This window comes from Campylobacter sp. RM12651, assembly GCF_022369475.1.
GTDB lineage: Bacteria > Campylobacterota > Campylobacteria > Campylobacterales > Campylobacteraceae > Campylobacter_E.
Window position 1 is genome coordinate 230,687 of sequence record NZ_CP059600.1, and the last position, 57,671, is coordinate 288,357.

Consider the following 57,671-nt stretch of genomic DNA (forward strand, 5'->3'; position numbering starts at 1 on the left):
ACTTGGATTAAAATATTCTAGTTTAAAATAGCTTTTTGATTTTTTATTTTTATATAAATATTCAACTTCAACTAAAGGCGTGTTACCAACTAATTTTGCATATTCTTTTAGTTTATTTTGCATATACTTTCCTTAATTAAAAAAACGCTTATTTTAGTAAATTAAAGTTAAAAATGAATTTAAAAATAATTTCAATAAAGATTATGAAAAATAATATCACTTTATTAATCAAAAATAATTATAATTTGTAAAATTATTATCAATAAAGGTTGGAAAATGTTTTCGTTTATTAAAAAACTTGCAAAATCAATTTTTGCACTTTTTAAAAAACCTAGAAAAGCTACAAAAACTCAAGTAATTGTAAGCAAGGCAAGTGAATTAGTGAATAAATTTATGCCTAAAAAAGAAGTAGAAGTTAAAGAAGTAAAACCTGATATTTTAAAAGAAATATCATTGTTTATTTTAAAAGAATTTGGATTTGGAAAATATATTAATTTTGCTTTAAGCTTTGCTAAGTTTTTAAAATAAATCATTACAATGCCCTTAAAGGATAGTAATGGTAGGGCAGGATAAAGTAAGAGAAATTTTTGATGAGTTTATAAAAGCAAAAGAAATTCCACATAGTGTTTTTTATGGTCCAAGCGGGGTAGGTAAGACCACTTTTGCAAGATTTATAGCAAAAGAATTAAAAACTAATTTTTATGAGTTTGATGGTGCTAGTTTTAGCGTTGAAGAACTTAGAAAAGTTATTAAAAAAGATAGCCTTTTTAAGCCTGTTGTATTTATTGATGAAATTCATCGCTTAAATAAAGGCGTTCAAGATGTGTTATTAAAACCTTTAGAAGAAAATAATTTTTATTTTTTAGCTGCAAGCACTCATAATCCTTTGTATTCACTAAATAAGGCTTTATGCTCTAGGTTATTGTTTTTTGAGTTTATGCCATTAAGTTATGATGAATTAAAAGAGATTTTAGAACAAGCTCAACCTAATTTAAGCACAGAAATAAAAGATTATTTAATCAAATCAAGCTCAAACGATGCAAGAGCAATGCTAAATCTTTTAAGATACGCAAATGTTTTTAAAAATATTAGCCTAGAAAAGCTAAAAGCACTAAGACCAAATTATATTAGCAATAAAGAAGATGAGTTTTTACTAACTTCAGCTCTTATTAAAAGCTTAAGAGCAAGTGAAGTAAATGCAGCAATCTTATATCTTGCTAGAATGATAAATGCAGGTATTGATATTTTATACATTGCTAGAAGGCTTTGTATATTTGCTAGTGAAGATGTAGGCAATGCAAATCCAAATGCTTTAGTAATAGCTAATTCGTGTTTGCAAATATGTAAAGACATTGGCTTACCTGAAGCAAGGATTACACTTTCTCAATGCGTAGTTTTTCTAGCTAATTCTAAAAAATCAAATTCATCTTATAAAGCAATCAATAAAGCCTTAGAATTTGTAAATAGCAATGAAGCCTTACAAATACCGACATATTTAGACAATAATCATCCTGATAAAGAAAAATACTATATTTATCCACACGATGAGCCAAGCAAAACTCAAGAAATGGCTATTAATTGCCCTAAATTTTACGAAGATTACGGCATAGGATATGAAAAAAATTTCGCACTATGGAGAAAGGAAGGACTTTATAAATGTTAATAATTTCAACCGCAGGTCATATTGACCACGGCAAAACTTCATTAATTAAAGCTTTAAATGACTTTGATGGAGATAATACACCTGAAGAGCAAAAGCGTGGGATTACTATTGATTTGAGCTTTTCACACTTAGAGCATATCTCATTTGTTGATGTGCCAGGTCATGAAAGCTTGGTTAAGACAATGATAGGTGGTATTCAAAGTGAATACGCAATGCTTGTTGTAGATATTAACGAAGGGCTAAAAGCACAGACTTTAGAGCATATTTTTATCTTAAAAATTATGGGTGTAAAGAATATAATTTTAGTTTTAAATAAAATTGATTTATGCCAAGATATTGATGCTAAAAAGCAAGAGATTTTAAAGCAACTTGATTTTACACCTATTAGAGTATTTTTAGTAAGTGCTAAAAACAAATTAGGCATAGATGAGCTTAAAAAATATTTATTGAGTTTAAAAGTTCCAAATTATGAAGATTTTGCTTTAAAAATCAATGTTGATAGAGTATTTAATGTAAAAGGCATTGGTCTTGTAGCAACGGGTATTTTAAAAAGTGGCAAATTAGAATGCAAAACTTATTTAAGCGATGAATTAGAAAATATTCAAATAAAATCAATTGAAGTTCAGCATAAAAATGTAGAAAGTGTAGTAGCACCTGCTAGGGTTGCTTTTGTCTTTAAAGGGAATTTAAAAGTAGGAAATATCATTTATTCTAAGGGTTATTTAAGAAGTGCAAATGAGATTTATACTACTTTAGAAGGTGAATTAAAGCATGATGAAAATGTATTGTTTTGTGCTGCTAATAAGCAAATTGAAGCGAAATTTTTACAATACGATAGATTTGCAAAATTTGTATTAAAAAAACCAATTGCTCTAAGTTTTAATGAGCCTTTTATAATCTTAAAAAATGCTCGTGCTGTTGCTGGTGGAGTGGTGTTAAATCCACTTACAGAGCCACTTAAAAAATCAAAAATGATTGAATTATTAAATGCTTTAGAGCAAAAAGATTTTAAAAGTGCTTTTGCTTTATTAAATCAAAATCATAGTTCAGGTTTTGGGCTTTTTTGTGCGCCGCAAAGATTTAATCTAAGCACGCAAAAAGCCTTAGAATACGCTCAAGAAGTAGGTGAGATAGTAGATTTAAATGGTGCTTGTGTATATGCAAAAAAAGCCCTAGAAGATACAAAAAACAATATAAAAGAGCTTTTTACTAAAAACCCTTATTCATTACAAAGTGCAAAAAGCTTAGAAAAATCATTAGGAATTGATGAGTTTTTGTGTGATTTGGCTTTAAAAGATTTAGATTTTTTAGAATTTAATAATGGTCTTTTTTATAAAAAAGGCGAAAAATTAGAAAAATTATTAGAAAATAATGAAGAAAAAATATATGATGAATTAAATTGCCTAACCCCAAAAGCTCCTTATAATATCTATGATGAGCTTAATTTAGATAGAAAAAGTGGTGATGATATTATGAAGAAATTATGTTCTCAAAATAAGGTAAAAAGACTAGCTCATAATTATTTTATTAGCACACAAGCACTTGAAGAATTTGTAAAAAACATAAGCCCTATTTTAAAAATAGGTGTAGGAGTGCAAGAACTTAAAAATGAATATGACTTAAGTAGAAAATATGCCATTGCTTTACTTGAGTATTTAGACACTTTAAAGGGTGTAAAAAATATTGACAATAAACGCTATTTAATGCAAAATTAAACTTTTATTTTTTTAAGGAGATTAGTATGAAAAAAATAATATTAGCAATGTCGGTTGTAAGCGCTTTAAGTGCTAGTAAAATTAGTGATAAAGTTATAGAATTTGTAAAAACAATTACACCAGAAAATATTCAAGTAGAATTAGTAAAAGTTGATAAAGTTCCTGATTCAAAATTTGAAATGGTAGAGTTTAATTTATTAAAAGATGGAGTTGTGGTTGGCTCTGATGTTTTCTTTAGTGATGGAGTTTATGGAACACCAACTATGCTTAATATGAAAGAAAGTATAGATTTAAAAGCTAGTTTTATGGCTAAAAAAGAAAAAGAAAAACAAGAGAAATTAAGCTTATTATTAACAGATTTTGTTAAAGAAAATCCTGATATGATTATTAATCTAGGAAAGCAAAATAGCAATACTGCAATGGTAGTATTTAGCGACCCTGATTGTCCTTATTGTAGAGAACATTTAAAAAATATAGAAGAAGATTTGAAAAAAACTAATATTAAATTTGTTTTAACTCCACTTCCAATGCACGAGAATGCTTTAGATAAATCGCTTAATATTTTTGATGAAATCAAAACAGCTAAAACTGATGAAGAAAAAATCGCAATATTAAGAAAATATTATCAAGATGGTGTTGAATACAAAAAAATTGACCAAGATAGAAAAAATGAATATGCTAAAAAGGTTGATGAAAAAGTATTTAATATGGGTGTAAATTATACTCCAGCAATTTTTAGTAATATAAAAGTTAAATAATTTTTAGAATTTGAAACGAGAGTTTCAAATTCTTTTTTTAGTTCTTCTTAAACTTTGTGAAAATATTTGAAGCTAATTTTTTTACATCAAATTCATTATAAGCTTTTTCTAAAGTATTTAATTCTTTTTTGATTTTTTCGTTTAGCTCGCTATTTTGAAATTTGATTAATTTTATATTTAGTAGTTGCTTGTTTTCTCTTACTAATCTTGCAAATTTAGCAAAATTATTATCAAGTTTATTGTTTAAAATATTTTCAAGTGCCTTACCTGAAGCATCGTTATTTAGATTTGTCTTAATCATAGCTATAAAATCACGCTCAAGACTTAGAAGAGATAATTTCATATTATCAAGTTCATTATCACTTAAGCTAACTTCCAAATCCTTTTTAAGCCTTTCTAAGATAGCAAATATACCTTCTAAAAGTCCATTTAATACTCCAGTCAAAAGCTCTTCAGCATAGCTTTGCCATTCATTTGCTAGTTCAAGTGCTGCTTTTAAGATAAGTTCAGCTGCATTAATTATTTTATCCTTATTAAACTTAGCATATTCAAGTGCGTTAATTAGCATAAAATTACTTATTAAAAAGCATCTTTCTTCTATCATTATATTTGTTTCAAGAACATTTATAAAAGCATTTTGAGAAGTTTCGTAAAGAATTTGTAATGAGTTTGCTTCATTTAACATAAGTTCTTCAAGGTATTCTTTTTGAATATCATTTTGAACTACCTTACTTAGCTCATTAAAACTTGATTTTGTAATATTATAAAGCTCTAATTCTTTTGACTTTATCTCTTTTCTAATCATCTCAAGCTCATTTGTAAGAGTATAAATCTCTTGCTCTTTTATAGACATTTTTGCTCTTAAAAGGGCTTTTAAAACTATATTTTTATTCTCATTTGTAAGCGCTTCTAAATTCTCTAGCTCTTCACAATACTTGGTATATAATCTAGCGATTAATCCATCATCGTTTGAATTAATAAATTCTTTTTTTGCTTTTTCTTGTATTTCATTAAATAATATATTCTTCATAGTTTTTCCTTATAAAACAAATTTAGAATGTTTTTTAAGAGTAGAAAATAATTCTAATCTATAAGCTTCATTTGGCACTTCTAGGCTTAGGTTATAGCTTTTATAATTACTTGTAGATTTTGAACTTTCAATTTTTGCATTTTTAATATCTAGCTTTTTTACTAATTCATTTATATCATCATCTTTATCAAGTATTACTTTATAGCTCCAGTTGCAAGGATATTCTATCTTTAAATCAGCTTTAATTTCTTCTAAATTGACCACTTTTGCCTCCGTCTTTTTCTAATAATTTTATATCATCAATAACCATTGTTTTATCAATTGCTTTAACCATATCATAAATCGTTAATAAGCCTACACTAACAGCATTTAATGCTTCCATTTCTACACCTGTTTTTCCTTCGGTGATTACCACTGCATTTAGTCTAAAAGCAAATTCATTCTCAATTGGCTCAATATCTACTTCAACTTTACTAATTGGTAGTGGATGGCACATTGGAATTAAATTTGATGTTTGCTTAGCTCCCATAACAGCTGCAACAATAGCTGTATTTATTACCGCTCCTTTTTTTGCATTTCCGTTTAAAACTGCTTTAAAAGCTTCTTCGTTCATTGTGATTTTGCCACTTGCTAAAGCTCTTCTTTTAGTAATTTGTTTATCACTAACATCAACCATAGTAGGATTATTTTGCTCGTTTATGTGTGTAAGTTGCATTTTTTTCCTTTATTTTTGCTTAGATTTTAACAAATAATATAAATAAAATGGTATATTAGCATTTTTAATTTTATTAAGGAAAATTATATGGCTTACGATGATGATGAGTTTTTAGATTATGAAGATGACGAGTTAGATGGCTTTAGTGAATATGATGACTTTGATGATGAATTAGACGAATTTGACGATGAGTTAGATGAGTTTGATGACGAATTTGAGCAAGATTTTGATGATGAATTAAGCAGTCTTGATGAATATAATATATATGATGAAGATATGTATGATGACGATGATTATAGTTATGACGAGGCATAATGCGAGAATACGATAGTCAAAGAGTAGAATTTATACAAGAGCTTTATGATACCTATGAAGATATAAGAAATCATAATATTACCTTAAAAAGAATTTATGTAATTTTAATATTAACCATAATTATTACATTTGGTTTTTTAGGTATTACTATGCTTTTTGCTAAAGAATTTTTTATATCAAGTTTATATATTGTTTGTGCTTGTTTATTTTATGCCTTACTTTTAAATAGAAAGAAAAAATCAGTAGCAAGGTATCTTGACTGGTTTAGCTTTATGGGTGGTGGGGCATGTATAATCATTGCTATTTGTTGTAATATATATTTATATTCTATGGCAGGCGGGGCTCATTTATATATTATTTTGCTAGCCACTTTGATTTATATAATGTTTATAAATGATTCTAAAAAAAGATTATTGATAGCAAATATTACTTATTTAGTGCTATTAACTATATTTATATCTTTATTTTTAATTGATTATTATTTTTGGCATCCTTATTATAAGGAGAGTTTTTTTTCTAATTTATTATTTATAATTTCTGTTTTTGTAGTTTTTTCTAGCATAGTATTTAGCAACCATGTAGTAGGTCTAAAATCAATAGAAGATATAGAAAAATTATCTGTAAATAAAAGTCATATAAAAATAACTAAAAAAATACATACTAAATTCAATCTAATTGATAAAAAAGATTTCACACAATTGCTTTTACAAAGACAACAAAATCAATACAATAATCTTAATGTTTGTATATTTGAGATAGCTTTTGTTCAAAAAGACCAAGATTCATATTTTAAGATAGATTACTACTACCAAAATAAAGTAATGAATGAATTCTTAAGTCTTTTAAGAGTTTATTATCCTAATGATGAAATTATAATTAAATGGGATTTAAATACTTTTGTATTAATTTTAGAAGAAGAAAGCTCTAAGTTTTATTTCTTACTTGAATCAATAAGCAAAGATTTTGATAAGATGATTAGAAAGAAAAAAGATAATTTTGATATTTATTTAAAAATTGTTGCAAAATACCACAAGCATATAGATACTCAAAAAAGACCTAAAGTTTTATTAGAAAAAATAAATGAAACCGTAAAATTAAAATATGAAACAAAAACAATGGGTCGTGAGTATATATTGTATAAAAGTGGATATGACGATATAAATTAAAAGGTTTAAAGTGGTTAAATATGAAGTTTTGATATTAGTAAATAGTCTATTTTTATTTTTTGCTAGATTTTTTACTGGTTTGATTTTTTATTACAATGGTTTTATAATTACTTCTTATGAAATTTTTGCAACATCTTTATATTATTTAGCTTTTTTATTCTTATTGTTTGTTGGTAGAAAACTTTATAAGAGTTTTGGAGAAAAAAATTATTTTTATAATAGATATAGAAAGATTTTAAATGGTAAAAAATCTTTTAAATCATCATTGTTTAAAAAAATTATAAGAGTAAATTTTATAAGCGTTAGGCATTATGCTTGGTATTTATTTCAATTAGAATCAATTTTTACAGCTACTTATTTTTCTTTAAGTATTGGTTGGGGATATGGATTTGATTTATATTTAATTATGCTTACATCTTATTATTATCTTAATTTAAGAAAATATTCTGCTTTAATTTTTATATTTCCTTTTGTTTATTTCTTGTTATATTTATTTTTATTTTTCTATTGCGACAAGGCGTATCAAGAGCCAGGACAAGTATTTATATATATTATCAATATAATTTGCGTAGTTAGTGCTATATTTTTTACCCAAATTATTATGGAATTAGGTCAGGTTATTAGATTTGTTAATGATGAAAACAGAAAGAGCCATTTAAAAAGACTTACTAGTTTTGACACCTTAACTGAAACTTATCATAAATATTCTTTCTTAGAAATTATGAATGCAAAACTTGAGCATAATGCTGATGAAGATGTAATTACTCAAGCTAGTGTAATAGTAATAGAGATTAATAACTTAAGAAAAATTAACGAAGAATACACAACAGAATTAGGCAACGAAGTCTTAAAAGAATTTGCATATATATTAAGAAAAAATAGTGAAAACTATGAAAAATACATATCTCGTTGGAGTGGAAATGAGTTTTTAGTTTTTATTATTAATGAAGATGAGGTTGTAGTTAAGAGTTATATAGATGAAGTTAGGCAAGAAGCTATGAAAAATCGTTTTGGAGTAAAAGGTGCTAAAGTTCAAGTAATTGTAGGTTTATCTCATACTTCATCATTTGATTATCAAATAAATAAATTTATTAGCGAAGCTTATGAAGAATTGGCTATTAATAGAGATAAATTAAATTACGAAAAAGGAGATATATGACAAAAAAATTAAACAAAGAAGAAGTAAAAACTCTAGCCTTAAGCTCACTTGGTGGAACTCTTGAGTTTTATGACTTTATTATATTTGTATTTTTTTCATCTTATTTTGCACATCATTTTTTCCCAAATACGCTTAGTCCGTTTTGGCAAGAGCTAAATACTTATGGAGCATTTGCAGCAGCTTATCTAGCTCGTCCTTTAGGCGGCGTTGTAATGGCACATTTTGGAGATAAATTTGGTAGAAAAAATATGTTTATGCTAAGTATTTTACTTATGGTAATTCCTACTTTTGCACTTGCTATTATTCCAACTTATGAGACAATTGGATATGCAGCCCCTATTGCACTTTTATTTGTTCGTATTTTTCAAGGTATGGCAATAGGTGGAGAGCTACCTGGTGCTTGGGTATTTGTAAGAGAACATAGTGAAGATAACAAAAAAGGTCTATTTATAGGCTTATTAACTTCAAGCGTTGTTGGTGGAATTTTACTTGGTTGTTTGGTTGCACTTATTATGCAGCTTAATTTTACGACTGAAGAGCTAAAGGATTGGGGTTGGAGAATTCCATTTGCTTTAGGTGGTATTTTTGGAATAATCTCTTTATATCTTAGACGATATTTAAATGAAACTCCTGTATTTAAAAAGATGAAAGAAAGCGATTCTTTAGTAAAACTTCCTATAAAAGATGTTATAGAAAATCATAGATTTGGGATATTTATTTCTATTTTAGTTACTTGGGTTTTAACTGCTTGTGTGGTTGTATTTTTATTAATTGCTCCAAATTTCGTAAAAGCTGTTATGAAATTAGACCCTGTTGATAATACCCTTCTTCAAATGTATGGAATACTTGCTATGATGATTGGTTGTGTTTTAACAGGATTTTTAAGTGATAAATTTGGAATTAGTAGGATTTATAAGATTTTTGCCATTCTTTGGGGTGTTTTTGGTGCGATGTATTTTTATGAGTTGTATATAGGCAAGGATATTAATTTACTTGTGAGTTTTTATTTATTAGCAACTCTTAGTGCAGGACTTATGAACTTTACACCTTTAATTATGGTTGAGATTTTCCCTGCAAAAATTCGTTATAGTGGAATTAGCTTTAGCTACAACCTAGCTTACGCAATAGCAGGATTTATAACTCCTATATTATTGCCGTTTTTAAACAAAGTTGCAATTGGTGAAAATCCACCATTTTTATATCAAATCGGTGGTGGAGCTTATATAGTTTTAGTAGCATTTGTTGCCTTTATTACGGCTTGTTTAGTATCAAAAAGAATGTAGAATTTAAAATAGGAATTTAAAATGAGATTTTTGTTTTTAATGTTTTTTAGTATATTTGCAAACGCAGCTGATACAAGCGTTAGCAATATGCAATTATATGGCGTTTTAACACTTTTACCGCCTTTAATGGCTATTATTTTAGCTTTTATTACTCGTGAAGTAATTTTATCTTTATTTATAGGTGTTTTTACGGGGACTTTTCTTCTAGCTTTTGCTAATTTTTACACAGCAAATATTGTAAATGATACTTATACATTTACTTATAATAATCCATCTTTTATGGATTGGGTAAATTTATTTTTAGCGTCATTTTCAAATATAGTAAAACATTTGCTAGATGCTATGATAGATAGCGATGATGCAGGAGTAATCTTGCAAGTATTTTGTATAGGTGGTGTGGTTGCATTAATTACTAAAATGGGTGGAATAAACGCAGTTGCACTTGCGCTTACTCGTTTTGTAAAAGGTCCTGTTTCAGCTCAAGTTAGCACTTGGCTTATAGGGCTTTGTATTTTCTTTGATGATTATGCAAATAGTTTAACCGTTGGTCCTATTATGAGACCAATTGCTGATAAGTTTAAAATCTCTCGTGAAAAATTAAGCTTCATACTTGATAGCACCGCTGCACCTGTTGCAGGAATTGCGATAATTTCTACTTGGATAGGTATTGAAGTTGGACTTATTAAAACTGCTTATTCTTTAGTAGGAATTAGCGATGTAAATGCTTTTGGAGTATTTATGCAAACAATTCCTTATAGATTTTATAATATCTTTATGCTAATTTTTGTTGTTTTAACAGCTATTCAGCAAAGAGAATTTGGCTCAATGTATATAGCTGAAAAAAATGCTCGTGCAGGAATAGTAAGTGAAGCTGCACTTGATGTTGGAGCTGAACTTGAGCGTGAATTAAAACCAAATGATGGAGTAGAGCATAAAATTAGTGATGCCTTAATTCCTATTTTAACTCTTATTATTACAGCTTTAGCAAGTTTTTATTTTAGTGGTTTAAATGCAATTATAGATGACCCTGATAAAGCAGACATTTTAAGCAAGATTGAAGAAAATTATTTAAGTTTTTATGCGATAAGAACTACTTTAGGTGAAGCAAACTCAAGCTTAGCATTATTTCAAGCTGCATTATTTGCTAGTGTTGTTGCAGTTATTTTAGGTCTAGTTCGCAAAAAAATCAATCACAAAGAAGCAGTAGAGACTTGGCTACATGGCTGGAAGAGTATGATATTTACAATTGCAATGCTACTTTTTGCTTGGAGCTTAGCTGCAATTGTAAAAGAATTAGGCACTCATAAATACATAGTTCAATTACTATCAGGTTCAACTCCGCATGTATTACTTCCTAGTTTAATTTTCTTAATTGGCTCGGCTATGAGTTTTGCAATAGGCACAAGTTATGGAACTATGGGTATTTTAATGCCTTTAGCAATCCCACTTGCACACGCAGTTGGTCTTGAAGCTGGTATGAGTGGAAATGAGCTTCATGAATATATGGTTATAAATATTTCTTGTGTTTTAACAGGTGCTATTTTTGGAAACCATTGTTCTCCGATAGCTGATACCGTAATTTTAAGTGCAATGAGTGCAAAATGCGAATTAAGTGCGCATGTTAAAACTCAAATGCCTTATGCTCTTTTAGTGTGTGCTATTAGCGTAATTTTTGGATATATTCCTGTAAGTCTTGGCTTAAATGTGTATTTAACAATTATTTTAGGTGTTGTTATGATGAGCTTAGCACTTCGCTTAATAGGAAAAAAAGTTGAATAAATTTGACTTAGTTTGCAAGGAATTTCAAATTCCTTGCGAGAAGATTTATAAAGATGGCTTAAGAACTAGGGTTAATTTTGCTTTATACAAAAATAACGGCGAAATATCTTATGCTATGTTTAAAGATAAGGTAAAAATAACTGATTTTGATACTTCTTTTATATGTGATGAGATAAGAGAATTTATGCCTAAATTACTTAAGGCTTTAGATGAAGCTTTAAAAGATAAATTATTTGAAATTAGATTTTTTAAGAGCTTTTATACTTTAAATGTTTTGCTTTTATATCATAAAGACATAAAAGAATTTAAAATAGAAAATTATTACGAAAAATTAAGCAAATTAACCAATTTAAAGCTTAATTTAATAATGCAATCAAGAAAACAAAGAATATCATATCCAAGCGATATTTTAGAGCATTTTAGCAATGGTATTAAGTATGAGTTTAATGATGAGTGTTTTATCCAACCTAGCTTAAGTATGAATGAAAATATGCTTGAGTTTGCAAAATCTTGTCTTAAAGATAAAAAATGCGATGATTTATTAGAGCTTTATTGTGGATATGGTAATTTTACCTTAGCACTTGCACCATTTTTTAAAAAAGTTTTTGCAACAGAACTTAGTAAAAAAAATGTGGCATTTTTAAATAAAAATTGCAAATTAAATAATGTAAATAATATTTTTACAGCAAGGCTAAAAGATAGTGAAGTAAAAGACGCTTTTAATAAGGTAAGAGCTTTTAATAGGCTAAAAGATTTAAATTTAGATGATTTTTGTTTTTCACATATTTTAATAGACCCTCCAAGATGTGGCTTAGGCGAATGTGTTAATTTAGTAAAAAACTATGATAATATAATTTATATTTCGTGCAATCCATTAACGGCTAAAATAGATTTAGAAAAATTATGCAAAACTCACGAGTTAAAAAGATTTGTTTTGTTTGACCAATTTATAAATTCAGAGCATTTAGAGTGTGGATTTTACCTAGAAAGGAAGAAAGATGATAGAGCTTAGCAAAATATATGCGGCTAAAGAAAAAGTATATGATGTGGCAATTAAAACGCCTTTTAATTATTCAAGATTTTTATCAAATGATAAATATAATATATATTTAAAATGTGAAAATCTTCAAACAATTGGAGCTTATAAGATAAGGGGCGCTTATAATAAGATTGCAAGTTTAAATGAAGAGCAAAAAAAACTAGGAGTAGTTGCAGCAAGTGCAGGAAATCACGCTCAAGGAGTAGCTTTTTCTGCTTCAAAGTTTGGTATAACAGCTCATATCGTAATGCCAGAATCAACACCAGTAAATAAAGTAAGCAGCACAGCTAATTTAGGTGCTAATGTAATACTTAAAGGCGATAATTTTGATGAAGCTTATGCTTACGCAAAAGAGTTAGAAAAGACTAAAAATCTAACCTTTATTCACCCATTTGCTGACCCGTTTGTAATGGCAGGACAAGGGACTATATTTTTAGAACTAATTGAAGAATTAAACAATATTTCTTATATCATCGTTCCAGTAGGCGGTGGCGGTTTAATTAGCGGTATTGTTAGTGCAGCAAAACAAATTAATCCAAATATTAAAGTAATAGGAGTGCAAAGCAAGGGCGCTAGTGCCATGCTAAATAGCTTTAATGAAGGTAAAATCATAAACTCAAATAAAGTAAAAACAATAGCTGATGGTATAGCTGTAAGAGATGTTAATGAAGATAGCTTTAATATAATTAAAAACAATGTAGATGATATGGTTATGGTTAGCGATGAAGAAATAGCTAATGCGGTTTTATTTTTATTAGAGCAACATAAACAAGTAGTTGAAGGTGCAGGAGCAGCAAGTGTAGCTGCTGTAATGCACGGCAAAATTCCTAATCTAAGTGGCAATGTAGTTTGCATTTTAAGTGGTGGAAACATAGATATTACAATGCTAAATAATATTATTGAAAAAGGTCTTATTAAAAGTTATAGAAAAATGCAAATATGCGTAACTTTAATTGATAAAGCAGGGGCATTACTTGATTTAACTAAGGCTTTAAAAGACGCACAAGCAAACATAATAAAAGTTGATTATGATAGATTAGGCACTGATTTTGGTGATGCAAATATTACAATCACACTTGAGACTAAAGGCAAAGCTCATCAAGAAGAAGTTGGAAAAATTCTTAAAGAGCAAGGTTTTACATTTAAGGAGATAAAATGAGAAAGTTTTTAATAGAAATAACTACAGAAGAATTACCTGCAATTCCTTTTTTAAAAGAAGAACCAAATATAAAAGATAAATTAGAAGTGGTTTTAAAAGCAAATAATATTGAATTTAGTAATTTAGAGTTTTTATACACTCCTAGAAGATTTGTTTTTACATTTAAAGCAAACGAAAGAGCAAACGATAGCGTTATAGAATTAATCGGAGCTCCTAAAGAAGTAGCCTATAAAGATGGGAAATTGAGTAAAGCTGGTGAGAGCTTTTTAGCAAAAGCAGATATTAGCGAAAACGAACTTAGCTTTAAAGAAATTAAAGGAAAAGTTTGTTTATATGTAGAAAAAATAGAAAAAGGTAAATTATTTAGCGAATTAATAAATGATATTTTAGAAAGCTTTATTACAAGTCTTAATTTTGGTAAAAGTATGCGTTGGGGTACAAATACTTTTAGTTTTATTCGCCCAATTACTGGACTATGCGTTATGATGGATGATGAATTAATTAATGCAAGTTTGTTTAATATAAACTCAAGTAAAAGCACTTTCGTTCATAGAAATATTAGTATGGATAAAATATCTTTTAATACCCAAGATGAGTATTTTAAGACTTTAAAAGAAGGCAAAGTTATCTTAAATCCTAAAGATAGATTAGAAATCATTTTAAGTGAGATAAGAAATATTGAAAAATTATGGAATTTAAAAGCTGAAATTGATGAAGAATTATTAGCAGAAGTTGTAGCAATTACTGAATATCCATCAGCGCTTTTAGGTAGTTTTGATAAAGAATTTTTACAAGTTGCACCTGAAGTAATAATTACTTCAATGAAAGAAAATCAACGCTATTTTGCAGTATATAAGGATAATTCTTTAAGCAATAATTTTATAACAATTACAAATTCATTCAATCCTGATTTAGAAACTATAAAAAAAGGTAATGAAAAGGTGTTAAGAGCAAGGCTTAGCGATGCATTGTTTTTCTGGGAAAATGACTTAAAACTTGGCTTACAACCTGAATTATTAAACAATACAATTTATATGCAAGAATTAGGCACAATAGCACAAAAAGAACAAAGAGAAGAAGAAATTGCCTTAAGATTAGCAAAATTATTTGCTTATGAAAATACAAAAAATATAAAAGATGCAATCACGCTTAGCAAGGCTGATTTAAGGACACAAATGGTAGGCGAATTCCCTGAATTACAAGGAATTGTAGGCTCATATTATGCTGCTAATATGGGGTATTCTAGTGAAGTTTGCACTGCTATTAAAGAGCAATATTTATATGATGTTATCCCAAGCACAAAATTAAGTAAAATTGTAATCTTAGCAACTAGACTTGATACTTTAATGGCTTTATTTAGTATAAACAAGCTTCCAAGTGGTAATAAAGACCCTTACGCATTAAGAAGAGCAGCTTTAAGTATTATTAAAATTCTAATTGATTTAGGCGTTAAATTTAATTTATTAGATTTATTAAACGAGTTTAAAGGTCTTTATAAAGATTATGATAAAGTTAAATTGCTTAATTTTATTACAGATAGATTTAATGCTTTATATAGCGTAAATTCATCTTTTATAAAAGCAGTTTTAAATGTGAATAATAATGATTTAGTAGTAATTGATGAGAATATAAAAGCACTTATAAATCTAGCAAAAGATAAAGATTATGAGAGCAAAATCTCAACATTTAAAAGACTTGCAAATATCATAAAAGATAGTAAAGATTTATATTGTGATGAAAGCAAATTAAGTAATGAATATGAGATTAAATTATATAAAGCTTATAAAGATATTAGTTTTAGTGATGATGTGAGTGATAATTTAGGTAAGATTTTTGCACTTAAACCTATCATTGATGAGTTTTTTGATAATGTTATGATAAATGTTGATGATTTAGAGATTAAAAACAATCGCTTAGCATTAGTTTATAGCATTTATAAGCACATTGCTTGTGTGGCTGATTTAAAAGAAGTTAGTTTTGATAGCATTGTTTAAAGAATTTAAAGCTGCTAGTTATAGAGCAAGAACTAGTAGCTTTAAGCCTATTAAAAACCTTGATTTGGTTGATTTTAAAGACCTTTTGTTTTTGGATAAAGAATTTAATATCTTAAAAAATAATATGAATAATTTTTTACAAAACAAAGCCTATCAGCATTGTTTATTAGCCGGTGCAAAAGGTTGTGGCAAATCTAGTTTAATCAAGGCTATTTTTAATGAATTTATTAAAAGTGATTTAAGAATAGTTGAGGTTTTTAAAGAAGATTTATCGCATTTAAGATATATTATTGATGATTTAAGCGAATTAGAATACAAATTCGTAATATTTTTAGATGATATAAGCTTTAGTATAAATGATGATAGTTTTAAGGCATTAAAGCCGATTTTAGATGGTGGATGTGAGAAATTAAGTGATAATATAATGTTTATTTTAAGCTCAAATTATAAAAATCTTTTAAAATCAAGTAATACAAATTATCAAGACGCTGATTTTAAAGATGAAAGCGATGATAGATTTGCTTTAAAAGAAAGATTTGGAATATGGCTTAATTTTTATTCAATGAGCCAAGAGCAGTATTTAAGCATTGTAAAATCATTATTTAAAGATGAATTTAGTGATGAGATAAAGGCTAAGGCTTTAGAATTTGCAAATTTAAAAGGCACAAAAAATGGTCGTATCGCTAAACAATTTTATGAACTAAAAAAGGATTTGAATGATTAATGGAGCTAGTATTTTTAAAGCGTTATTAAAACATAATTTACAAGGTTCTTATGAATGGCAAAATTATGATGATTTTTCAAAATTTTTAGCTCTTTTAATAGGTCAAAATACCAAGTGGCAAAACACTCAAAAAGCATTAAAAAATGTTGAAATTCCTATTTCAAATTCTATAAACAAACTTGCTTTAATTGATGTAAAAGAACTAGCCGAGTTAATAAAAGCAAGTGGATTTTATAATACAAAAGCAAAAAAAATTAGCGATTTAGCAAAGGCAATTGTGAATGATTTTAGCAGTTTTGATGACTTTATTAATAATGCTAGTTTTGATTGGATTATGGATATTAAAGGCATTGGTTTTGACACGGCTTTAATGCTTAGTAATTTTCTTTTAAAAAAGCCTATTTTTGTGGTTAATTCAAATGCTAAAAGATTTTTAGAACTATTAGGCTATGAGTTTAATAATTACGAAGAAGCTATAGATATTATAGCTAGTGGGCTTGATGATGAGTATTTTTATAAAGCATTAAATACTCAAGATTTGTCATATATTTATATGATTTTTGCTGCAAGTATTGATAATCTAATGCAAAATCATTATAAAAATAAACAATTTGATGAAATAGGGCTTAAGGTTTTAAAGGAGCTTGAATGAAAATTGATATAAGTGATTTTAAAATAGTTGAGTTTAAAAAATCAGATTTTATAAAACCTTTAAGAGCTAGTTTTGTTATAAACGAGCATAAGGTAGATTGGGATTTTATAAAGTCTTTTGATTCTGTTAGTATTATGTTATATCACGAGAGCAAGGATAGTTTTATATTTGTAAAACAATTTAGAGCACCTTTATATTATTACGAAAATTGTAAAGATTATGAGAGTGGATTTTCGGTTGAATTATGTAGTGGGATAATTGATAAAAACAAAAGCTTAGAAGAAATCGCCTTAGATGAATGTATAGAAGAATTAGGATTTAAGCCTAAAAAATTAGTTTATATTAATAAATTTTATACAGGATTTGGTAGTGGGGTAAATACTCAACATTTATTTTTTGCTAGGGTTAGTGATGATGATATTGTAGGAGTTGGTGGCGGCGTTGATAATGGAGAATTCATTAAAAGCGTATATGTAAAAATCAATGAATATGATGAGTTTTTTGCAAAAAATAAAAGAAGTGCTTTGATTGATTATGCTAATTTGTGGTTTAGGTATATTTATAAAAAATAAGTAGATTTAAATTCTTTTAATTTTTAATAATTTTGTATTTTAAAATGCAGTAAAACTTATATATGAATTACGAATAAATTCGTAATTCTTTTGATTAATCATTGATATTTGAGCTGCAATATAATTTGCCATACCAAGTAATCGTGCAGTGATTATAAGGTCTTGTTCTTGCATCAGCAATAGATGATAAAGCTAATAATAATAAAATAGCTGATAATAATTTTTTATATTTTCTTCTTTTCTTAAAACTAAGTAAATAAATACTAAAAACTCTTAAAGAAAAATAAAATTAACCGATATAAGTTTAGTTAAAGGAGAGTTAAAAATGGATTTAAATATTTGTGATATGGGTGGGTTTTTAAATTCTAGCCTACATAAAATAAAAAATGTAAATAGCACTATTAATCTAAGCCAAATAAGACAAGATATAAAAACAAATAATTTTGAATATAAAACAAGTGATAAAGAATTAAATGTATTTTTTAGCCTTGATAATAAAAGCGTAGGGATTAGCTTAGATAAAGATACTTTAAAAGATTTAAAAAGCTTTTTTAATAAAAATGATTTTTTAGAAGAAAATGGAAAAACTATTTTAAAAGGCGACGCTGCTAATTATGTAGCAGGTTGGTTTAGTGAGATTGCTTTTGATTTAAAATATCTTGAAAGTGATAGCGATAATAATGGGGTGCTAAATAGTGATGAATTAATAAATACATTTACTAATGGGCTTTATTTTAATCAACAAAAAAATGGAATATATGTTTTAGATAAAATAGTTTTAAATGAAAAAGCAAATGAAGAATATTTAAGTCAAGTTGGCGAAAAAAATATAAACACTATTTCAAAAATGATTAATAATAGAATATTTTTTGATAAAGATAAAGATGGAGAAATTTTAGTAAAAGAGCAATATATTGAAGATGAAAGCGAGTATTTTAAAAACTTAAATCAAGCAAAAGAAGAATTAAAAAATAAAAAAGAAAAAATAGAAGCCAATCCAAAGCTAAAAGAATACGCAATAAATGAAGAAAACAATCACATAAGAAAACTAAAGCAAGATATAAAATTATTTAAAAACTCAAATTCTTTAAAGATAAATGAAGATAAAGAAAAAGAATTAAAAGACAAAAATAATTTAGAAGAATTTTGCGAGTTTAGCATAAAGCTAATTGATGAGCTAAAAGCTTATAAATTACTAGATTTAAAAGCTTAATTAATTCTTTAAGTTAAAGGAGAAATAATGCTAAAAATAGATGGATTTTATGTAGATTTAAGCTCTTTTATAAATACAAGTGTTAGTAAAAAAGCTGATGTAAATAGCACTATTAATCTAAGCCAAATAAGACAAGATATAAAAACAAATAATTTTGAATATAAAACAAGTGATAAAGAATTAAATGTATTTTTTAGCCTTGATAATAAAAGCGTAGGGATTAGCTTAGATAAAGATACTTTAAAAGATTTAAAAAGCTTTTTTAATAAAAATGATTTTTTAGAAGAAAATGGAAAAACTATTTTAAAAGGCGACGCTGCTAATTATGTAGCAGGTTGGTTTAGTGAGATTGCTTTTGATTTAAAATATCTTGAAAGTGATAGCGATAATAATGGGGTGTTAAATAGTGATGAATTAATGAATACTTTAATTGATGTTTGTTATTTTGATGAGAATAAAGATGGGGTTTATGTCTTAAGCGAGATTGTTAAAAAAGACAAAATATTAGAAGAAGATATTAATGAATTTGGCGAAAAAAATATAAACACTATTTCAAAAATGATTAATAATAGAATATTTTTTGATAAAGATAAAGATGGAGAAATTTTAGTAAAAGAGCAATATATTGAAGATGAAAGTGAGTATTTTAAAAACTTAAATCAAGCAAAAGAAGAATTAAAAAATAAAAAAGAAAAAATAGAAGCCAATCCAAAGCTAAAAGAATACGCAATAAATGAAGAAAACAATCACATAAGAAAACTAAAGCAAGATATAAAATTATTTAAAAACTCAAATTCTTTAAAGATAAATGAAGATAAAGAAAAAGAATTAAAAGACAAAAATAATTTAGAAGAATTTTGCGAGTTTAGCATAAAGCTAATTGATGAGCTAAAAGCTTATAAATTACTAGATTTAAAAGCTTAGAAATGTCTTTAAAATGCTAAAAACAATACTTTATATAATGATTTTTTTAATATTTTTTATTATTGGTTTTTTAGTTTTTTTAAGTTACGGCAAAGCTGATAGTAATATCATAAATATTGTTAGCTTATCAATTGATAAAATAGAAAAAATTCTTATTAAAAATAATTATTGTAATTCTAAAGAAGATTGTATTAGTAGAACTTATATTTTATACGATTCGTCTTTTAATAATATTTATTTAAATATTTATAACAATGTAGATAGAACTACAAGCAATGAAATTTGTAATATGATGAAAAATATAAAAACACAAAATAAGCATATAGATTTTTATCTTGAGTTTTTTGAGTATTCTAAAGATGAGTATTATCAAGGATATAACAACAACAATCAAGCAATAAAACAAAAAGCATTTTATAAGTGTAAATATTAATAAGATTTAAAAGGAAAGGACTTTTTAAGCCATTTCCTTGATAATTTTAGAATTATTTATTTAAAAAAGTTTTTAAACTATTATATCTTTCACAACCCACATTAGATTGAGCATCACAAGCTTTTTTGTAATAACTTAAAGCTTTTTGTGGATTTGTTTCTAAACCATAATTTTTACCATCCTTTAAAACCAATCCATCTCCTGCTACAACGCAAAATTTGTTATGAGATGATTCGTTTTTTACTATTATATTTGGTAATTCGCATAATTTACTTATAGCTTTTTGAGCATCAATATAGGCTTCTTTAATATCAATTAATTGTTCTTTCACTAATTTTACATTAGCAATAGCTGTCATTAAACAACCACTAAAATTATCTTTAGCACATAAATCTTTTGAGTATTGATAACAAGCTTTCAAATCTTTTTTGCAGTATTCATCAAGCTCAAAAGCACAATTTGATTGGTCTTGATTTTTACAAGCTTTATCAATATTACTAATATCAACAGCAAATAAGCCTGAAATTAAAGCTAAACTTAATAATATCTTTTTCATAAACTCTCCTTAAAAATAATTTGAATTATATTGATTTATGAATTAATTTCTAATTAAATAATTACTATTGAATGAATTAAAATATTAAATATTTAAATCTACTTAATACTTATTATTTGTTTATTTAAATAAGGAACACATTTTGCTCTTGTTTAATTATTATAAATTAAAGGAGAGCAAATGTTAATAAATGATAGGATTGTTCTTAGTTCTTTTACTAAGACAAATAACTTAAATGATAATAAAAAAGCTTCATTTGAAGAAGCCTTACAAGCTCAAAGTAAAGCAGCAAGTAATATAAATGATGAGCTAATTAATAAGTGTATATCAAATGCTGAAGATGATTTTGCTTGGATGCACTATGGAAATTGTTTATTTTTTCCCACAGAATGGCATACTCCTAGAAAAGATAAAGAATTAGATAGCGAGTATTTAAATAGAATTCCTAAAGAAGATGTAGGGGTAATGATGTTTTTAGAAGCTTGTGGGATAGTTGAGACTAAAAAACTAGAATCAGTTAAAAATAATTTAGATTATGAAGGTTTAAAAGTAGCAGAAGAAATCATAGAGAACTATCAAATCACACCTGATTTGGAGTTAAAAATAATTGAATTTGCTAAAAAATCATCAAAAGAATTTATGAATAAATTTGATTTACCATCAGGTAGCGTAGGGCTTGACCACCCTAAATTACAAGCTATTTTTAAAAAACATGGAATTTCAATGGATGAATTTGTAGATAAAGAAAAATTAATGCAACAAAGCTTTAAATTTGATTTTGATAAAGAAAAAGATAAATTATTAGATGAATTAATGAAAATTAGTGATAACTCTAAGGCAAGATTAGGAATTAGCTAATTCCTAGTTAGCTTTAATGATATAAAGTTAAAAATAACTTTTAATCTTAATTGATACTAAAAATTGTTTAATTAATATTATTACTTTAAATAACATAACTTTGTTACACTCCATTTTATTTATATTAACTTTTTAAGGACAAACATTGCAAAAAAAATATTTATTTAATCTTAACAATATTACAAAAGAAGCTTTAGCAGGGCTTGTAGTAGGCTTTGCGATAATTCCTGAAGCAATAGCTTTTAGTCTAATTGCAGGAGTTAATCCTAAGGTAGGAATATATGCTAGTATTTGCATACTTTTAGTAACTGCATTTGCGGGTGGAAGACCTGCTTTAATCTCGGCTGCAACGGGTGCAATGGCTTTGCTTATGATTGATTTAGTTAAAGGCTATGGGCTTGAATATTTAATGGTAGCGGGGATTTTAGCAGGGATTTTTCAAATTCTTTTTGGTGTTTTAAAAATAGCTAGATTTATGAGTTTTATCCCACGCTCGGTTATGGTTGGCTTTGTTAATGCTTTGGCGATTTTAATTTTTATGGCTCAACTTGATGAAATTTTTAAATCAAACTTACTTGGTTTAGTGATAATGTGCGTTGCTTTAGGCATAATCTATCTATTTCCATTACTTCCTAAAATCGGCAAAATTATTCCAAGCTCATTGGTAGCGATTATAATACTTACTATTATTAGTATAAATGCTGGATTTGATGTTAGAATGATTAAGGATTTAGGTGAATTGCCAAGTGAATTACCACATTTTTTAATACCTAATGTTCCATTAAATATACAAACTTTACAAATTATTTTACCTTATTCATTAAGCCTTGCAGTAGTTGGGATAATGGAAAGTCTTATGACTTCTAATGTATTAGATGAATTAACCGCTACAAAAAGCAATAAAAATCGTGAATGTATAGGGCAAGGTTTAGCAAATATTAGCACGGGATTTTTTGGTGGAATGGCAGGTTGTGGAATGATTGGTCAATCTATGATAAATGTAAAATCAGGTGCAAGGACTAGACTTTCTACATTTTTAGCAGGGGTATATTTATGCTTGATTATATTATTTTGTGCTGATTTTGTGAATTATATTCCTATGGGAGTATTAGTTGGTATTATGATAATGGTTTCTATAAGCACATTTGATTTTATATCTATTAGGCAATTAAAATCATTTCCATTTTCAGCAAATGCTGTAATGATTGCTACCGTTATTGCTACTATTTTGACACATAATCTTGCTATAGGTGTATTAATTGGGGTTTTATTAGAAGCTTTATTTTTTGCAAATAAAGTTTCGTATTTTTTAAATTGCAAAAAAACTTTAAATGGTGATATTAGAGTTTATAAATTCTACGGGCAAATATTTTTTAGAAGTGCTGATAAATTTTATAGTGAATTTGATTTTAATGAAAATTGTAAAAATGTATTAATTGATGTTAGCAACGCACATTTTTGGGATATTAGTGCTATTTATATGCTTGATAAGATAAAAGATAGATTTCAAGAAAAAGGTGCATTAGTAACACTAAAAGGCGTTAATTTTGCTAGTTCTTATATGATAAAAAAATTTAGTGTTAAAGATAATATTGATTAATTTGTTTTAATTCTTAAACAAATCATATAAATTTTTACAATATTAAGTATTTTTTAAGAATGGGGGGGGGTATTATTTTCTTTTTTTATCAAAAAAGGAGAATGAATGAAGAAATTATTGTTTTCAACACTTTGTTTAGGTGCTTTAGGTGTAGCTGCTAATGCGGGAACTTATTCTGGTATTAATTTTGGCTTTTTATCTACTTCAAAAACAATGTTTATTATCAATAATAAAGAATATTTAGGCAATAATAATTGGGATATTAATGGCTATATTAGAACTTATAAAGAGCACGAAAGAGATTCTGAATTTGTTTGGAGTTTTGAGGCTAATTATTTTTGGAATAATTATAAAGATAGATTTGATGACTTAATTCCAATTATAAGAAATAATCAATTTGATTTTAGTGTTTTGATTGGTTATGGAATGTATGTTAATGATGAATATGAAGATGAGCTTAGTTTGAACTTAATGGGTGGTCTTGCGTATCATAATATGGGTATTAGAGGCGGTGCTATTTATGATATTAAGGGATTAAAATTTGGTTTAAGTGCTTTATCAAAACCATTTGATACAAAAAAATATATGGTAACTCTTGATGCTTATTATAATTTTTATTTAAGTAATAATTATTTTAGAGATGTTCAAAATGAATTTGGTGTGAAAAAGAATAGAAATGCTTATGATATATCTTTAGGTATGTTGTTTAATACTACACCATCTCGTTATAGCCCTTATGTTAGCACTAAAGTGGGTGTTAAAGATAATTTATTTTCACAAAAGAATAATAACCTTTATATAAATCTTGGTTTAGGTTTTCATTTTTAATTTAACTAATAATTTATAAATTTCGTGCTTTTTGGCACGGAATTTAAATCTAAAATTCGTTTTTTAAATTCCTTTATTATTCGCTTTAATTTTAAAGGAATTTAAAATATGAATTATAAAAATATAAAAAATTAAAAAAACCTTTTTAAGAAAAATGAAATTCCTATGTCAAATTATCTTTTTTAGTGATTAATTTTGAATTTGTATATTTTATAAATTACTTTAGAGAAAAAAGGGCTTAAATTGTAAAGGTCATTTAAGAAGTTATATATCGCTTTATAAAATTAACAATACAAAAAATTATTGTAAAATAAGAAAAAAGGATAAAAAATGGTAGCTCAATATACGGAAATACAAAATAAAGAAAATATAAATAAAGATTATATTGAAATAGGCATTGGGCTTAGTTTGGTTGATAATCTTAAACCATCTGAATATTTTAAACAAACTTTAACAACAGCAAAAACATATCAAGAATTAGAAATTAGCATTAAAACATATTATCAAAATAAAAAACTTGATATTCAACAAATATGTGAAAAAGAATGCGATTTGGTATCTATAAATATTGCTAAGTTTTTAGACAATAATAGCTTTAGATTTTCTCCGATTGCTTTAAAAATTATTCATAAAAATATATTTCAAGATGCTTTTGTTCAAGGGCTTGAAAAATATGTTGGTGTTTTTAGAGATGTAAATATTGCTAAAAATGAAGATATTTTAGGGGGAGATAAAAGCGTAGAATATGTTGATTTTAATGAGATTAGCGATACTCTTGAATATGATTTTGATAAGGAAAAAAAGAAAAATTATCTTCTAATGAGTAAAGAAGAACAAGTTTTAAATATAGCAAAATTTATAAGTGATATTTGGCAAATTCATCCATTTCGCGAAGGCAATACTAGAACAATCGCTGTTTTTGCAATCAAATATCTACAAAGCAAAGGTTTTGAAGCTAATAATGATATTTTTAAAAACAACTCAAAGTATTTTAGGGACGCATTAGTTTTAGCTAACTATGAGAATATTAAAAATAATATAAAAAGCGATTTTTCGTATTTAGAAAGTTTTTTTAATAAATTTATATTGAATAAACAAGTAGAATTAAAAAAACTACCTTACGATAAAAAATAATCATTTAATAGTAGATAAAGTATCTTTATAAAATAACAATAAGATAAAATTCAAATTAATTTGCTTGAAATTCTAAGGAATTTGAAATAGGAATTTAAATATCTAAATCCTAAGATTTAGATATTTATTAATTACGCTAGAGCTTTTTCTAAAGCGTCAAAATTAGGTAGTTCTGTAATTTCAGCACAAACTTCGCTATAAACTATTTTTCCACCTTTTTGAACAAAAACAGCTCTAGTTGTAAGTCCTTCTAAAGCACCTTCTTGTATTCTACAGCCGTAGTTTTTAACAAATTCGCCGTATCTAAAATCACTAACTGGAATTATATTTTCTAAGCCTTCAGCAGTGCAAAATCTTGCAAAAGCAAAAGGTAAATCCATACTTACAACATAAACTTTCATTCCAAGTTTGTTAGCTTTTACATTAAATTCTCTAGCTTCTTTAGCACATACACCTGTATCAATACTAGGAACGCTTACTATGATAGCGTCTTCATTTAGATTAATTACGCTTAAGTCTTTACCTACTACTTTAGTATCTTTAATACTATCTCCTAGCTTAATTGCTTCACTAATTGCAACAGGGCTACCTTTAAAATTAACTTTCATAAAATCTCCTTTTTTAAAAATAAGACAAAATTATTCCTATTTTTGGTTACAAAATGATAACTCAAAATATAAGGAATTTAAAATGTGATTTAATAATACAAAAAATAATATATTTTTACTATTTTTTTTAAAAAATATAGCTGTTTATTGTCTAAAAATATTTAGTATTCATCGTTTTTTTATTTTAGGAGAAGATTATGAAAAAGATTTTATATTCTGTTTTAACTTTAGGGTTTTTAAGTTCTTATGCTAACGCTTACAATCATACGGGAATTGAGTTTGGCGTGGGAAGTGATAATGTATTAAATTCTAATATTTATTATAAAAATTATAACAATATAGATGATTTAGTATATAGTGCAAATATAAGCGTATCAAAGCAAGAGAATAAAACTTATTATGGTAAGTATAAATATAACATTTATTCATTTGGTGCTTTAGGTGGTTATGCGATTGGCTTACCTTATCAAGAATTAGATGATGCGTTAAATATATTAGCCGGAGCTTATTATTACTCAATAAAGCCAAAATATGATGGTATTTCAAGCTCTACTTTAAATGGATTTGGTATTCAAGCTGGAGTGCATTATTCTGTAAAAATTATTGATAATGTAACAGCAGGTGGAGAAATATTTTTGCATCATGATTTTAAAGATTTAAATAGCACATATATTAGTGCTGGTGTTGAGGGAATTTATGATATTAATGAGAGCTTATATGTAAATGCTAAATTAGGCTATCAAGGTAGAAGTAATTTTTCTAACTCAAATCTATTAGTTGGTATAGGATACAACTTCTAATACATTATGCTTTTAAGATAAAGTCCGCTTGGTTTTGCAAGGGTTCTTGAGTGAATTTCCTTGCAAGCTAATTGTTCTTTTAATTCATCTATACTTAATTTTTTTTCATTTATTTTAAGTAAAAAATCAACCATCAATCTAATCTGACCCCTTAAAAATCCATTAGCAAAAAAGTTCAAAACAACCAAATCTTTATACTTATAAATTCTAGTTTTATAAATAGTTCTAATGCTATTTTTATCATCATCAAGGCTTAAACAAAAATTAGCAAAATCATGCTCTCCTTCATATACTTTTAAAGCGTTTTTTAATAATTTTATATCAATTTCTTTTGAGTAATCACAGCAATATGCTTTATTAAAGGCGTTAAAATAAGGCGAGATTATATATCTATAGCTTCTAAGTTTTGCATCAAACCTAGGTTCAAATTCGCATTCTTTTATATGTTTTATATAAATACCATTTAGAGTATTGTTGAGTTTTTTTAATACAAAATCTTTATTTAATTTATAACTTGAACTAATTCTTGCCACATTGCAATTTGCATGCACTCCTTTATCAGTCCTACTAGCAAATATACTAGGCTTAAATACCCCAACACATTTTAAAGCATTATCAAGTGTATTTTGAACGCAAGTTAAATTTGGTTGCTTTGCTGAACCAAAAAATCTTGAACCATCATAGCTTAAGATTAGTTTGTATGTAAATTCTTTAGTATTTTTACACAAATTTTTGCCTTTTTTTATATATTTTTAATTTTTATTTATACAAATTTTTAAAAATTATTATAGAATGAAAGTTTTAACCTTAAAAAACCAAAAAAAGGGCTTATTTTGAATAATACATTTTCTAAAATTGGATTTATTTTAGCAGTTGCTGGTTCTGCTGTTGGACTTGGAAATGCGTGGAAATTCCCTACAATGGTAGGAACTAATGGTGGTTCAGCCTTTGTAATGCTGTTTATTTTGCTTACTTTAGGCGTTGGATTTGTTATATTTTTGTGCGAGTTATATATCGGTAAAGCATCAAGGCTAGACCCTGCTAGTGCTTATTATTTTTTAGCACCTAAGTATAAAAAACCTTGGTCTTTAGTAGGCTTTACAATGATTGGGGCTTTATTAATCGTTAGCTTTTATAGTGTGATTATTGGCTGGATAATTTATTATATTTATTATTCACTATCTACTATTTTTAATATAAATACACTTAGCACTCAAATCGCTGATAATAAAGAGCTTTTTATTAATTTAGTGGAAACTAATTTAAGTGCTTTGATAATATGTTTTAGTATAGTGTTTTTTATAGCCTTTTACACGGTGGCAAAAGGTGTTAAAAATGGTATTGAAAAGCTAAATGTATTTATGATGCCAACATTATTTATAATGCTTTTATTAATGCTTTGCTATAGCTTTACTCAAGATGGTTTTAAAGACGCTTTTAATTTCTTATTTATGCCTGATTTTAGCAAGATTAATCAAGATTCTTTTTTAGACGCTTTAGGACTTGCTTGTTTTTCTTTAAGTATTGGAGCAGGTAGCATTATTACTTATTCAGCTAGTTTGCCTGAAAGAACTAATTTTGTAAGTTCAACTTTTTATATAATTTTTATAAATCTTTTAATAGGTCTTATGATGGGGCTTATTGTATTTAGTTTTATTTTTGAGTTTAATGCTGACCCTAGTGCACAAGGTCCTGGGCTTATTTTTATTTCTTTGATTTCGCTTTTTGCAAAACTTGGACTTTTAGGCAAAATATTAGCTATTACATTTTTTATAGCTTTATTTTTTGCAGGGATTACTAGTGCGGTTTCAATGATAGAGCCTTTTGTATTTTATCTAATAAACAAATTCAATTTCTCAAGGATAAAAGCTATTGTTTTAATTGGGGTAGTTGTTTATATTTTAGGGCTTTTATGTATATTTTCAAATATTGAATCTTATAAGGATAATTTAACATTTTTTGGAATGAATTTCTTTGATATTTTAGACAATGTTAGCTCAAATATCATTATGCCTTTTGGCTCATTTATGGCTGCAATTTTTGTTGGGTTTTTTATTAGCAAGCAAGATTTAAAAGAAACCTTTATCCCTTATATGGGTGAGCTTGGGTTTAAAATATGGATATTTTTTGCAAGATTTGTTGCACCTATTGCTGTGCTTGTTATTGTGTATTTTAAATTTAAAGGATAAAAATGAGAGAACAATTTTCTAAAATTGGCTTTATTTTAGCGATGGCAGGTTCTGCAGTTGGACTTGGAAATGCGTGGAAATTCCCTACAATGGTAGGAACTAATGGCGGTTCTATTTTTATATTGCTTTATTTAGTTTTAACATTTTTAGTAGCTTTTATGGTTTTTTTAGGAGAGCTTAGCATTGGTAAAATCACTCAAAAAGACGCTGTGAATGCTTTTAGCGATTTAGCAAAATCTAATAAAAAAGCTTGGGGATTTGCAGGATTTTTTATGATTGGAGCTATTTTAATAGTTTGTTTTTATAGCGTTGTAATAGGCTGGATTTTAAAATACATTTATTCTAGTTTTTTTGCTTTACCAAATTCTGTTAGTGAAGCTGGAGATTTATTTGGTAATTTATTGACAAAAGACTTATTATCTCAAATTATTTGCTTTAGCATAGTGTTTTTTATGATTTTTTGGGTTGTTAGTAAAGGAATTAAAAGTGGCATTGAAAAAATGAATGTATGGATGATGCCAAGTTTGTTTATATTATTAATTTTAATGCTTTTATATAGTTTTACTTTTGATGGATTCGTTAAGGCGTTTAGCTTTTTGTTTAAGCCTGATTTTTCTGTTTTATTTGTTGAAGATAAACTTAATATAAAATTAATTTTAGACGCTTTAGGGCTAAGCTTTTTTAGTCTTTCTATGGGTGTTTGCGTGGTTTTAACTTACGCTGCTAGTTTGCCAGAAAATATAAATGTGATTAAATCAACTTTATCAATTATTTTTATAAATATTTTAGTTGGTATTATGATGGGGCTTATTGTATTTACATTTGTTTTTGAATACGGAGCAAATGCAAGCGAGCAAGGGCCAGGACTTATATTTGTAAGCCTTATGAGTTTATTTTCAAATCTTGGAATTATTGGAAATATACTTGCGATTGCATTTTTTATAGCATTACTCTTTGCTGGGCTTACTAGTGCTGTTTCAATGATTGAACCTTTTGCTTTTTATTTAATAAATAAATTTGGAATTTCAAGAAAACTTGCTCTAATTTATATAGGTATTTTTGTTTATATTATGGGGATATTTTGCATATTAGGTTTTAATAATGAATATTCTTCAATTTTTACATTTTTTGATAAAAGTATATTTGATATATTAGATTATTTAACTTCTAATATTTTAATGCCATTATCAGCGATTATTACTTGTATTTTCGTAGGATTTTTCGTAGAAGTGAATAAACTTAAAACTTTATTTATTCCTTATATGGGTGAGTTTGGATTTAAAATATGGTTATTGTTTATAAGATTTATTTGTCCTATTGTAATACTTATAATAATGTTAGAGAATTTAGGTCTAACTAAGTATTTAAAGTCTATGTTTTTTTAAGATATATTTTTAACTAAGACTTATAAAAATTTATTAAAATTTGAAAAAAAGTATAATTTTAAGAATATTTAAAGTTTGGTTTAGTTAGTATTTATATTTCAAACTAAACTCATTTAGCCCCGTTAAAACGGGGTAAATATAAAATATATCTTAAATATACCGCTAGTTAAATTAGTAACTTGAGTAGAAAAGTTACTAATTTTAAAAATTATTTCGCTATTATTTATTTAATTTAATATTTTAAGCTTAAATAAAGGATTATTATGAATGCAAATGTATTAGCTCAAATTCAATCTACATTAAAAACTTTAGGCGTGAAAGCTGATGAAAAAGAAATCTACGAAAAAATCAATGCAAAAAAGTTAAAATTAATATGGCTACATTTTAGCGAATGCACAGGCTGTAGTGAGAGCTTTATTAGAAGTGAGAGTATTGGTCTTGATGATTTGATTTTTGATTTTATAGATTTAATCTATCACGAAACTTATATGGCAGCTAGTGGATTTTTAGCTGAAGATTTATTAGAAATTAAAGAGCCATTTTTATTAGTAGTTGAAGGTGCTATTGCTAGTAATGAGTTTTATACAAGTGGTGCTCCAGCTCACTCTGCTTTACATAAATTAAAAGAATTAACTAATCGTGCAAGTTGTGTTTATGCTGTAGGTTCATGCTCATCTTATGGTGGTATTCAAGCAGCTAAGCCAAATCCTACTAATTCTATTAGTATTGAAGATATTTTAGAAGGTGCTGTATTAATTCCTGGTTGTCCTCCAAGTGAGAGCAATATCATTGCTAGTATTTTACATTTTGCGTTTTTTGATAAAGCTCCTACATTAGATGATAATAATCGTCCTGCTTTTGCTTATTCAAAATGCTTACACGATATGTGCGAAAGGAAAATAGCTTTTGAGAGTGGGGAATTTGTTGAAGAATTTGGAGATGAAGCAGCTAAATCGGGTGCTTGTTTGTTTAAAGTAGGGTGCAAAGGGCCATATACTTTTAATAATTGTCCTAAGACAAAGTTTAATGCTAAAACTTCTTGGCCGGTTCAAGCAGGGCATGGCTGTATTGCCTGTAGCGAAAGAGATTTTTGGGATAATTACGGCGTTTATGAACAATCACTCGCTAGTTCTTACGCACAAACTAAAAGAGCAAGGTGTTATGATGATTTAGCTAGATTTAATAAGAGCGATGAGGTTGTTGTAAGAGATGATGGGATTTATATTAATAATGAATTATCAGCTTTTTTAGAATTTGAAAGTAAAAATCACGCAGAATTATTAAATAAAAACAAATTAGGCGCTAAGTTATTAGCAAATTATAAAGAAAAATTTGGCTTAAACCTTGAAGGAGATAGCGAGATTTTAAATACTTTTAGTGGTATTTTAATAAGCTCGGCAAATATTTTAGGACTTAAATTAAGCTTAACCGAACTTCTTGATTTAGCTAATAAATATGAAATAGGAATTGCTAGTGGGCTTGATTTTAAATTAGCTAAAAAACCTATTTTAATGGATGTTAGTAAGTCTTTTAGATTGATTTTGATATATCGTTTAGGCGGACTTGATGATATTGCAATTTTGTTTGGTGTTGTTGATAGTATTGCTTCAATGATAGCGAAATCTTTAAAAATGCTAGAGTGTAAGAGTGTAAAGTTTGAAGGAGAATTATTCAAACATCAAATATTAGTTGATAGATTGAATTATCACTTAAGAAATTTCTAAGAATTTGAATTAAGAATTTATTTCTTAATTCTTATAAATATTTATCTAAATTATCTTTATATTTTAGGCTTAATCTTAAATAAAGTTCATTTATTTCATTTTTAAATTCTTCGTTTTTGTAAGCATTTAAGAAATTGTTTGTATGCAAAATCTCTTTTTTGTTTTCACAATTATCAAGGTATAAATCTTTTAAATAAAGTTTAAGGTATTTGACTAAAAGCTCTAATGCTCTAAATATAAAAATTATTATTGGCTCATTTGAGATTTGCTTTACATTTAATAAAAATTGTGCTTTTAAATTATCAAAATCATACTTTATCAAAGGACAAGGATGAGATGAAAAATCTTTATAAAATAAATCATACAAACTAATTGCATTTATATCCAAAACCAACCCATCATCATTAACTAAAGCAAAAAATGGATATAACTTACAAGCTAAAGGACGAAAAGTGCATAAGCCTTTATAAGAGCATTTGACAAAGCATAAAGTGATTGTTTTTTCACATTTTAATTTGTAATCAATACTTGCAACTAGATTTAGATTGGTTTTATCTTTAATGTATTCATACTCGCTTTTTAGCATAGGAATTATTGTATCAAAAGGCTTATCTGCATTACAGCAATGCCCGTTGCAAGATTTGTAGCAATCTTTAAAATAAATTATTTCTAATTCTTCAAGCTTTTTGAAAAAACTCATCAATAAAAGGCGTTAAATCATTTTGCATAAAGAAAAAATGATTTCCATTAAAGGTAATTAGTTTTGAGTTTTTGATTAAACCTTGCATTTTATTTGCTATGCTAAGTGGTGTTGCAGTGTCGCTTTCGCCCCATAATAGCAAGGTTTTTGTGTTGATTTTGCTAATTTCATTTTGATAGTCTTCATCAACTACATTTTTAAAAGTTTCATACATAATAGGGCTTAGCGTAGCACCATCTTTACTAGCTAAAAATCTTCTTATATTTTTAAATCCTAATTTATTTAAGCATTTTGCAAGAAAGATTTTTAGCTTTACTTTAGGGCTTTTTGGTAGTTTTAGCCCAGCACTAGCACATAAAATCAACGCATCATAATCATTCTTACTAGCCATTAGACAAGCAATTTTGCCACCATAAGAATGACCTAGCAAAATATCAACTTTTATATCTAATGCTTTTATAAATTCATTTGTCAAATTAAGATAATCAATAGAGTTAAAAGCATAACTTGGCTCATCACTTCCACCAAATCCTGCAAAGTCTAAAAATATCATTTGCTTACAATGTTTGCTTAAAGATTTTGTGAAAAATTGCTCCATTAGTTCTTTATTAGCACCCCAGCCGTGCATTATTAAAGCTACTTTTTCTCCATTTCCTTGTCTTATTAGATAACTTAGCCCGAGATTTTTTATATTAATTCTTGCCATTTTTTTTATCCTTATAAATAGCTTCTAAAATTACTAAAGCGTTTTGTAATTTTTCGTATTCAGCAAGGTTTAGCATAACACATTGGAATTTGTTATTTTTTACTACGAAGACTTTTTTATTTCCTTCAATTTTTTTTAAAATTGCAGAAAAATTACGAACTACATCAGTAGCTGAAAATATCTCATCTTGGCTAAATTTCATATTTTTCCTTTTGTGATTTTAAATAATAAAGCAAAAACTAATCCAAAACCACATTCGCTAAAAATTAGCGAATGTTAGAGCTTTTATTATTTAAATCATATAGGTGTTTAGCCCAAATCGTAATTATACAAAATGCAAAAATTGAACTAAAAAATATCATTAAATTATATAGTTTTGCATCAAGATATAAGGCACATACAAATGCTATTGCAAATAAAATATAACTTGCTTTTTTATAATCAATACTAAGGCAGATTGCTCCTATTAAATTAATTAATATTATTAACATTTGCTCTCCTTAAATTAATAATTAATCCTAAAATTATAAGTAATATAACAAAGTCAAACATCATTGTTATAAATACAAAACCGCTAATACAAATATCAGATATTAATAATGCCAATAAAATAATTAAGCTAATTATCATTAGATTTTTAGTTTTATTTACAAAAATATAGCTAAGAATAATGCTTAATATAAAGCTTATTAAAAATGCAAATTGTTCTACTTGCATATTTTGAGTAAGTTTATTAGCGATAAAATAAATAGCAGTAGCATTTAAAGATGGATAAAACGCTGCATAAGCAATTGCTTTATAAAGTAGATTATCTTTATGTTTTTTACTAGCTAATAATAAAGCTTTGTATATAAATAAGCAAGTAAATATTCCACATAAAAATAAAATAAAATAAAGTTGAAAATCAGCAAACATAACTCTATGAATATTAAAAAATATTTCATAAATTGATGAAAATGCACTTAGTTTGCTTTCTTTTGGAGTTTGTTTTACATTAGCTTCGCTATCAAAAACATAGCTTTTATTACTTTTTGTATTAATTGATGGCATTATATTTTTATCATCATTTAAAGTAATTGCAAATTCTTTTGTGCTTTTATTTAAAACAATTGTTATATTTTTTGTATTTTCTAAATTATTAATAGCCTTGCTAATTAAATTTGTATCAAAAATAAAACTTTTATCACTATTTGTATTTGCGTTACTTGGTGTTTTTGCTTGTTTAGTGGTAGTTGTAGTAAATAATTTTTCTATATCTTTAATGTAATTTATGCCTATTCCACTAAGTGCTAAGATGAATAAAAATGAACCCACAAAAAGTCCAGCAACTATGTGAAAATCAAATAATCTTGCTAAATCATTTTTCACATTAATTTTATTGAAATTCTTTTTATTCCAAATCAAAATCCCACTTATATATAAAAATATTATCCCAGCTGCAAAAATACTAACAATTGCTTCTAAGAAATCTTTAAAACTACCATTAATAGGCAATAATTTATAATGAATGCTAGTTAAAAATTTAGCTCCTAAAGTGCTTGTTTTATTTAGTATATTTTCTCCATCAAAATAGCTTATATTACTTTTTCTTTCGCCTTTTGTTGAATTAGAATTATAATAATTAATCTCATATAAATTATTATAATAACTAGGAGTTTTGATAGATATAAAATCGTAATCTTTATATTTTTCTTGTGCGTAATTAATAGCACTACTTAATCCATTTATATCATTATTTAAGATAGTTTTGCTTTCGTGCAATTTTGGCTGCATATAAAAATCAATTTCATTTCTAAAATAACTAATGGTTCCAAAAAAGGTTATTATAAAAAGTAACCAACAAGCATAAATTCCAATGTAAGAATGTAATTTTCTAAGTGTTTTCATATCTTTCCTAATCTTAGGAATTTCAAATTGAAATTCCTATTGTTTTTAATCATCAAGCACGGTTTTTGTGATAGTTCCGTTATTGTCTATATAAACTTTATAATTGTTATTAAATTTTAGTTTATATCCGTTCCATTCTTTTTCAATTTCCATTAATTTCGCATTTTTTTGATTTTCTTTAGCAAGTTTTAAAACATCTTGCATAATGCTATCAGGAATTGGAGAGTATTTTCCATCTATTTCTTTAATATCTCCAGATTTAGAAAAATCAAGTTCAGTTCCATTGCTAAGTTTGATTTCATAAGAATCCCAATCTTTTTCAGCTTTAACTATATTTTCATTTGTAAAATGAGTTTTTACAAAGTCTTGAATATTTTGTGGTAGTTCGCTTGGATTTATATTTGTATCAGCTAATAAACAGCAACTAATTGCACCTAAAAATAAAAGTTTTTTCATACTTTACTCCTTAAAATGATTTGAAATTTGATATTATCAAAATATTGTAATTTTGATTATACCCCCCCCCGTGTTAATGATTATCTTTAATTTTATTTAAATAAAAATACAAACTAAGAGCAAAGCAAAACATAATTAAACTCAAAATTTGACCCATAGATAGGCTTAATGCGATAAAACCTAAATTAAAATCAGGTTCTCTAAAGAATTCACAAATAAATCTAGCTATCCCATACGACATTGCATAAATACAGATTAATTGCCCGTTAAACTTTATTCTCTTTGAAAAAATGTAAATGATAATGAAAATTATTAAACCTTCAGCGAATGCTTCATATAATTGACTAGGGTGTCTTAAGGTATCTCCTACATAAACGCCCCAAGCTACATCAGTTGCTCTGCCAAATAGTTCGTGGTTTAAAAAGTTTCCAATTCTTCCAAATATATACCCTAATGGCACTGATAATGCTACCAAATCAAGTATTTTAAACATATTTTTTTTATATTTTTTAGAATAAAGATAAGTTGTAATTAATGCACCAACTAATGCTCCGTGATAGCTCATTCCAGCAATTCCTACAAATTCGCCATTTACAAACGGATTAAACATTTGCCAAGGATTGCTTAAATAATATAATTTATCATCGCTATAAACTAAAATATATCCTATTCTAGCTCCTAAGATTATGCCTATTTCTATCCAAACGAAATAATTTTCTATTTCTTTTTTGCTAAAGCCAAAGCGTGGAGCAAATTTTTGTCCTATAAATAATGCAATAAGCAGTGCTAGTATGTAGCAAAGTGCGTAATAATGTATTTTAAACATTCCTATGCTAAATGCAACTCTATTGGTATTTTCATAAAAATGTTGCCAAAATTCAAGCATTATTATCCTTTTTTAGAATTTCAAAATATATTAAAAACCACTTAGTTTTTTGCAAGATATTTGATTACCTAAATTACAAGATTTTTCTAAGAATTTTTTACTTAATTTAAATTTACCCATATTTAAATAAGCATTAGCTCCAGCAAAGCAAGCTTCTTCATAGCCTTTATTGCAAGTTTGCTCTAAAAGATTGAATGCTTTTTTTGTGTCATTATTTTCTAAATGCACACTTGCTTCAAATATGCAAGCATTAAAGAAATTTTTGTTGCAAGCAATGTGAGCGTATTTAATAGCGTTTTCTTTATCTAAAAACCCTTTATAATATCTAGCAGTTGCATAACAAGAGTTTTGATTATTTTCGTTATCACATTGAGCTTTTATGATTTTTAGTGCTTTTGTTGAGTTTTGTTCGTAATTTAATACAAGCTTGGTGCAAGCTAATTCAAAATGATTTTGACAAGCAAGTCTTAAGGCATTAAAAATCGTATAATCATCATCACTAAAAGTAGAAATTGTATAACAAGCTGCCATATTTTTTGCCTTGCATTCATCGTTTATATAGTCTTTTGCTTCTTTTATATAAGTTATTTTATTTATATTATTTGCTTCATCACAGCCTTTAAAATCATTATTACTACAAGCACTAATTTTTGATAAATATTCATTAACTTTTGCTAAATCAAGAGCGATTTGTGCTTCATTTGCATAAACAAATATTGAAAATATAAGTATTATTAATTTTTTCATATTTACTCCTTAAGGTTTTAGTGTATTGAATTTTAGATAATTTTAATGATTTTTTCTAAAAAAATAAAATATTTAAGGAAAATTTCAGAATATTTTAGGTTGAATAACGCAAATATTTTACAAAAGGAGTTTTTAAATGAGTGTTTTATCATTTGTCTTAACAAACAATTTATTTACAAGCTTCTTCTTCCATCATGCCTTAGGGCATTGAGACTTCATAATACTTTTTTTATCATATTATTTTTTATATTTTTAAACATTTAAACAAAATTAATTTAAAGGAAAATTTATGTTAACAAACCCTGTTTTAATAAGCGTTTTTATAATGCTTGGACTATGTCTATTAAGATTTAATGTATTTTTAGCTATTTTAGTTTCTGGACTAATAGCAGGACTTATGAGTGTTAGTTTTGATGATAATATTTTAGTAGTATTAAAAAATATTATGAATACATTCATAAGTGGTATGAGTGGCAATTTGCAAACCTCACTTAGCTATGTTTTAGTAGGTGCTTTAGCGGTTGCTGTATCTAGGACTAATTTAACTGCTTATTTAGTTAATTTCATTAGTAAAAAGATGTCAGATAAAAGAATTTTATTGCTATTTTCTTTAGCTATAATTTCAAGCTTTTCTCAGAATTTAATTCCAATTCACGTAGCATTTATTCCGATTTTAATCCCACCAATGCTAAGTCTATTTAATAAGCTGAAAATTGACAGGCGTGCTGTAGCTTGTGTGGTAACATTTGGGCTTACAACGCCTTATATGACTTTACCTGTGGGATTTGGTCTTATATTCCAAGATATAATTACTCAATCGCTAAATGATAATGGAGTAAAAGTTACTCAAAGTGATGTTGCTGGTGTTGTTTGGCTTATGTTTTTTATAATGTTTTTTGGTCTTCTTGCTTCGTTTATTTATTATAGAAAACCTAAAGCATATCAAGAGCTTGAAACAAAATATGAAAACTTAGATAATATTAGTTTTGGTAAAAAAGAACTAATGGTAATGATAGGTTTATTAATTACTTTAACTACTCAAATACTTGTTGGTTCTTTACCGCTTTCGGCTTTACTTGGCTTTTTATTTATTTGTGTAAGCGGTGGAGTTGAGTATAAAAAAATTGATGAAGTATTTTTAGGCGGTTTTTCTTTAATGGGTTATGTGGCATTTATTATGTTAATTGCTTGTGGTTTTGGAGCTGTTTTACAAAGCACAGGAGCTATTAAAGAAATAGTTGATTTTACTTTAAGTATTACTACTAATAAATTGATAATAGCGTTTGGAATGATGTGTATAGGATTATTAATCACTCTTGGAATTGGAAGTTCGTTTGGAACGGTTCCTATTATTGCGACTTTATTTGTGCCAATTTGCACGGCTTTAGGTTTTAGTGCTGAAAGTATTATTTTCATCATTGCTTGTGCTGGTGCAGTTGGAGATACAGGTAGCCCTGCTAGTGAAGCAACTTTAGGAATTACCGTTGGGCTTAATGCCGATAATCAAAGTGATCACATAAAAGATGTATGTATCCCTACATTTATATTCTATAATATACCTTTAGTAGTAGGTGGTGCTTTAATAGCTTATTATTTATAATTTGCCTTATTTTAGGCAAGTTATTTTTTAAACAACTGCTTTTGCGGTTGTTTATTTTTAAATATATTAATCTTATAAATTTATATAATTTCGCTAAGGATTTAAATTCCACAAGAAAAAACATTAAAACATATTTTATAAAAAGAATAAGTAATATGGTGACCCCGATTGGACTTGAACCAACGACTTTTACCATGTCAAGGTAACACTCTACCACTGAGTTACGGGGTCATTGTGTATAATTTTAGCAATATTTTGTGAATAAATTATTTTTTTCTTGACATTTTAAAAAAGTTAATATATAATGCGACCTTTCTTATAAAACATTTTCGGGGTGTAGCGCAGTCTGGTTAGCGCACTTGGTTTGGGACCAAGGGGCCGAAGGTTCGAATCCTTTCACCCCGACCACTTCTTTATTATTTCATTTATGGTGAGTGTAGCTCAGTCGGTTAGAGCATCAGATTGTGGTCCTGAGGGTCGTGGGTTCGATTCCCATCACTCACCCCACTTTTTTAAAAAATCATATTTTAGTTTTGTTGCGTTAGTAGCTCAATGGATAGAGCAACAGACTTCGGATCTGTAGGTTGTGGGTTCGACTCCTACCTAGCGTACCACTTTGTATTTTTCGCCAATTATTTAAGTATTATTTTTAACCATATTCATAAATGTTTTAGTTTTATTATTAAATGTCAATGGTATATTTTTGGAATAATCACAAACAAAATTAGATATTGACAATTAAATAAGTATAAAAATTAAAATATAAAAACATAATTTTATAGCAATATTTTACAATCAACTTAGATTTTATAAAGCTAAAGTTTGAATTATTGTAATTATTTATATAAAAATATTGCATAGTAATCATTACTAGATATTTTGTGTATAAAACTTAATATTATTTTTTTAGAATTTAAATTAAGCGAAAGGAGATTTTTAATCTCCTTGATGATAATTTTTTTCTAATTCTATCTCTTCATCTTGAGTGTTGTTTTTAGCCCATTCACACATCGCATCTCTTAGCATTAAATACTTTTTCTTAGACAATTTTTCATTTTCACTTAATTCTCTATCTTCAAGTAATTTAATTTGAAAGAATGTATCATCTTTTTTTGAATACTTTAAAAAGAAATCAACATAATCAAAATAATCCTTATTGCTCTCATAGTTAATAATTTCTTCAATATAAATAGTAGGCCCAAAACCCATATGATTTTGACTAAAATTACCAAAACCTGCCGAATACTCCACCTTAAATGTCATTTGCTCTCCCCATATTTTAATAAAAACTCTTCATACGTGCCAACAAAATCAATAAGCTCACCATTGTTTAAATACCAAATTCTATTTGCATAAGAATTGATTAATTCCCTATCGTGGCTTATACAAATTGCTACTCCATCGTATTCATAAAGTGCTTCACCAAGAGAAATAATAGCTTCAAGGTCAAGATGGTTATTTGGCTCATCAAGCAAGATAAAATTACCCCTTTCAAGCATAATTTTACTCAACATCAATCTGTGCTTTTCACCACCGCTTAAATCTTTTGCCATTTTTTCTTGATCGGTTCCGCTAAAGAGCATTCTACCTAAGCATTTGCGAATTTCATCAATATCTTTATGTTTTTCGCTAATTAAATAGTCATATAGTTTCAAATTTTCACAAATTTTACTTGAGGTATCTTGTGGGAAGTAACTAGGTTCAATTGTAGCACCCATTTTTACCTCTCCATTATCAGGAGAAATTTCATTCATTATAATCTTTGCTAGTGTGCTTTTTCCAGCTCCACTTGCTCCAATTATTGCTATTTTATCGCCTTTATTTACTTTAAGATTTAAGTTTTTAAATAGTTGCTTATCATAAGCCTTACTTATATTGTTTAGCTCTAAAACTTCATTACCAATTTCTCTATTACATCTAAATAAAATTGATGGGTCACGCCTACTTGAAATCTCTATTTCGCTTACATCTAGTTTTGCTAAGTTTTTTGCACGACTTGTTGCTTGTCTTGCTTTAGAAGCATTTGCGCTAAAACGAGCTATAAATTTTTCTAAAGCTTCTTTTTCTTTTAAATTCTTAGCAAGACTTGCTTCTTTTTGTCTTTTAATAAGTGTACTTTGCATATACCAATCATCGTAATTTCCTGCAAATTCACGAATTTGTTTGAAATCTACATCAAGCATTCTTGTGCAAATACTATTTAAGAAAAATCTATCGTGAGAAATTACAACCATTGTTCCATCGTGGCGTTTTAGTTCATTTTCTAGCCAATTAATAGCGTCTAAATCAAGGTTATTCGTAGGCTCATCTAAAAATAACACATCAGGTTTAGCAAATAATACCTGTGCGATTAGAACTTTAAATTTATCACTTGTTTGAACATTTTTCATAAGTTCATCATAATTATGAAGATTTAAAGAGCTTAATATTTTTTCACATCTAGTATCGTATTCATAATTTGGGTCTTCTTCTGCACAAATCATTTCAAGTTCGCTTAAGCGATTATTTATTTCATCGGTATAATCCGTGCAAGTTGCATATATATTTTCTTTTTCTTTTACTGCATTATAAAGTCTTTTGTTTCCATATAAAACTGCATCTTTTAAACTAAATTCTTCATACGCAAATTGATTTTGCTCTAACACGCCGTATCTTACGCCATTTTCAAAACTAACTTCTCCGCTAGTTGCTTCAAGTTCTCCTGCTATAATTTTTAAAAATGTTGATTTTCCAGCCCCGTTTGCACCGATAAGTCCATATTTTTCGCCTCTTTTTAAGCTTAAATTTACATTTTCAAATAATAATCCCGTAGGGTATCTCATAGTAAGAGATTTGATTTCTACCATTTTTTATCCTTTTTTTATATAATCGTTTCTTTAAAATTTACAAAAGGCTCTACAATCAATGAACTCATTTTTAAGTGAATTAATAATTTCTTTGCCTAGTGCTACTTTTATTTTAGAGATATTAGCACTTATTATTGCACTTTACTTTAAAAAATACAACATAATATCGGTATGTATTTTATTAATAAGTTCTAAAATGATTTATTTATTTTCAGCAAATTATCAAACCCATATTTATGTAAGTTTGTTTATGCCTTTTGCTTTTGCGCTTTTAGTATCTTTAAAAAAAGAGTATGATACTATAAAATGCTTATTACCTATTAGTTTTGTTTTTATTTTATACATAGTATTAGGTATATTTTTATCTCAAAATACTAGCTTTGCATTAAATTCTACTAATAAATTTTTATTTTCAAATTCTTTTATCACTGATTTAGGTTTAGTATTTTTTCTAGTATTTTTAGTGTATTTATTGATATTAAGATTTTTTATATTTTTTGAAAAAACATTAATTTTTGCGTATATTGGAGCTTATTTTGAATTTATGTTTTTTAAAACTCTTGAAAAAACAGATGTTGGGTTTTTTGAATTTGCTTCTTTAATATTTTTAATCTCTATATTTCTTGAAGGGTATAAATTAGCATTTTTTGATGCTTTAACTCAAGTTTTAAATAGAAGAGCTTATGATAGAACTAGGCTTATTGCTAATGATGTAATAGCAGTATGTGATATAGATTTTTTTAAAAAAGTTAATGATACTTATGGTCATGATGCTGGTGATTTTATATTAAAAAATGTAGCTAAGATATTAAAAGCTAATGTAGATAAAGTTTATAGATTTGGCGGAGAAGAATTTGTAATCGTATATAAAAATCAAGACTTTAAAAATTGTGTAACAAAATTAGATAATATAAGAGAAAATATAGAAAAAGAAATATTTAAATTTAATGAAAAAATTATAAAAGTTACTATTAGTATTGGAGTTGAAATGGTAGAAGATGATAAAATAAAAGCCTTTAAAAACGCTGATGCTAAGTTATATAAAGCAAAAAATTCAGGAAGAAATAGAGTAATATATGAGTAGTGAAAGTAAAAAAGCAACAATTCAAGAATATATAAAAGGCTGGGGGCCTGAATTAGAAATAGGTATTGATGTAGTTGATGAAGAACATAAAATGTTCTTTGAATTAATAGAGCAAGTATTTGAAGCAGCTAATAGTGGTTATAAAGAATTTGAATCTGTATTTCAAGTGGTTTTAAGTCATATTGCTTGGCATTTTAAAAATGAAGAAGATTATATGAAAAGTATGGCTATATATACAAAATATGTAGAAACCCACAGAGATATTCACTCGCAGTGTATATCACAATTAGGTAAGATGAGAGATGCAGTGTTAAAGCAAAATAGTGAAGATGATATGGTATATCAAAAAGAACTTGCAATTAACTTGGCTTATTTTGTTAAAAATTGGCTGATTTTTCATATAGTTGGAGAAGATTATAAAATAGCTAAACAAATTAAATTTATAGAAGCTGGTAATAGTCCTCAAAGAGCATTTGAGATGATAAATGAAAAGATGGATAAAAATATAGAAATTCTAACTATTACCTTATCAAATCTTTTAAAAATTTATGAGATTAGAAACGAGAAATTATTAGAAATTGAAGCAGATATTAAATCAAGTCTTAATAAAAAAGAAAAACAACTGCAAGAACAAATTCAAGAAAATAAGAAAAAATCAATTACAGATGAATTAACAGGATTGTTTAATAGGCGACAGGCTATGTTTGTATTAAATAATATATGGAATGAATATCAAGACCCAACCTGTGCTATTATTCAATTAGATTTAGATAAGTTTAAAGAAGTTAATGATACTTATGGACACCATGCAGGAGATTTGGTTTTAAAACAATTTTCAAATGCTGTTAAATATTTTTTTGATACTAATGAATTATGTAATAAGTATAAGTATAACGATAGAGATAGCATACACTTTTGCCGTTTAGGTGGTGATGAATTTTTAGTAATATTACAAAAATATTCTTTAGATGAAGCAGTGGCAATTGCAAATGCTTTACACGCAGTAGTAAATGGTATAGAAGTATTAGACGAACATAAAAAAGTGATTTGGAAAGGTAGCACAAGTATTGGTGTAGCTTGTAGAAATGCTGATAATAGAGATTTTGAATCAGTATTAAAAGCTGCTGATGCTTATTTATATAAAGCAAAAGAAGATGGTAGAAATTGCGTTCGCTCTATGTTACACGAGATAGGGGGGGGGGTATTTCTAGCAGAGTATTTATGAATTAATACCGCTAGTGGAATTTAAAATTAAGAATTTAGAATGCTTTTTTAAATTCTTAATTTTTTTAAAAAAATTTTCAAACTTTAAGAATAATTTAAGCTTAAAGAGATAGAATACGAGCTTTATTTCACAAATCAAAACTTAAACAGAGCATTTAAGCTAAATGTTCTTTCTAGGTTTTATTTAATTTAATTCTATGTTATATATAGTTTCTAACCTAGTGTTATTTTATTTATCAATGTTAAGAGTCACAAGCAAGTAATATAAAACAATTTCATAAGCTTGTTAAAGGTAGTTATACTTAATCTCTTTCTTATTACATATATTAAGTATATATAAGAAAAAGTTTTTAAGCATCACAGCTTAGACGCTTTCCGTCTTGAAGATTAAGATTAATAATTACATAAAAACTTTAGCAAGGAAGTAATGCGTTTTAGTAATACTAAAAACAATAACAATAATGCATGCAAATATATTTCAATTAATACTATTAATTGTAAAAATATTAATAACATTATTAACAAAGGTAAGCTAATAAGAGCAAATGGTGGATGCCTTGGCAGACAAAGGCGATGAAGGACGTACTAGACTGCGATAAGCTACGAGGAGCCGTCAAGGGGCATTAATTCGTAGATTTCCGAATGGGGCAACCCAATACATAGAGATATGTATTACCATATATGGAGCGAACGTTGGGAATTGAAACATCTTAGTACCAACAGGAAAAGAAATCAATAGAGATTACGCTAGTAGCGGCGAGCGAAAGCGTAAGAGGGCAAACCACTAGTTTACTAGTGGGGTTGTAGGACTGCAACAAAGACTAAGCAAAGATAGTAGAACAAGTTGGAAAGCTTGAGCGTAGAGGGTGATACTCCCGTACATAAAATCTTTACTTTACTTAGCAGTATCCTGAGTAGGGCGAGACACGTGAAATCTTGTCTGAAGCTGGGTCGACCACGATCCAACCCTAAATACTAATGTCTGACCGATAGTGTACAAGTACCGTGAGGGAAAGGTGAAAAGAACTGAGGTGATCAGAGTGAAATAGAACCTGAAACCATTTGCTTACAATCATTCAGAGCCCTATGTAGCAATACAGGGTGATGGACTGCCTTTTGCATAATGAGCCTGCGAGTTGTGGTGTCTGGCAAGGTTAAGCTAACGTGAAGCCGTAGCGAAAGCGAGTCTTAATAGGGCGATAAGTCAGATGCTGCAGACCCGAAACGAAGTGATCTATCCATGAGCAGGTTGAAGCTAGTGTAAGAACTAGTGGAGGACCCAACCGACGGCCATTGAAACGGCTCCGGATGACTTGTGGATAGGGGTGAAAGGCCAATCAAACTTCGTGATAGCTGGTTCTCTCCGAAATATATTTAGGTATAGCGTTGTGTAGTAGCTATAAGGGGTAGAGCACTGAATGGGCTAGGGCATACACCAATGTACCAAACCCTATCAAACTCCGAATACTTATAGTGTAATCACAGCAGTCAGGCGGCGAGTGATAAAATCCGTCGTCGAGAGGGGAACAACCCAGACTACCAGCTAAGGTCCCTAAATCTTATTTGAGTGGAAAACGATGTGAAGTTACTTTAACAACCAGGAGGTTGGCTTAGAAGCAGCCATCCTTTAAAGAAAGCGTAATAGCTCACTGGTCTAGTGATTTTGCGCGGAAAATATAACGGGGCTAAAATAAGTACCGAAGCTGTAGACCCAAGCCTAGCTTGGGTGGTAGGAGAGCGTTCTATAGGCGTTGAAGATGTACCGGTAAGGAGCGTTGGAGCGTATAGAAGTGAGCATGCAGGCATGAGTAGCGATAATTAATGTGAGAATCATTAACGCCGTAAACCCAAGGTTTCCTACGCGATGCTCGTCATCGTAGGGTTAGTCGGGTCCTAAGCAAAGTCCGAAAGGGGTATGCGATGGAAAATTGGTTAATATTCCAATACCAACATTATTGTGCGATGGAAGGACGCTTAGGGCTAAGCAAGCTAGCGGATGGAAGTGCTAGTCTAAGGTAGTAGGTTGTTATACAGGCAAATCCGTATAACATTAGACCGAGAACTGAAAGGCTTTCTGAAGTCTTCGGATGGAAGGAAGAATTGCTGATGCCGTCGAGCCAAGAAAAGTTTCTAAGTTTAGATAATGTTGCCCGTACCGTAAACCGACACAGGTGGGTGGGATGAGTATTCTAAGGCGCGTGGAAGAACTCTCTTTAAGGAACTCTGCAAAATAGCACCGTATCTTCGGTATAAGGTGTGGTTAGCCTTGTATTAGGATTTACTCCGAAGGCAAGGAAACTTACAACAAAGAGTCCCTCCCGACTGTTTACCAAAAACACAGCACTCTGCTAACACGTAAGTGGATGTATAGGGTGTGACGCCTGCCCGGTGCTCGAAGGTTAATTGATGGGGTCAGCAGCAATGCGAAGCTCTTGATCGAAGCCCGAGTAAACGGCGGCCGTAACTATAACGGTCCTAAGGTAGCGAAATTCCTTGTCGGTTAAATACCGACCTGCATGAATGGCGTAACGAGATGGGAGCTGTCTCAAAGAGGGATCCAGTGAAATTGTAGTGGAGGTGAAAATTCCTCCTACCCGCGGCAAGACGGAAAGACCCCGTGGACCTTTACTACAGCTTGACACTGCTACTTGGATAAGAATGTGCAGGATAGGTGGGAGGCTTTGAGTTATAGACGCCAGTTTATAATGAGCCATCGTTGAGATACCACTCTTTCTTATTCGGGTAGCTAACTAGCGTGAGTTATCCTCACGTAGGACAATGTCTGGTGGGTAGTTTGACTGGGGCGGTCGCCTCCCAAAAAATAACGGAGGCTTACAAAGGTTGGTTCAAAACGGTTGGAAATCGTTTGTAGAGTATAAAGGCATAAACCAGCTTAACTGCAAGACAAACACGTCAAGCAGAGACGAAAGTCGGTCTTAGTGATCCGGTGGTTCTGTGTGGAAGGGCCATCGCTCAAAGGATAAAAGGTACCCCGGGGATAACAGGCTGATCTCCCCCAAGAGCTCACATCGACGGGGAGGTTTGGCACCTCGATGTCGGCTCATCGCATCCTGGGGCTGGAGCAGGTCCCAAGGGTATGGCTGTTCGCCATTTAAAGCGGTACGCGAGCTGGGTTCAGAACGTCGTGAGACAGTTCGGTCCCTATCTGCCGTGGGCGTAAGAAGATTGAAGAGATTTGACCCTAGTACGAGAGGACCGGGTTGAACGAACCACTGGTGTAGCTGTTGTTCTGCCAAGAGCATCGCAGCGTAGCTAAGTTCGGATGTGATAAGAGCTGAAAGCATCTAAGCTCGAAGCCAACTCTAAGATGAATCTTCTCTTAAGGTCGCAGCAAGACTAGCTGCTTGATAGGTTGGGTGTGTAAGTGGTGAAAGCCATTTAGCTGACCAATACTAATAGACCGTCCGCTTACTTTAAATAAGCATTACTTCCTTGCTAAGGTTTATTACTTTAGTAAGTTTAAGAGTTTAAATTACTTGCTTTTAACATTGTTATTTAAGTTTATTAAATACTAATAGATTTAAATAACAATGTCCGTGATTATACAAATGTGGTAACGCCTTGTCCCATCCCGAACCAAGAAGCTAAGCACATTGTGGGTGATGATACTACGCCTTACTGGCATGGGGAAAGTAGCTCGTTGCGGACTTGTTATTTAAACTACTACTAACTTTTAACTTTATTACTACTAATTATTTTTAACTATCAATCGTAATTGAATATATTTGTTATTACTTTATAAATTATTGTTACCGTTATTGCTTTATAAATATTGTGTTATATAGCTACTAATAGTAATTGGAATAGTATAATCATAATTAAATATATTTATAATTGCTTTATAACTGTTGTTATTGCTATTTAAACTACTACTTATTATTTAAAATTAAATCAATTTATAACTATAATTATTTTATAACTATAATTGCTTTGTAGCCACTTTAATAACTTAATGGTTTTATATAGTTGAATTGTTTTAAAGTTGTTTAAAACATCTATAAGATAAATGTATCATAAAGTAACTGTAAAACAATTGCTTTGTAGCTTATTTATGCTTATTTAACATTAAATTATTATTGAATTAAAATTTTATCAAACAAATGAAAATTAGCTTTAAAAAGTGTCCCAAAGTGATGTAGTCACCCCATATATTAAACTATAATCTAGTTGGTCTAACGAAGTTTATCATAAAATAAACCACACAGAGTTTGTCTTAGCTTGTTAATTTCATTTGTTTAGCTTTGTAAAAGCTAGTTAGACTAGAACTATAAATGAGGTGGGGTATTTGGCGTTTAGGTTGGGTTTTTTAAGTTTGTCTATTTTTAAAAATGCTTTGAAAACCAATTGCCTTTGAAAAAGTTTTAAAAGTTGATTAGGCGTTATTAGCCACCTTTGAAAAGATTTTAGGCTTTATTGAGAGTTTGTTTTTGGTTTGTTATAAGCTTAAGTTCTATCTTGTTTTTAATTTTATTATTTTTTTGGGCTTTGCTTTGATTTTTAGTTTATTAATTTTGTTTGTTTAGCGGTGTTTGAAAGCTTTTTATGTTTGAATGGTTATATTTATTTGAGATTAATTTGGTTTATTGTGGGTTGTATGTGTGGGGGGGGGGTGGGGGTGTCAAACAAACGAAATTTAGTAAGCTAAAACTAAATTTCGTTTGTTTGCATATTTGTCATCAATGTGGTTAATTCTTAGAAATTGTCCAAGTTGTTTTATCCGTGGTTAGTTCTATTTCTAATATATCATGACAATTAGTTGAAAGGTCTATCACATCGCCAAATCTTTTGTGAAAATCAGCTGTGTCTTCCCAAACCCCTGTAATTTGATTAAATACTTGAAGAATTGTTCTTTGGGTTTTATTTAATCGAAATTCAAAATATTCACGAGTGAGCATACCTGGAAGCATCCATTTTGCGACTACTTTATATCCTTTTTTTTAGTCTATCTAAGTTAAGAGCCATATTGTGTTGATAAAGTGCTTGACTTCCATAGTAACCATCTTCAATCTCACAATTACTCCTATTGAGTCTAATTTTCCATAGGGTTACATTGTCCAAAAAGGTTATTCTGAGTGTTTTGTTGTTTGAGTAGTTAAGGTTATAGCTTTGCAATTTAAACGGTGCTTTGTTTGCCATCGCTGCTGTGCTAGTCATAAGCATTATTGCTATATATACTAATAGTTTGTTTAATTTCATTTAAATCTCCTTAATGATTTTCTATAATTTCATAAATATTTTTAGCCTTTTTAAAGGCTGGGATTAGTTCAGCTATAACGCCTAAAGCTTTATCTAAAGAATTTTTAGCTTCTAGCTGTTTGATTAGTTTTTGTGTGTTTAAATCATCATCGCTCACCTTTTGTAAAAGTGTTATAAAATCACTTTTTAAGATTTTTATTTTTTCTTTGTTTAGCGTATAATCAGCTGTATTATCACATTGCTTTTTTAGTTTTGCTTCTATGAAGTTTCTTATAGCTTTATCTTCTATGGTAAATATATAGTGAGTTTCATCTTCTTTTATATTTTTACTATTTGAGATTTGAGATAAAAAGTCTATAAATAAGCTTTCATACTCACTATCGTTCATAAACTTTACGCTTATGTTTGCTCTTAAGGCACTTACTTTGCTAGGGCTTATCTTCAAAAGTCTTGATAGCTCATCGTTTGATTTATCTAACAATCTTTTTTCTTTATCTAGTAGATATATAATATAATCATATAAATCCGTTTTGTTATAAGTATATAAGCCATCTGTTGTGATTTTGTCATAAATCTTTTTTGATATATTGCACATGAAAATCCTTTATTTAAAATCAGTATAATACCCCCCCCCATTCTTAATCTTTACTTAATTTGTATTTGAATTTATTTTTTATAATTTGAAAGGTTGTAGTAGAATTAGGTTTGCAATTTAAAATCTAATTTGCATATATTATAAGTATTTTAGAGTTTTTAATAATGTTCTAGCTTAGCTACTCATTTTTATTGCTTATTAATTAAAAAATTATTTAATTTAAAATATTTTATTTATACTACAAATAAATTATATTGATAAAATTGATTTTATAGCCTATATAAAAGCTATATTTTAATATTTATATTTTTAAGGAATTTGAATTAATGTTTATTTTGCCAAGATATTGGCGTATTTAAAGAATTTTTTAAATAATGTTTTTACAATTTATTTTTAAATTAATGAAAACACAATTTAATTATTTTATTTATTTTAATAACGCTATTTTATTAATATTTTATAATTAGTAGTATTTATTGCTTAAATTTATTAAATTAGATTGCAAAAGAATATTAATTTAAGCAAAATTTTTACTTTTTTTGTTAGACTTAAAACTTTTTAATTTATAACAAGGTTTTCATATGGATTTTCATCAATTTATTGAGCAAATTAATGGAGTTTTAGTTGCTTATGTTCTTGTATTTGCCTTAGTTGGAATAGGTCTTATTTTCACTATTTATCTAGGTCTTCCGCAATTTCGCTATTTTAAAGAAGGCTTGAGTGCAAGTTTTGGAGATTTATTCAAAAAAGGTAAGAAAAAAAATTCCGGAATAACAGCCCTACAAGCTATGATGATTTCAATTTCAGCACAAGTTGGAACAGGTAATATCATAGGCGTTGCAACTGCTATTAATTTAGGTGGAGCAGGAGCTATATTTTGGATGTGGGCTAGTGCATTTTTGGGTATGGCTACAATTTTAGCTGAAGGTGTTTTAGCACAACGCTACAAAGTATGGCAGCACGGACATTATATCGGAGGTCCTGCGTTTTATATAAAACTTGGTCTTAAGAAAAAATTAGGTGCTAATACTTGCAATTTACTCGCTGGATTTTTTGCTATTGCAATTATTGTTGCACTTGGTTGTGCGGGTCAAATGACACAAAGCAATTCTATTTCAGGTGCAATTCATCAAGCTTTTGGAGTGGATTTGAAAATCACAGGAGCAATTACTGCAATTATCGCAGGATTTGTGGTGATTGGTGGGGTTAAAAGGATTGCTAGATTTGCTGAACTTGTAGTGCCTTTTATGGCTATATTTTATGTTTTGGTTGCAGTTTATATTTTAATAGCATTTCACGAAAATATAGGCAATGTATTTTCTATGATTTTTAAACAAGCTTTTGGACTTGAAGCAGTAGCTGGTGGAGCTGTTGGAATTGGTATTAAAGAAGCTATTAGATATGGGGTTGCAAGGGGACTTTTTGCAAACGAAGCAGGTATGGGAAGCACACCACACGCACACGCAAGTGCAACTACTAAAAACTCTGTTTCTCAAGGTTTTGTGGCAATGCTTGCAGTATTTATTGATACAGCATTTATTTGCACAGCAACTGCTCTTATAATCTTACTTAGCGGAGCTGATTTAAGTCTTAGCGGTATTGAGCTAACTACTTCGGCATTTAGCATTGCTTTTGGTAGTATTGGTGTGAAATTACTTGCAATTTGTCTTGTGTTTTTTGCATTTACAACCATTATTGGCTGGTATTATTTCGCTCAAATTAATGTGCAATATTTATTCTCAAATAAAGCTTTACCTATATTTAAAATAGTGTTTGTTTTATGTATTTTTATAGGTGCTATGCTAAAGCTTGATTTGGTTTGGAGTATTTCTGATTTATGTAATACTTTAATGGTATTACCTAATGTTTTAGCGTTATTTTTATTAGCTCCAGTAGTTAAAAAAGAATTATTAAAATTTAACGAAAGTAAGAAAAAATAAGTTTTATTCCTATTTCAAATTCTAGAATTTGAAATAGGATTTTTTTATTTTATTTGAGTAAAATTCATACCATTTATTTTTATTTCTACATTATCGTTAAAGTCTTTAGGTAATTGATTTTCACTTTCTTCTATAGCTTTTAACATATTATATTTGTTTTTAACTTTTAAACTTTGCTCAAATTTGTGTGGTGTATTAGCAAAAAAACTATCAACAATTGGTCTAAATTGTTCAGGGACTTTATCAATATTTTGCATTACATATTCTTTGATAGCTTTTAAGTTATTGTTAATATTTATTTTGCTTTCAATTGCATTAATTAATAAAGATTCTGCAAATTCTTTATTATCCATATCGTATTTATCAAGTGTATCTACATTATCAATCTTATAATTATCAATATTATAAGTAATATTTAATTTATCACATATTTCAAAGAATTTATCTAATACATCTAAATCTATTGCAAAAGCCAATTCGTTTTTATTATGCTTGCCGATTAATTTAAATTCAACCTTAACATTTCCATTATTTGCCACATCTTTTGTTTTAGTAATTGTGTTGATAGAATATTCATCTTTTGCTAGTTCTGGAAGTATTCCTAATTTATTATCAGAAATAGCCAACATACTAGCAAATCCTACAGCTATTTCACCTAGTTTAATTGATTTTATTTCGCTTTTATAAAAACTTTCTTTAGGAGTATTAGTTGCTAATTCTTTTATGCTAACACTTCCTTTTTTATCTCCAGTATAAAATCCATTTGTTTCAATTTTTATTTCTTCAACACTTAAAACTTTTTGATTATTTATAATAACATCAATACCTTTGCTCTTACATTCTGCATAATCACCTTTATTTTCACATTTGTAATCACTAATATTTACATTAGATGGAATTTCAAACATAGCAGTTAGAACTTTTAATTTTTCAATTTCGTTTTTAATAGAATTATTTAATGAAGTTTCAAAATTTTTAACTTGCTCATCACTGATTTTGTTTCCACAACCAATAAACATAACAGCTACTGCACTAAGTGCTAATAATGATTTTTTCATATTTCTCCTTTTTTTATAAATTTGTTAAGAATATCAATTTATAGTTAAATAATACTAGTGAAAATGAAAAATATTTTTAATTTAAATAATAAAAATTATTAAGTAATAAAAATTAATTAATCTATTTTTGTTATAATGCAACACAAATTCAATTAAAGGAGACAGAATGTCATTAGAAAAACAATTATTACAATTACAAGCTGATGCACACGCATTATTTTTAAAGTTTCATAACTACCATTGGAATGTAAAAGGATTACAATTCTTTGCACTTCATTCATATACTGAAGAAGCATATGAAAAAATGGCTGAAATGTTTGATGATTGTGCTGAAAGATTATTACAATTAGGACATAAAGCTATAGTTTGCCCAAAAGAATTAATGGAAACTTCAAAAGCTCCAAGAACTGATAAAACTTGCTTTGAAGCTACTGAATTAGTTGGACTTATATTAGCTGATTATGAATACTTATTAGCTGAGTTTAAAAAGTTAAATAAATTTGCTGAAGAAGCAGGAGATACAACTACTGCAGCTTATGCTCAAGAGCAAATTGCTAGTTATGAAAAATCAATTTGGATGCTAAAAAATACAGGTGCAACAAGTTGTTGTGTAAAATAATTTAAAGGCTTGATTATCAAGCCTTTTATTTTATAATATCTGCTGACATTTTCCATAAATTATCAATTTTTACCATTTTTCTCTTTTCATTTTTAACAAAACCATTATTAAATTTAGTAATAATTTGCACTTCAGCACTATTATTAGAACTATTTAATATATCTACTTTAATTTCTGCAATTCCACCATAATTATTAAATAATTTAGGTAATACATTTTCAAAATTAATACTTAATTGTCTTTGAAATTCATTTTCATAATAAAAACATTTATCAAAAACAGCTTCACTTGGTTGATTTGAAAGTTCGTTTAAGCAATTTTTGACACTTTTTTGTATATCTTCGTTTTTACAAGCACTTAAAAATAATAGGCTAACAATCATCATATATTTTTTCATTTTATATCCTTATAATTTATTTAAAATTAATCTTAAATCTATCAATTCTTTTTCTAATTCTTCTAATTCATCTGTGCTAAGTTCTAAATAAAATACAACATTTGCTCCAAAATCTTTAGAATAAACGATATTTAGTTTATCTAAAATATAACTTAATTTATTTATTTGGCTATATTCAAGTTCTATATAATATGATTCTTTTTTTATATAGTTAGAAAGTAGATTTAGCTCATTAGCTTTTGAAATTCCTAAATTAACTGCGTTTGAATATGCTCTTACAAGCCCGCCAACTCCTAATAATGTTCCACCAAAATATCTTACTATATAACAAGCTGCATTTACAATATTAGCTCCCCTTAATACATTAAGAGCAGGTGCTCCACTACTTCCTTTAGGCTCTCCATCATCACTTTGATTTTCTACAATTTGCCCAAATTCATTTAATACTCTACTAGCATAGACTACATGAACGCATTTAAAATGCTCGGCTCTTAATTCTTCTTGTCTAGTGCGAACATTTTCGTTAATATTAAGTGGTTCAAAATAGCATAAGAATTTAGAACCCTTTACTTCAAAACTATCAAAACAAGGTGATTTTAAAACTTTCATTTGCTAATATTAGCGTTTTTTATTAAAGGATTAATATGAAAATAATTTTTAGTTTTATATTATTTATATTTTTAGGATGTAGTTCTTTAATAAGTGGTGTGGCTTCTGTCGCAACTTCTGTTGTTGTTTTTGCAATTACAATTCCTATTAAAGTTATTTATAGTGTTGGTAAATCAGCCTTAAATGCAGCTAGTTCTAATTCAAATTCAAATGATACTAAAATTGCTAAAAAAGCATTAGAGCAAAAGAATTTCAAAAAAGCTTATGAATATTATGCAAGAGCTTGTAATGATGATGAGCCTATGGTTTGTGCTTTAGGAAATTATGCTTATACAAAATGTGAATTATTAAATGATGGTTGCAAGATTAATACAATAATAAATAATAACGCTATAAAATATTTTAGTGCAAAATTATTTTTAGATGAGGCAAAAGAGCTTAGCGGGGACAATAAAAAAGCTTATATAAATATAGCTTGTAGTTACGATAATAGTATAAGTAAAGATTGTAAGTAATCTTCCTAATAATTTAGGAAGATTAAATATTTACTTGCCTCTAATTTTATTCATTAAAGCAGTAATTAAGCCGTTTTGGTAAGCAACAGCAAGAAGTGCAATCACAACACCAACTTTTTGTAATAATGATGAGCTTTCGCCAAACATAAGAGGTCCTATTAAAGCAACAGTAGCTATTGGACTTAAGATTAATAATCCAGCACCTAAAGTAGGGTTTAGTTTAACTGAACCATGTTGAGCAAATGTCCAAGCAGCAGCTTGACCTGCAGTTCCTAAAACTATCATCCATAACCAGTTCATTCCAGTGATAGGATCACCTAAAGCCACATTACCAAATGGACTTGTAACGCTTTCTATAGCAGCTTGTGGTAAGTGCATTGATTTAATACCAGCAGCAGTATCAACCATAACACCTTGGTCAAATATGAAACCATTTCCTGTGATTAAGAACGCCCATACAACAGGAGCTACAAGTTGAGCAGCACTTGAGATTAAGATAGGTTGAACAACTTGTCCGTTTCCAATTCTTCCTGCTCTTCTGCTAGCGAATAAGTAAATTCCATAGCAAAATCCTGAAGTAAGACCGCAAATTGTTCCAACTGCCATAATACCAGTACCAAATACTTCTTGAGGGCCATTTGGATCAACTATACCATTTTCTAAAGCACCACCAGCTAAAATAACACCAGCAAGCATTATAGGTGCTATGAAATAATAGCTAAATGGAATTCTTTCTCTATCTGTAATAAATGCTAAAGCTGGCAACATAATTACTTGAATATTTAAAAGAATTGAAGCAATTCCTGAACCTACAAAGAATATTGAATAATTCCACGCAGTAAAGTCAATCCCTAATACAAGTCCAGCTAAAATAGATAGCCATACGCCTTTTTTGGTAAGCTTACCGATTTTTTTAGCTTCCATAATTGCAAAAGGAATAAGGCAGATAGTCCCTATCAAGCAACGCATAAAAGCACCTGTAGCTGGGTCAAAGTTAGATAATTTTTGCCAAGGTGCAGTAAAAGAAAGAAATAAAATACCGATTAAGAATATGACATAGGTCATACCTGTGGCATTTCCTCTTAAATCATTATTCATGATTTACTCCTTAAAATTATTTTTAAATGATTTTTATCTTTTTGTAAAACAAAAATACATTTTCCTATTGTAGATTGATTAAAATTAAAATAATCTTAATCTTTATAAATAATTTATTGTTTTTTTTTTTTTTTTATTTAAATTTATGCAAAATTTATACAAAATATGAAAATTATTTATAAAAATTAAATAATATATAATTATTATAAATAAATAATTAATAATAAAATTATATAAACTTTTTAAATTTTAAATAATTCAGCAATTTTTAAGCTTGATAAAACTAAACTAAAAGCCACAATTAATTTTTTTTAAAGGATTGTTATGAAAAAACCTGTCATTATAGGTGTAGGTGGTCCTGTTGGAGCTGGTAAAACTCTTTTAATAGAAAGGTTAGTAAGAGTTATGAGTAAAGATTATGAAATAGGTGTTGTAACAAATGATATTTATACAAAAGAAGATGCCTTATTTTTAGCGAAAAACAGCGTTTTACCACCAGAAAGAATTATAGGTGTAGAAACTGGTGGGTGTCCGCACACTGCGATTAGAGAAGATGCTTCAATGAATGAAGCTGCATTAAATGAATTACAAAAGAAATTTAATTTAGATTTACTTTTTTTAGAAAGTGGTGGGGATAATTTAGCTGCTACTTTTAGTCCTGATTTAGTTAATTTTAGTATTTATGTAATTGATGTGGCACAAGGTGAAAAAATCCCACGCAAAGCAGGTGCTGGAATGATTAAATCTGATTTATTTATAATTAACAAAACCGATTTAGCTCCTTATGTTGGTGCAAATCTTGATATTATGAAAAGCGATACTTTACATTTTAGAAAAAATAAAGACTTTTTCTTTACAAATCTTAAAAAAGATGAGGGTTTGTCTGATGTTATTAATTGGATTGAGAAAAATTGTCTTCTTAAAGGCTTAGAGTGAGCTTATTAAAAATAACACTTGAAAATAACCATTTAAAAGAGCATTACCAACAAGGTATGCAAAGGTTAATTCAAGTTCCAACTAGATTTGGAGAAGATAGCGAAAATGAAGATTTTTTTGCTTATCTTAGCACTTTAGGTGGTGGTTTTGTAAATCAAGATAATTACGCTCAAAGCTTTAAATTATTTAATTCTAAGGCTACTTTAAGTTCTCAATCAAATCAAAAAATATATAAAGGCACTTCTAGTTTAAAAACAAATATAGAACTTGATAATAATTCTATTTTAGTTTTTCATAATGATGCTAATATTTTTTATCAGAATTCAAATTTTTCAAGCAAAACTACTATTTTTATGAATGATAATTCAAGATTATTTTATTTAGATGGTGGATTTTTAGGTTATGCAAATTCGCAATTTAAAGCAAAATTATCTTTAAGAATATTTATCAATAATAAATTAAGTATTAATGATATATTTTATTATAACTCTAATAGTAGTTTAAATTCTCTTTATAATCATAACTATTTTTATACATTGATTATAAAAGGCGATGTGGAATTTAAAACAATTCATA

At 28.0% G+C, this 57,671-nt stretch carries 59 protein-coding genes, 4 tRNA genes and 2 rRNA genes (2 of these 65 running past the window's edge); 39 read left to right on the forward strand and 26 right to left on the reverse strand.

What is annotated here, in order from left to right; all coding sequences use genetic code 11:
• A protein-coding gene (locus AVBRAN_RS01120; protein WP_214119760.1) for a cysteine synthase family protein crosses the window boundary here: on the reverse strand, positions 1-123 show its beginning. Its footprint begins 858 nt before the window's first position; only the first 123 of its 981 coding nucleotides appear in the window; it begins with the start codon at positions 121-123; its stop codon lies beyond the left edge, outside the window.
• 153 nt (positions 124-276) lie between these two features.
• On the opposite strand from AVBRAN_RS01120, the gene AVBRAN_RS01125 reads away from it, so the two are divergent.
• Genes AVBRAN_RS01125 through AVBRAN_RS01140 form a run of 4 tightly spaced genes read left to right on the forward strand, consistent with a single transcriptional unit; the run spans position 277 to position 4,136 of the window.
• Positions 277-528 carry a hypothetical protein gene (locus AVBRAN_RS01125; protein WP_214117457.1) on the forward strand — a complete coding sequence of 84 codons (252 nt, stop codon included), beginning with the start codon at positions 277-279 and terminating at the stop codon, positions 526-528.
• Positions 529-556: 28 nt separating this feature from the next.
• On the forward strand, positions 557-1,663 hold the full coding sequence (locus AVBRAN_RS01130; protein WP_239803327.1) for an AAA family ATPase: 1,107 nt from the start codon (positions 557-559) through the stop codon (positions 1,661-1,663).
• A complete protein-coding gene (gene selB / locus AVBRAN_RS01135) occupies positions 1,657-3,378 on the forward strand; it encodes a selenocysteine-specific translation elongation factor (protein ID WP_214149662.1) in 1,722 nt (573 codons plus the stop codon). The genes AVBRAN_RS01130 and selB overlap by 7 nt, the downstream gene beginning before the upstream one ends.
• 26 nt (positions 3,379-3,404) lie before the next feature.
• Positions 3,405-4,136: a thioredoxin domain-containing protein gene (locus tag AVBRAN_RS01140; RefSeq protein WP_214117454.1), complete on the forward strand. Its 732-nt coding sequence runs from the start codon at positions 3,405-3,407 to the stop codon at positions 4,134-4,136.
• Positions 4,137-4,173: 37 nt separating this feature from the next.
• On the opposite strand, the gene AVBRAN_RS01145 is transcribed toward AVBRAN_RS01140, so the two are convergent.
• The 3 genes from AVBRAN_RS01145 to moaC are packed head-to-tail and all read right to left on the reverse strand — an operon-like array spanning position 4,174 to position 5,881.
• Entirely contained in the window at positions 4,174-5,166 is a 993-nt protein-coding gene (locus tag AVBRAN_RS01145) for a hypothetical protein (RefSeq protein ID WP_214117453.1), read from the reverse strand.
• Between the two features lie 9 nt (positions 5,167-5,175).
• Entirely contained in the window at positions 5,176-5,430 is a 255-nt protein-coding gene (locus AVBRAN_RS01150; RefSeq protein ID WP_214117452.1) for a DUF493 domain-containing protein, read from the reverse strand.
• Positions 5,408-5,881, reverse strand: a complete 474-nt coding sequence (gene moaC / locus AVBRAN_RS01155; protein ID WP_214117451.1) for a cyclic pyranopterin monophosphate synthase MoaC — start codon at positions 5,879-5,881, stop codon at positions 5,408-5,410. Before moaC ends, AVBRAN_RS01150 begins: the two co-directional genes overlap by 23 nt.
• Before the next feature lie 87 nt (positions 5,882-5,968).
• On the opposite strand from moaC, the gene AVBRAN_RS01160 reads away from it, so the two are divergent.
• The 11 genes from AVBRAN_RS01160 to AVBRAN_RS01210 are packed head-to-tail and all read left to right on the forward strand — an operon-like array spanning position 5,969 to position 17,723.
• Complete coding sequence (locus AVBRAN_RS01160; RefSeq protein WP_214117450.1) at positions 5,969-6,196, forward strand: hypothetical protein; 228 nt, start codon at positions 5,969-5,971, stop codon at positions 6,194-6,196.
• Positions 6,196-7,362: a hypothetical protein gene (locus AVBRAN_RS01165; protein WP_214117449.1), complete on the forward strand. Its 1,167-nt coding sequence runs from the start codon at positions 6,196-6,198 to the stop codon at positions 7,360-7,362. Before AVBRAN_RS01160 ends, AVBRAN_RS01165 begins: the two co-directional genes overlap by 1 nt.
• 10 nt (positions 7,363-7,372) lie before the next feature.
• On the forward strand, positions 7,373-8,521 hold the full coding sequence (locus AVBRAN_RS01170; RefSeq protein WP_214117448.1) for a diguanylate cyclase: 1,149 nt from the start codon (positions 7,373-7,375) through the stop codon (positions 8,519-8,521).
• A complete protein-coding gene (locus tag AVBRAN_RS01175) occupies positions 8,518-9,804 on the forward strand; it encodes an MFS transporter (RefSeq protein WP_214149661.1) in 1,287 nt (428 codons plus the stop codon). Before AVBRAN_RS01170 ends, AVBRAN_RS01175 begins: the two co-directional genes overlap by 4 nt.
• A 21-nt stretch (positions 9,805-9,825) precedes the next feature.
• Positions 9,826-11,583: a Na+/H+ antiporter NhaC family protein gene (locus AVBRAN_RS01180; protein WP_214117446.1), complete on the forward strand. Its 1,758-nt coding sequence runs from the start codon at positions 9,826-9,828 to the stop codon at positions 11,581-11,583.
• The gene (locus AVBRAN_RS01185) at positions 11,576-12,595 is read left to right on the forward strand and encodes a tRNA (uridine(54)-C5)-methyltransferase TrmA (protein ID WP_239803328.1); all 1,020 of its coding nucleotides are present in this window, start codon (positions 11,576-11,578) and stop codon (positions 12,593-12,595) included. Before AVBRAN_RS01180 ends, AVBRAN_RS01185 begins: the two co-directional genes overlap by 8 nt.
• Complete coding sequence (gene ilvA / locus AVBRAN_RS01190; protein WP_214120479.1) at positions 12,582-13,781, forward strand: threonine ammonia-lyase; 1,200 nt, start codon at positions 12,582-12,584, stop codon at positions 13,779-13,781. The genes AVBRAN_RS01185 and ilvA overlap by 14 nt, the downstream gene beginning before the upstream one ends.
• Positions 13,778-15,775: a glycine--tRNA ligase subunit beta gene (glyS, locus tag AVBRAN_RS01195; protein ID WP_239803329.1), complete on the forward strand. Its 1,998-nt coding sequence runs from the start codon at positions 13,778-13,780 to the stop codon at positions 15,773-15,775. The genes ilvA and glyS overlap by 4 nt, the downstream gene beginning before the upstream one ends.
• Positions 15,759-16,499 (forward strand): DUF815 domain-containing protein, encoded by a 741-nt coding sequence (locus tag AVBRAN_RS01200; protein ID WP_214117442.1) that lies wholly within the window; start codon positions 15,759-15,761, stop codon positions 16,497-16,499. Before glyS ends, AVBRAN_RS01200 begins: the two co-directional genes overlap by 17 nt.
• Positions 16,492-17,151 carry a hypothetical protein gene (locus AVBRAN_RS01205; RefSeq protein ID WP_214149658.1) on the forward strand — a complete coding sequence of 220 codons (660 nt, stop codon included), beginning with the start codon at positions 16,492-16,494 and terminating at the stop codon, positions 17,149-17,151. The genes AVBRAN_RS01200 and AVBRAN_RS01205 overlap by 8 nt, the downstream gene beginning before the upstream one ends.
• 2 nt (positions 17,152-17,153) lie before the next feature.
• Entirely contained in the window at positions 17,154-17,723 is a 570-nt protein-coding gene (locus tag AVBRAN_RS01210; protein WP_239803715.1) for an NUDIX hydrolase, read from the forward strand.
• A 39-nt stretch (positions 17,724-17,762) separates the two neighbouring features.
• On the opposite strand, the gene AVBRAN_RS10990 is transcribed toward AVBRAN_RS01210, so the two are convergent.
• The gene (locus AVBRAN_RS10990; RefSeq protein WP_275591989.1) at positions 17,763-17,897 is read right to left on the reverse strand and encodes a hypothetical protein; all 135 of its coding nucleotides are present in this window, start codon (positions 17,895-17,897) and stop codon (positions 17,763-17,765) included.
• 151 nt (positions 17,898-18,048) lie between these two features.
• Here AVBRAN_RS10990 and AVBRAN_RS01215 point away from each other — a divergent pair, with 151 nt between their 5' ends.
• From AVBRAN_RS01215 to AVBRAN_RS01225, 3 genes are read left to right on the forward strand one after another with little or no spacing between them, the layout of a single operon-like run.
• Entirely contained in the window at positions 18,049-18,936 is an 888-nt protein-coding gene (locus tag AVBRAN_RS01215; RefSeq protein WP_239803330.1) for a hypothetical protein, read from the forward strand.
• 27 nt (positions 18,937-18,963) lie between these two features.
• Positions 18,964-19,860 carry a hypothetical protein gene (locus AVBRAN_RS01220; RefSeq protein ID WP_239803331.1) on the forward strand — a complete coding sequence of 299 codons (897 nt, stop codon included), beginning with the start codon at positions 18,964-18,966 and terminating at the stop codon, positions 19,858-19,860.
• Positions 19,861-19,897: 37 nt separating this feature from the next.
• Positions 19,898-20,293: a hypothetical protein gene (locus tag AVBRAN_RS01225; protein ID WP_214150577.1), complete on the forward strand. Its 396-nt coding sequence runs from the start codon at positions 19,898-19,900 to the stop codon at positions 20,291-20,293.
• A 52-nt stretch (positions 20,294-20,345) separates the two neighbouring features.
• Here the strand turns inward: AVBRAN_RS01225 and AVBRAN_RS01230 are convergent, their stop codons facing one another.
• Complete coding sequence (locus tag AVBRAN_RS01230; RefSeq protein ID WP_239803332.1) at positions 20,346-20,849, reverse strand: hypothetical protein; 504 nt, start codon at positions 20,847-20,849, stop codon at positions 20,346-20,348.
• A 180-nt stretch (positions 20,850-21,029) separates the two neighbouring features.
• Here AVBRAN_RS01230 and AVBRAN_RS01235 point away from each other — a divergent pair, with 180 nt between their 5' ends.
• The 4 genes from AVBRAN_RS01235 (at position 21,030) to AVBRAN_RS01250 (ending at position 25,269) form a co-directional block, all read left to right on the forward strand.
• Positions 21,030-21,707 carry a hypothetical protein gene (locus AVBRAN_RS01235; protein ID WP_239803333.1) on the forward strand — a complete coding sequence of 226 codons (678 nt, stop codon included), beginning with the start codon at positions 21,030-21,032 and terminating at the stop codon, positions 21,705-21,707.
• A 145-nt stretch (positions 21,708-21,852) separates the two neighbouring features.
• A complete protein-coding gene (locus AVBRAN_RS01240; RefSeq protein ID WP_239803334.1) occupies positions 21,853-23,307 on the forward strand; it encodes a SulP family inorganic anion transporter in 1,455 nt (484 codons plus the stop codon).
• Between the two features lie 105 nt (positions 23,308-23,412).
• On the forward strand, positions 23,413-24,135 hold the full coding sequence (locus AVBRAN_RS01245; protein WP_214117432.1) for a hypothetical protein: 723 nt from the start codon (positions 23,413-23,415) through the stop codon (positions 24,133-24,135).
• A gap of 330 nt (positions 24,136-24,465) precedes the next feature.
• Positions 24,466-25,269, forward strand: a complete 804-nt coding sequence (locus AVBRAN_RS01250; RefSeq protein ID WP_214150483.1) for a Fic family protein — start codon at positions 24,466-24,468, stop codon at positions 25,267-25,269.
• 131 nt (positions 25,270-25,400) lie between these two features.
• On the opposite strand, the gene tpx is transcribed toward AVBRAN_RS01250, so the two are convergent.
• Positions 25,401-25,877 (reverse strand): thiol peroxidase, encoded by a 477-nt coding sequence (tpx, locus tag AVBRAN_RS01255; RefSeq protein WP_214117430.1) that lies wholly within the window; start codon positions 25,875-25,877, stop codon positions 25,401-25,403.
• 197 nt (positions 25,878-26,074) lie between these two features.
• On the opposite strand from tpx, the gene AVBRAN_RS01260 reads away from it, so the two are divergent.
• The gene (locus AVBRAN_RS01260; RefSeq protein ID WP_214150484.1) at positions 26,075-26,677 is read left to right on the forward strand and encodes a hypothetical protein; all 603 of its coding nucleotides are present in this window, start codon (positions 26,075-26,077) and stop codon (positions 26,675-26,677) included.
• Here the strand turns inward: AVBRAN_RS01260 and truA are convergent.
• A complete protein-coding gene (truA, locus tag AVBRAN_RS01265; protein WP_239803335.1) occupies positions 26,674-27,405 on the reverse strand; it encodes a tRNA pseudouridine(38-40) synthase TruA in 732 nt (243 codons plus the stop codon). The genes AVBRAN_RS01260 and truA overlap by 4 nt on opposite strands.
• Positions 27,406-27,510: 105 nt before the next feature.
• Here truA and AVBRAN_RS01270 point away from each other — a divergent pair, with 105 nt between their 5' ends.
• The 3 genes from AVBRAN_RS01270 (at position 27,511) to AVBRAN_RS01280 (ending at position 31,975) form a co-directional block, all read left to right on the forward strand.
• The gene (locus AVBRAN_RS01270; protein WP_239803336.1) at positions 27,511-28,866 is read left to right on the forward strand and encodes a sodium-dependent transporter; all 1,356 of its coding nucleotides are present in this window, start codon (positions 27,511-27,513) and stop codon (positions 28,864-28,866) included.
• Positions 28,867-28,868: 2 nt separating this feature from the next.
• Positions 28,869-30,251, forward strand: a complete 1,383-nt coding sequence (locus tag AVBRAN_RS01275; RefSeq protein WP_214117426.1) for a sodium-dependent transporter — start codon at positions 28,869-28,871, stop codon at positions 30,249-30,251.
• Positions 30,252-30,514: 263 nt separating this feature from the next.
• Entirely contained in the window at positions 30,515-31,975 is a 1,461-nt protein-coding gene (locus AVBRAN_RS01280) for a hydrogenase small subunit (RefSeq protein ID WP_239803337.1), read from the forward strand.
• A gap of 31 nt (positions 31,976-32,006) precedes the next feature.
• Here the strand turns inward: AVBRAN_RS01280 and AVBRAN_RS01285 are convergent, their stop codons facing one another.
• The 8 genes from AVBRAN_RS01285 to AVBRAN_RS01320 form a co-directional block, all read right to left on the reverse strand.
• Positions 32,007-32,675: a hypothetical protein gene (locus AVBRAN_RS01285; protein ID WP_239803338.1), complete on the reverse strand. Its 669-nt coding sequence runs from the start codon at positions 32,673-32,675 to the stop codon at positions 32,007-32,009.
• Positions 32,653-33,381: an alpha/beta hydrolase gene (locus AVBRAN_RS01290; protein ID WP_214150450.1), complete on the reverse strand. Its 729-nt coding sequence runs from the start codon at positions 33,379-33,381 to the stop codon at positions 32,653-32,655. The genes AVBRAN_RS01285 and AVBRAN_RS01290 overlap by 23 nt, the downstream gene beginning before the upstream one ends.
• Entirely contained in the window at positions 33,368-33,583 is a 216-nt protein-coding gene (locus tag AVBRAN_RS01295) for a type II toxin-antitoxin system Phd/YefM family antitoxin (RefSeq protein ID WP_214117422.1), read from the reverse strand. The genes AVBRAN_RS01290 and AVBRAN_RS01295 overlap by 14 nt, the downstream gene beginning before the upstream one ends.
• A 64-nt stretch (positions 33,584-33,647) precedes the next feature.
• Positions 33,648-33,872 (reverse strand): hypothetical protein, encoded by a 225-nt coding sequence (locus AVBRAN_RS01300; RefSeq protein WP_214117421.1) that lies wholly within the window; start codon positions 33,870-33,872, stop codon positions 33,648-33,650.
• Positions 33,853-35,268 carry a PepSY-associated TM helix domain-containing protein gene (locus tag AVBRAN_RS01305; protein WP_239803339.1) on the reverse strand — a complete coding sequence of 472 codons (1,416 nt, stop codon included), beginning with the start codon at positions 35,266-35,268 and terminating at the stop codon, positions 33,853-33,855. The genes AVBRAN_RS01300 and AVBRAN_RS01305 overlap by 20 nt, the downstream gene beginning before the upstream one ends.
• A gap of 45 nt (positions 35,269-35,313) precedes the next feature.
• Complete coding sequence (locus AVBRAN_RS01310; protein ID WP_214117419.1) at positions 35,314-35,724, reverse strand: PepSY-like domain-containing protein; 411 nt, start codon at positions 35,722-35,724, stop codon at positions 35,314-35,316.
• 73 nt (positions 35,725-35,797) lie between these two features.
• A complete protein-coding gene (lgt, locus tag AVBRAN_RS01315; protein WP_239803340.1) occupies positions 35,798-36,610 on the reverse strand; it encodes a prolipoprotein diacylglyceryl transferase in 813 nt (270 codons plus the stop codon).
• Positions 36,611-36,640: 30 nt separating this feature from the next.
• Entirely contained in the window at positions 36,641-37,357 is a 717-nt protein-coding gene (locus tag AVBRAN_RS01320) for a hypothetical protein (protein WP_214120257.1), read from the reverse strand.
• A 289-nt stretch (positions 37,358-37,646) separates the two neighbouring features.
• Between AVBRAN_RS01320 and AVBRAN_RS01325 the strand changes: the two genes are divergently transcribed.
• Positions 37,647-38,957: a Na+/H+ antiporter NhaC family protein gene (locus AVBRAN_RS01325; protein WP_239803341.1), complete on the forward strand. Its 1,311-nt coding sequence runs from the start codon at positions 37,647-37,649 to the stop codon at positions 38,955-38,957.
• Positions 38,958-39,113: 156 nt separating this feature from the next.
• Here the strand turns inward: AVBRAN_RS01325 and AVBRAN_RS01330 are convergent.
• A tRNA-Val gene (locus tag AVBRAN_RS01330) sits at positions 39,114-39,188 on the reverse strand.
• Between the two features lie 99 nt (positions 39,189-39,287).
• On the opposite strand from AVBRAN_RS01330, the gene AVBRAN_RS01335 reads away from it, so the two are divergent.
• The 3 genes from AVBRAN_RS01335 to AVBRAN_RS01345 all read left to right on the forward strand — a co-directional run bounded on the left by AVBRAN_RS01335 (position 39,288) and on the right by AVBRAN_RS01345 (position 39,571).
• Positions 39,288-39,365: transfer RNA gene (locus AVBRAN_RS01335), tRNA-Pro, on the forward strand.
• 22 nt (positions 39,366-39,387) lie between these two features.
• Positions 39,388-39,464 (forward strand) — tRNA-His (locus AVBRAN_RS01340).
• A gap of 31 nt (positions 39,465-39,495) precedes the next feature.
• A tRNA-Arg gene (locus tag AVBRAN_RS01345) sits at positions 39,496-39,571 on the forward strand.
• Between the two features lie 322 nt (positions 39,572-39,893).
• Here the strand turns inward: AVBRAN_RS01345 and AVBRAN_RS01350 are convergent.
• Together AVBRAN_RS01350 and AVBRAN_RS01355 are read right to left on the reverse strand one after the other, a co-directional pair.
• Positions 39,894-40,220: a hypothetical protein gene (locus AVBRAN_RS01350; RefSeq protein ID WP_214117415.1), complete on the reverse strand. Its 327-nt coding sequence runs from the start codon at positions 40,218-40,220 to the stop codon at positions 39,894-39,896.
• Entirely contained in the window at positions 40,217-41,803 is a 1,587-nt protein-coding gene (locus AVBRAN_RS01355) for an ABC-F family ATP-binding cassette domain-containing protein (RefSeq protein WP_214117414.1), read from the reverse strand. The genes AVBRAN_RS01350 and AVBRAN_RS01355 overlap by 4 nt, the downstream gene beginning before the upstream one ends.
• A 58-nt stretch (positions 41,804-41,861) precedes the next feature.
• On the opposite strand from AVBRAN_RS01355, the gene AVBRAN_RS01360 reads away from it, so the two are divergent.
• The 4 genes from AVBRAN_RS01360 to rrf all read left to right on the forward strand — a co-directional run bounded on the left by AVBRAN_RS01360 (position 41,862) and on the right by rrf (position 47,781).
• A complete protein-coding gene (locus AVBRAN_RS01360; protein WP_214120258.1) occupies positions 41,862-42,887 on the forward strand; it encodes a GGDEF domain-containing protein in 1,026 nt (341 codons plus the stop codon).
• Positions 42,880-44,112, forward strand: a complete 1,233-nt coding sequence (locus tag AVBRAN_RS01365; RefSeq protein ID WP_239803342.1) for a diguanylate cyclase — start codon at positions 42,880-42,882, stop codon at positions 44,110-44,112. Before AVBRAN_RS01360 ends, AVBRAN_RS01365 begins: the two co-directional genes overlap by 8 nt.
• 524 nt (positions 44,113-44,636) lie before the next feature.
• A 23S ribosomal RNA gene (locus AVBRAN_RS01370) occupies positions 44,637-47,548 on the forward strand.
• Positions 47,549-47,664: 116 nt separating this feature from the next.
• Positions 47,665-47,781, forward strand: a 5S ribosomal RNA gene (gene rrf / locus AVBRAN_RS01375).
• A gap of 1,036 nt (positions 47,782-48,817) precedes the next feature.
• Here the strand turns inward: rrf and AVBRAN_RS01380 are convergent.
• The 3 genes from AVBRAN_RS01380 to AVBRAN_RS01390 are packed head-to-tail and all read right to left on the reverse strand — an operon-like array spanning position 48,818 to position 49,923.
• Positions 48,818-49,027 (reverse strand): hypothetical protein, encoded by a 210-nt coding sequence (locus tag AVBRAN_RS01380; RefSeq protein WP_239803343.1) that lies wholly within the window; start codon positions 49,025-49,027, stop codon positions 48,818-48,820.
• A gap of 28 nt (positions 49,028-49,055) precedes the next feature.
• Complete coding sequence (locus AVBRAN_RS01385) at positions 49,056-49,328, reverse strand: hypothetical protein (protein WP_239803344.1); 273 nt, start codon at positions 49,326-49,328, stop codon at positions 49,056-49,058.
• Between the two features lie 10 nt (positions 49,329-49,338).
• Positions 49,339-49,923 (reverse strand): hypothetical protein, encoded by a 585-nt coding sequence (locus AVBRAN_RS01390; protein WP_239803345.1) that lies wholly within the window; start codon positions 49,921-49,923, stop codon positions 49,339-49,341.
• 581 nt (positions 49,924-50,504) lie between these two features.
• Between AVBRAN_RS01390 and AVBRAN_RS01395 the strand changes: the two genes are divergently transcribed.
• Positions 50,505-51,863 (forward strand): sodium:alanine symporter family protein, encoded by a 1,359-nt coding sequence (locus tag AVBRAN_RS01395; protein ID WP_239803346.1) that lies wholly within the window; start codon positions 50,505-50,507, stop codon positions 51,861-51,863.
• Between the two features lie 44 nt (positions 51,864-51,907).
• Here the strand turns inward: AVBRAN_RS01395 and AVBRAN_RS01400 are convergent, their stop codons facing one another.
• Positions 51,908-52,921, reverse strand: coding sequence for a hypothetical protein (locus AVBRAN_RS01400; RefSeq protein WP_239803347.1), 1,014 nt, complete (start codon positions 52,919-52,921; stop codon positions 51,908-51,910).
• Positions 52,922-53,087: 166 nt separating this feature from the next.
• On the opposite strand from AVBRAN_RS01400, the gene AVBRAN_RS01405 reads away from it, so the two are divergent.
• Entirely contained in the window at positions 53,088-53,540 is a 453-nt protein-coding gene (locus AVBRAN_RS01405; RefSeq protein WP_214118777.1) for a Dps family protein, read from the forward strand.
• Between the two features lie 25 nt (positions 53,541-53,565).
• Here the strand turns inward: AVBRAN_RS01405 and AVBRAN_RS01410 are convergent, their stop codons facing one another.
• Entirely contained in the window at positions 53,566-53,937 is a 372-nt protein-coding gene (locus tag AVBRAN_RS01410; protein ID WP_214118775.1) for a DUF4878 domain-containing protein, read from the reverse strand.
• A gap of 9 nt (positions 53,938-53,946) precedes the next feature.
• A complete protein-coding gene (locus AVBRAN_RS01415) occupies positions 53,947-54,546 on the reverse strand; it encodes a YigZ family protein (RefSeq protein ID WP_239803348.1) in 600 nt (199 codons plus the stop codon).
• A 35-nt stretch (positions 54,547-54,581) separates the two neighbouring features.
• Between AVBRAN_RS01415 and AVBRAN_RS01420 the strand changes: the two genes are divergently transcribed.
• A complete protein-coding gene (locus AVBRAN_RS01420) occupies positions 54,582-55,061 on the forward strand; it encodes a hypothetical protein (RefSeq protein WP_214150566.1) in 480 nt (159 codons plus the stop codon).
• A gap of 30 nt (positions 55,062-55,091) precedes the next feature.
• On the opposite strand, the gene AVBRAN_RS01425 is transcribed toward AVBRAN_RS01420, so the two are convergent.
• A complete protein-coding gene (locus tag AVBRAN_RS01425; protein WP_214119672.1) occupies positions 55,092-56,159 on the reverse strand; it encodes a DMT family transporter in 1,068 nt (355 codons plus the stop codon).
• Positions 56,160-56,483: 324 nt separating this feature from the next.
• Here AVBRAN_RS01425 and ureG point away from each other — a divergent pair, with 324 nt between their 5' ends.
• Together ureG and AVBRAN_RS01435 are read left to right on the forward strand one after the other, a co-directional pair.
• Positions 56,484-57,095: an urease accessory protein UreG gene (gene ureG, locus AVBRAN_RS01430; protein ID WP_214118767.1), complete on the forward strand. Its 612-nt coding sequence runs from the start codon at positions 56,484-56,486 to the stop codon at positions 57,093-57,095.
• 56 nt (positions 57,096-57,151) lie between these two features.
• Positions 57,152-57,671: the 5' portion of an urease accessory protein UreD gene (locus AVBRAN_RS01435; RefSeq protein ID WP_239803349.1), read on the forward strand. The gene runs 155 nt beyond the window's last position; the window shows 520 of its 675 coding nt (coding positions 1-520); the start codon lies at positions 57,152-57,154; its stop codon lies off the right edge, out of view.

Excerpts from the sequence above, each read along its gene's own strand:
- AVBRAN_RS01125 (WP_214117457.1), top strand. The coding sequence starts at position 277 with ATGTTTTCGTTTATTAAAAAACTTGCAAAATCAATTTTTGCACTTTTT.
- AVBRAN_RS01130 (WP_239803327.1), top strand. The coding sequence starts at position 557 with ATGGTAGGGCAGGATAAAGTAAGAGAAATTTTTGATGAGTTTATAAAA.
- selB (WP_214149662.1), top strand. The coding sequence starts at position 1,657 with ATGTTAATAATTTCAACCGCAGGTCATATTGACCACGGCAAAACTTCA.
- AVBRAN_RS01140 (WP_214117454.1), top strand. The coding sequence starts at position 3,405 with ATGAAAAAAATAATATTAGCAATGTCGGTTGTAAGCGCTTTAAGTGCT.
- AVBRAN_RS01145 (WP_214117453.1), bottom strand. The coding sequence starts at position 5,166 with ATGAAGAATATATTATTTAATGAAATACAAGAAAAAGCAAAAAAAGAA.
- moaC (WP_214117451.1), bottom strand. The coding sequence starts at position 5,881 with ATGCAACTTACACACATAAACGAGCAAAATAATCCTACTATGGTTGAT.
- AVBRAN_RS01160 (WP_214117450.1), top strand. The coding sequence starts at position 5,969 with ATGGCTTACGATGATGATGAGTTTTTAGATTATGAAGATGACGAGTTA.
- AVBRAN_RS01165 (WP_214117449.1), top strand. The coding sequence starts at position 6,196 with ATGCGAGAATACGATAGTCAAAGAGTAGAATTTATACAAGAGCTTTAT.
- AVBRAN_RS01175 (WP_214149661.1), top strand. The coding sequence starts at position 8,518 with ATGACAAAAAAATTAAACAAAGAAGAAGTAAAAACTCTAGCCTTAAGC.
- AVBRAN_RS01180 (WP_214117446.1), top strand. The coding sequence starts at position 9,826 with ATGAGATTTTTGTTTTTAATGTTTTTTAGTATATTTGCAAACGCAGCT.
- ilvA (WP_214120479.1), top strand. The coding sequence starts at position 12,582 with ATGATAGAGCTTAGCAAAATATATGCGGCTAAAGAAAAAGTATATGAT.
- glyS (WP_239803329.1), top strand. The coding sequence starts at position 13,778 with ATGAGAAAGTTTTTAATAGAAATAACTACAGAAGAATTACCTGCAATT.
- AVBRAN_RS01205 (WP_214149658.1), top strand. The coding sequence starts at position 16,492 with ATGATTAATGGAGCTAGTATTTTTAAAGCGTTATTAAAACATAATTTA.
- AVBRAN_RS10990 (WP_275591989.1), bottom strand. The coding sequence starts at position 17,897 with ATGCAAGAACAAGACCTTATAATCACTGCACGATTACTTGGTATGGCA.
- AVBRAN_RS01215 (WP_239803330.1), top strand. The coding sequence starts at position 18,049 with ATGGATTTAAATATTTGTGATATGGGTGGGTTTTTAAATTCTAGCCTA.
- AVBRAN_RS01220 (WP_239803331.1), top strand. The coding sequence starts at position 18,964 with ATGCTAAAAATAGATGGATTTTATGTAGATTTAAGCTCTTTTATAAAT.
- AVBRAN_RS01225 (WP_214150577.1), top strand. The coding sequence starts at position 19,898 with ATGATTTTTTTAATATTTTTTATTATTGGTTTTTTAGTTTTTTTAAGT.
- AVBRAN_RS01230 (WP_239803332.1), bottom strand. The coding sequence starts at position 20,849 with ATGAAAAAGATATTATTAAGTTTAGCTTTAATTTCAGGCTTATTTGCT.
- AVBRAN_RS01235 (WP_239803333.1), top strand. The coding sequence starts at position 21,030 with ATGTTAATAAATGATAGGATTGTTCTTAGTTCTTTTACTAAGACAAAT.
- AVBRAN_RS01245 (WP_214117432.1), top strand. The coding sequence starts at position 23,413 with ATGAAGAAATTATTGTTTTCAACACTTTGTTTAGGTGCTTTAGGTGTA.
- AVBRAN_RS01250 (WP_214150483.1), top strand. The coding sequence starts at position 24,466 with ATGGTAGCTCAATATACGGAAATACAAAATAAAGAAAATATAAATAAA.
- tpx (WP_214117430.1), bottom strand. The coding sequence starts at position 25,877 with ATGAAAGTTAATTTTAAAGGTAGCCCTGTTGCAATTAGTGAAGCAATT.
- AVBRAN_RS01260 (WP_214150484.1), top strand. The coding sequence starts at position 26,075 with ATGAAAAAGATTTTATATTCTGTTTTAACTTTAGGGTTTTTAAGTTCT.
- AVBRAN_RS01275 (WP_214117426.1), top strand. The coding sequence starts at position 28,869 with ATGAGAGAACAATTTTCTAAAATTGGCTTTATTTTAGCGATGGCAGGT.
- AVBRAN_RS01280 (WP_239803337.1), top strand. The coding sequence starts at position 30,515 with ATGAATGCAAATGTATTAGCTCAAATTCAATCTACATTAAAAACTTTA.
- AVBRAN_RS01285 (WP_239803338.1), bottom strand. The coding sequence starts at position 32,675 with ATGAGTTTTTTCAAAAAGCTTGAAGAATTAGAAATAATTTATTTTAAA.
- AVBRAN_RS01290 (WP_214150450.1), bottom strand. The coding sequence starts at position 33,381 with ATGGCAAGAATTAATATAAAAAATCTCGGGCTAAGTTATCTAATAAGA.
- AVBRAN_RS01295 (WP_214117422.1), bottom strand. The coding sequence starts at position 33,583 with ATGAAATTTAGCCAAGATGAGATATTTTCAGCTACTGATGTAGTTCGT.
- AVBRAN_RS01300 (WP_214117421.1), bottom strand. The coding sequence starts at position 33,872 with ATGTTAATAATATTAATTAATTTAATAGGAGCAATCTGCCTTAGTATT.
- AVBRAN_RS01305 (WP_239803339.1), bottom strand. The coding sequence starts at position 35,268 with ATGAAAACACTTAGAAAATTACATTCTTACATTGGAATTTATGCTTGT.
- AVBRAN_RS01310 (WP_214117419.1), bottom strand. The coding sequence starts at position 35,724 with ATGAAAAAACTTTTATTTTTAGGTGCAATTAGTTGCTGTTTATTAGCT.
- lgt (WP_239803340.1), bottom strand. The coding sequence starts at position 36,610 with ATGCTTGAATTTTGGCAACATTTTTATGAAAATACCAATAGAGTTGCA.
- AVBRAN_RS01320 (WP_214120257.1), bottom strand. The coding sequence starts at position 37,357 with ATGAAAAAATTAATAATACTTATATTTTCAATATTTGTTTATGCAAAT.
- AVBRAN_RS01325 (WP_239803341.1), top strand. The coding sequence starts at position 37,647 with ATGTTAACAAACCCTGTTTTAATAAGCGTTTTTATAATGCTTGGACTA.
- AVBRAN_RS01350 (WP_214117415.1), bottom strand. The coding sequence starts at position 40,220 with ATGACATTTAAGGTGGAGTATTCGGCAGGTTTTGGTAATTTTAGTCAA.
- AVBRAN_RS01355 (WP_214117414.1), bottom strand. The coding sequence starts at position 41,803 with ATGGTAGAAATCAAATCTCTTACTATGAGATACCCTACGGGATTATTA.
- AVBRAN_RS01360 (WP_214120258.1), top strand. The coding sequence starts at position 41,862 with ATGAACTCATTTTTAAGTGAATTAATAATTTCTTTGCCTAGTGCTACT.
- AVBRAN_RS01365 (WP_239803342.1), top strand. The coding sequence starts at position 42,880 with ATGAGTAGTGAAAGTAAAAAAGCAACAATTCAAGAATATATAAAAGGC.
- AVBRAN_RS01380 (WP_239803343.1), bottom strand. The coding sequence starts at position 49,027 with ATGCTCACTCGTGAATATTTTGAATTTCGATTAAATAAAACCCAAAGA.
- AVBRAN_RS01385 (WP_239803344.1), bottom strand. The coding sequence starts at position 49,328 with ATGAAATTAAACAAACTATTAGTATATATAGCAATAATGCTTATGACT.
- AVBRAN_RS01390 (WP_239803345.1), bottom strand. The coding sequence starts at position 49,923 with ATGTGCAATATATCAAAAAAGATTTATGACAAAATCACAACAGATGGC.
- AVBRAN_RS01395 (WP_239803346.1), top strand. The coding sequence starts at position 50,505 with ATGGATTTTCATCAATTTATTGAGCAAATTAATGGAGTTTTAGTTGCT.
- AVBRAN_RS01400 (WP_239803347.1), bottom strand. The coding sequence starts at position 52,921 with ATGAAAAAATCATTATTAGCACTTAGTGCAGTAGCTGTTATGTTTATT.
- AVBRAN_RS01405 (WP_214118777.1), top strand. The coding sequence starts at position 53,088 with ATGTCATTAGAAAAACAATTATTACAATTACAAGCTGATGCACACGCA.
- AVBRAN_RS01410 (WP_214118775.1), bottom strand. The coding sequence starts at position 53,937 with ATGAAAAAATATATGATGATTGTTAGCCTATTATTTTTAAGTGCTTGT.
- AVBRAN_RS01415 (WP_239803348.1), bottom strand. The coding sequence starts at position 54,546 with ATGAAAGTTTTAAAATCACCTTGTTTTGATAGTTTTGAAGTAAAGGGT.
- AVBRAN_RS01420 (WP_214150566.1), top strand. The coding sequence starts at position 54,582 with ATGAAAATAATTTTTAGTTTTATATTATTTATATTTTTAGGATGTAGT.
- AVBRAN_RS01425 (WP_214119672.1), bottom strand. The coding sequence starts at position 56,159 with ATGAATAATGATTTAAGAGGAAATGCCACAGGTATGACCTATGTCATA.
- ureG (WP_214118767.1), top strand. The coding sequence starts at position 56,484 with ATGAAAAAACCTGTCATTATAGGTGTAGGTGGTCCTGTTGGAGCTGGT.